We start from the raw sequence: 57671 nt of genomic DNA on the forward strand, positions 1-57671 counted from the left end.
TCAACCACCTGAGCCTGGACCGTATTGAAGCCGACTACGCGAACATTCTCTGACGCTTGCCGTCACCTCGCCTTCGGCCTCGGCTTGCTGCTGCTGGGGGGCTGCAGCAGCCTGCTGTTCTATCCCGAGCCGGGCCAGCCGTTCACCCCGGCACAGGCACATTTGCAGTATCAGGACGTGAGCCTCACCGCCGCCGACGGCACGCGCCTGCACGGCTGGTGGATCCCGGTGCCGCAGGGTGTCGAGGTCAAGGGCACCGTGCTGCACCTGCATGGCAACGGCGGCAACCTGGCCTGGCATCTGGGCGGCAGCTACTGGCTGCCGAAAGAGGGCTACCAGGTGCTGATGCTCGACTATCGCGGGTATGGGCTGTCCCAGGGCAAACCGACGCTGCCCGAGGTGTATGGCGACATCGGCGCGGCCCTGGACTGGCTGCGCGCCGCTCCCCAGGTGCAAGACAAGCCGCTGGTGCTGCTGGGCCAGAGCCTCGGCGGGGCGATGGCCATTCACTATCTGGCACAGCATCCCGAGCAGCGTCGGCGTTTCAGCGCCCTGGTATTCGACGGTGTGCCGGCCAGCTACCGGGCCGTGGGGCGTTATGCCCTGAGTACCTCGTGGATGACCTGGCCGCTGCAGGTGCCGCTGTCGTGGCTGGTGCCCGATGGCGACAGCGCGATCCACTCGATCGAGCGCCTGGACAGCCCGCCGAAGCTGTTCTTCCACAGCATCGACGACAACCTGGTGCCGCTGGACAACGGCCTGCGCCTGTACCGGCATGCACCGCCGCCGCGGGTGCTGCAACTGACCCGTGGCGATCATGTGCAGACCTTCGCCGACCCGACCTGGCGCCAGGTGATGCTGCGCTTCCTGGACGATCCCACGCACTTCAACGGCCTGCGCCGTCTGGCCGAAGTACCCAACTATCCTGACGAGAAGAACAAGCAATGAGTGAAGAACGCAACGCCATCCCGCTGATCCTGACCGGTGTCGGCAGCATCATCGTGACGGTGGGAGCCCTCTGGTACTACGGCTACCTGCATTTCGCCAAGCCTGAGGACGCCCTGTTGCTGCAGGACTTCACCATGCTCAAGACCATTCCCGGCGAGGACTACAAGCTCTCGCTGACCCCGGCGCCGCAGGTGGCGCAATGCATCGACGGCGTGCTGGTGCTGTTCGATACCCAGCAGAAAGGGCTGACCGGCGTGCTGGTGGACAACCGCAAGCGCGCGGTGCGTTGCGCCGGGCAGGAGACGCCGCAGCAGGAGCTGCAGTAACAGGCACCCCTGGCAACGGGCTCGCCCGCTGCCACAGGCCCAGCCGGCGTCATTCGTCGTCGGCGGTGCCGTCGGCCCGCCAGTAGGCGGCAGCCTTGAGGGCGTCTTCCTGCACGCCCTTTTCCAGCAGCAGCGCCTTGGCCTGCCGGGTCAGTGCCTTCTCCAGCGCCACCCAGCCATACAGCCGGCCCTGGGGCAGCGCCAGGTGCCTGACCCGCTCCAGCAGGTCTTCTGCATGCCGGCGCACCCAGATCACCTCCACTTGCGCCTTGCTGGCCAGTGCCTGGCGCTCCTGCTCGTCCTCGATCTGGATCACCGCCACTACCTGGCGCCCCGCTGGCAATTCTTCAAGGCGCCGGGCGATGGCCGGGATTGCGGTTTCGTCACCGATCAGCAGGTAGCTGTCGAAGATGTCCGGCACCACCATCGAGGCGCGTGGGCCGGCAATGTCCAGGGTCTGCCCTGGCGCTGCCTGCGCGGCCCAGGTGGAGGCGGGGCCGTCGCCATGCAGGACGAAGTCGATATCCAGTTCAAGGTTCGCCAGGTCGATACGCCGTGGCGTGTACTCGCGCATGGTCGGTCGGGCACCGCCGTCGCGGCCGAGGTTGTGGGCGTCGATGGCTTGCTGTTCTTCGGGCGTGCAGGCGAACAGCAGCTTGATGTGGTCGTCGCTGCCAACGCTGGCGAAGCCCGCCAGCTCCGCGCCACCCAGGGTGATGCGGCGCATGCGCGGGGTCAGGTCGGTGACCCGCAGCACGTCGAGGCGGCGTTGGCGGATCTCGTGGTTGACGCGGTGGATGGTGTCGCTCATGGGGTGTTCTCCGTAACAGGGATGGCCGGCCCGGAGGCGATGGCCTTGGCGGTGTCGTTGAGCAGGTTGCGCACCCGCTCGATCTCTTCGGCGCTCCAGCGGCCACTGTGCATGTGCAGGGCATGGCGCAGGTTGCCGACGGCTTCGTGGATTTCCGCGGGGCGGTCGTGGCCGCGCAAGGCACGCTTGCTCACCTCGATGCGCATGCGCACGCCGTCGAGGGCAACGGCCTGTTCTGCCAGGGCGCTGCGACCGGCATCGGTGATGGCGTAAAGGCGCTTGCTGCCCTGGATGGCGCCGGTGACCAGCTCGGCTTCCTCGAGGTAGCTGAGGGTCGGGTAGATCACCCCGGGGCTGGGGCTGTAGCTGCCGTCGAAGAGGCTCTCGATCTGGCGGATCAGGTCGTAGCCGTGGCCCGGTTGCTCAGCCAGCATCGACAGCATCAGCAGTTTCAGGTCGCCCGGGGCGAATACCCGTGGGCCACGTTCGCCGCGGCCGGGGCGGCGTTCGAAGGGATCATGGTCACGCATGGAGAGGGCTCCGTCTGTTTAGATATATCGCAAGATATTACTCAAGATATATCTAAAGACAAGCCTTCAAATGCAGATGATTATCATCTGGTTTTTTGATGATTCACGACTGGCCCGCCACCTGCGGCGCCTTGCAGGCGGTGGGGTTGCCCGGTTCCAGGTACGGCATGAGGATCGGCGCCATGCCCTTGAGCACCTGCACCGGCAGTGCCGAGGTGAAGGTGAACGCCTCGGCCGTGCGCCCCGGAACGAACGCGGTGAGGGTGCCGAAGTGGTTGTCGCCGAGGAAGAACACGAAGGTGGCGGTGCGGTTCAGCGAGCGCGAGCCGATCAGCCGGCCGCCGGCGCCGAAGCTTTCGATGCGGTTGTCGCCGGTACCGGTCTTGCCGCCCATCACCAGCGGCGTGCCGTCGTGCAGTTTGAAGCTGCCGGAGATGCGCCGCGCGGTACCGGCATCGACCACCTGCGACATGGCGCCCTTGAGCGCCCGGGCGACCTCGACGGGCAAGATCCGCTGACCGCGGTCCGGGTCGCTGATCAGTTGCGTCTCGTACGGGGTGTTCTGGGCGAAGTGCAAGGTGTCGATACGCAGGGTCGGCAGGCGCACGCCATCGTTCTGGATGATCCCGACCAGTTCGGAGAGGGCGGCCGGCCGGTCGCCGGAGCTGCCGATGGCGGTGGCCAGCGACGGTACCAGGTGGTCGAACGGATAACCCACGCGCTTCCAGCGCTGGTGAATGTCGGTGAACGCCTCGATCTCGACCATGGTGCGGATGCGGCTGTCGCGAGCGCCCTGGTGGCGGCTCTTGAACAGCCAGCTGTAGACCTCCTGGCGTTCGAAGCGGCTGGCGTTGAGGGCGTCCTTGAGTGAGGCGCCAGGGTTTTTCAGCAGGTAGCCGAGCAGCCACAGGTCCAAGGGGTGGACCTTGGCGATATAGCCCTGGTCGGGCAGGTCGTACTTGCCCGGACCATAGGCCTCGTACATCTCCACCAGGCGGCCATCGGTGAGCTTGGCCATGGCCTTCTTGTCGTCCTTGCTATGGGCGCGGACGAAGGCGTTGAAGGTTTCCTGGCCGGCCTCGGGGAACAGGTAGCGGTGCACCGCGGCCAGGCGCTGCGGGGTCACGCGCATGCTGTCGAGGAAGGTGTCCAGGCGCTGTTGCGAGGTCTTGCGCTGGTATTTCTTCCAGAAGCGCATGGTGTAGTTGGAGCCTTCGCGGTCGGCGAAACGCGCCAGGTATTCCTGGCGGCGCGGGTCGCTGTCGTCCCTGAGCAGCGGTTCGCGGTTGAACGGCTGCTGGTAGGTGACGTAGCGCACGATGTCGCGCATCAGGCGGATGAACGGCAGGTTGATCGACTCGCGCAGGGCATCCTTGAGGGTCGGGTTGCGGTTGTTGTCTTCCTTGCGGAAGTTGTTGAACACGTGCATGCCGCCACCGGTGAAAAAGGCCTCGCCGGTGTTGGCCGAGTACTTGCGCTCAAGGGCTGCGTCGAGCATGGCGTCCAGGCTCTGGTTCTTGCCGTTCAGCATCAGCCATTCCAGTGACCACTGGCTGATGCGGTCGAGTTCGGCCACCGAGACTTTCTTCAGTTCGGCGGCGGGTTTGCCGGCGTACTTGTCGTGCAGCTCGGCAACGATTTCCAGGTAGGTGGTAAGCACCCGCAGCTTGGCGGTGGAGCCCAGTTCGAGCTTGCTGCCTTCGTTGATGTCGAAGGGCTGGTTGGTGCTGTCGGTCTGCACCCGCACCCGCGAGCCGTCGGCGGTGCGTTCGAACAGGGTGAAGCTGTAGCTGACCTGGTCGGTCGTCTTGCTGGTAAGCAGGCGTTCGCCGATCAGGCCGAGCTGTGCGGCGAACGCCGGATCGGCGAGGTTCTTCAGGTACTGGCTGACCTGCACTTGCAGGTCGGCCTGCAGGGTGCTGGTGGCCGACAGGTCGAGGCGGTCGAGGTCGTACAGCGGCCGGTTGAGCATCGCCGCGAGGCGGTTGCGGGCCAGGCTGATGCCCTTGTTGGTGATGATCGGCACGATGGTCGGTTGGGCCACCCAGTCGCGGTACACCGCCTTGCTGGCCAGGGCGGCGTCGGCCAGTGGACGGTCGATGACAGCGTTGGCGGCGAGTACCCGGATGTGCGAATCGGTCAGTTCCGCCAGTTCGATGCGACCCTTGGACAGGTAATGCGAAGGCCGGCGTTGGGCAATCATCAGTGACAGCACCTGGCGCAGGGCCAGGCCGCGCTCGGCCATGCTCTTGTCGTCGGTGGCGGTGGAGGTGAGGGCCTGGTTGACCTGATCGAAGTCGGCGCCGTACCACACCCGCAAGCCTTCGGCCATGCCGTGCACCTCACCGTGGCCAGGGACCGCGGACAGCGGCACGCTGTTGAGGTAGTCGCGCACGATGCGTTCGCGGGCCTCGGTGGTGTCGGGGCCGCCCTGGTAGGCGCGCACGCTGGCGGAGATCATCTGGCGGATCTTCTCGGCGCCGGAGACGGTCAGCCCGTCCGGCGAGTGGCGATACTTCTCAAGTTGGGTGGCCAGGGTGCTGCCACCGGCCGACTGGCCGGGCAGGGCCAGGTACTTGGCAATCTGGCTGTAGGCCGCCTTGGCAAAGCGCGGCCAATCCACCGCCGGGTTGTTCTGCGGGTCCTTCGGGTCGAGCAGGTCGCGGTTTTCGATGAACAGCAGGCTGTTGACCATCACCGGCGGGATCGCGGCGAAATTCGGGTACAGGTGCTGCGGGTAGTTGTACTGGTAGAGCATGTCGCCGCGGCAGTCGGTGATCGACAGGCCGGCCTGGATCTTTTCCACGTAGGGCGCGAACAGGCCGTGATCGACGTAGTTCATCAGCGCCGGGGAGAAGCGCACCTGCTGGTTGATCAGGTAGTCGCGCTTGAGCAGCCGTGGCAGGAACTCGCCCAGGGCGCTGTAGCCCAGGCGTTTGTCGAACGGGCCGTCGCCCGGGTAGACGATGGCATCGCTCGGGCCGGGCTCCAGGGCATAGGTCAGGGTGCCGGCCAGGCGGCTGAATTCACGGGACTGCAGGCGCGAGGTCTGGAATTCGTCGTAGGCGGCCAGACCCACCGCCACCAGTGCCACCAGCAGGATAAGCAGGATCAGGCGCCACCACAGGCGGCGCTGACGTGGAGTCTTGGACAAGGGGGCTTCAGCCTGAGCTTCTTTGGGTGCTTCCGTTCTGGTTGGTTCCGATTGCCACAGTGCGCCCATAGTCTTGAGTCCGGCCAGGTGTTTTCGCGTTGCTTGTCTGAAGCTTAGACGGTGGCCGAGTTTGGTGAAAAATTTGTAAGAAGCTTCGGGGAATCACGTATGAACATGCGCCTTTGGTGCGACTTCCATTCTTCGGCAATGTTGCTAAGGTAGCTGCCCCATTCCTGTGCATGGGCGGAGCGAGGCCAGGATGCCCCTCCGGTGAAGGGGATTTGGCCGAGAATTCTCGCCAAATTTCCCACTGTATATAGTGAAAAGCCCTGCAAGTGGCTTCCTATACTGCTCGCCCCCTTCGAACCATCGGTGCTGTGTGCCCGGTGGACAGGCCCGCCCACAAGGCGGCCTGGCGAGCCGACGCCCCGCCTATCGGCGCGGCCGGTGCTGCACGAAGGTCAAATCCAATAACAAAATGAGGTTGTATTGCTATGCCAGTCGGCAACCACCCTGCCCAGGGCGAGTCCGCCCAGGGCGGCCCGCTCAAGCGCGAGCTGGGCGAACGGCACATCCGTCTGATGGCCCTCGGCGCCTGTATCGGCGTCGGCCTGTTCCTCGGTTCGGCCAAGGCCATCGAAATGGCCGGCCCCGCCATCATGCTCTCCTACATCATCGGTGGCCTGGCCATCCTGGTGATCATGCGCGCCCTTGGTGAAATGGCCGTGCACAACCCGGTCGCCGGGTCGTTCAGCCGCTACGCCCAAGACTACCTCGGCCCGCTGGCGGGCTTTCTGACCGGCTGGAACTACTGGTTCCTGTGGCTGGTAACCTGCGTCGCCGAGATCACCGCGGTGGCCATCTACATGGGCATCTGGTTCCCCGACGTGCCGCGCTGGATCTGGGCATTGATGGCCCTGGGCAGCATGGGCGCGATCAACCTGATCGCGGTCAAGGCATTCGGTGAGTTCGAGTTCTGGTTCGCCCTGATCAAGATCGTCACCATCATCGCCATGGTGCTCGGTGGCATCGGCATCATCGCCTTCGGCTTCGGCAATGACGGCGTGGCCATGGGCGTCTCCAACCTGTGGAGCAACGGCGGTTTCATGCCCAACGGCGTGACCGGCGTGCTGATGTCGCTGCAGATGGTGATGTTCGCCTACCTGGGCGTGGAGATGATCGGCCTGACCGCCGGCGAAGCGCGCAACCCGCAGAAAACCATCCCCCAGGCCATCGGCTCGGTGTTCTGGCGCATCCTGCTGTTCTACGTGGGCGCGCTGTTCGTGATCCTGTCGATCTACCCGTGGAACGAGATCGGCAGCCAGGGCAGCCCGTTCGTGATGACCTTCGAGCGCCTCGGCATCAAGACTGCCGCCGGCATCATCAACTTCGTGGTGATCACCGCCGCGCTGTCGTCGTGCAACGGCGGCATCTTCAGCACCGGGCGCATGCTCTACAGCCTGGCGCAGAACGGCCAGGCCCCGGCCACCTTCGCCCGCACCTCGAAGAGCGGCGTGCCGCGCAATGCCTTGCTGCTGTCGATCGGCGCGCTGCTGCTGGGTGTGCTGGCCAACTACCTGGTGCCGGAGAAAGTGTTCGTCTGGGTAACCTCGATCGCCACCTTCGGCGCGATCTGGACCTGGGTGATGATCCTGCTGGCGCAGCTGAAGTTCCGCGCCGGGCTCACCACTGCCGAGCGCAACGCGCTGAAATACCGCATGTGGCTGTGGCCGCTGAGCTCGTACCTGGCGCTGGCGTTCCTGGTGCTGGTGGTGGGCCTGATGGCGTACTTCCCGGACACCCGCGTGGCCCTGTATATCGGCCCGGCGTTCCTGGTGCTGTTGACGGCGCTGTACTACACCTTCCGCCTGGCGCCTAAAGAGGCCGAGGGTGCGGTGAGTACCGCCTCCTGATGAACGAAGCCCCGGCCAGTGCCGGGGCTTTGTTTTCATGTGGTGACCATCGTGGTCTGGCGTGGGAGCGGGCTTGACCTGCGATGAAGTCTGATCAGGCCGCTACCTCGCTGTGCGGCTCGAAGCTGTCCGCCCGGGCCAACTGCCACATCCGCGAATAGAACTGCCCGTTCACCTCGCCGGTGAGCAATTCACCCGGCTTGAGGAACACATGCATCTGCGAGAACAGCTTGATCTCGGTAGCCGAGATACGCCGCACCAGGTGCTTGGCCTCTAGTTGCGCTGGGTGCTCCAGCCCTGCGGCGGCGAGCATCTCGGCCAGGGCGCGCAGGGTGTTGTGATGGAAGTTGAACACCCGCTGGGCCTTGTCTGGCACCACCAGCGCGCGCTGGCGCAGGGCGTCCTGGGTGGCCACGCCGGTCGGGCACTTGTTGGTGTGGCAGCTCTGCGACTGGATGCAGCCGATGGCGAACATGAAGCCGCGTGCCGAGTTGGCCCAGTCGGCGCCGATGGCCAGCACGCTGGCGATGTCGAAGGCGCTGACGATCTTGCCGCTGGCGCCGAGCTTGATCTTGTCGCGCAGGTTCAGGCCCACCAGGGTGTTGTGTACGAACAGCAGGCCTTCGCGCAGCGGCACGCCGATATGGTCGGTGAACTCCACCGGAGCGGCGCCGGTGCCGCCTTCCTTGCCGTCGACGACGATGAAGTCGGGGAGGATGCCGGTTTCCAGCATGGCCTTGGCGATGCCCATGAACTCCCAGGGGTGGCCGAGGCAGAACTTGAAGCCCACCGGCTTGCCGCCGGACAGCTCACGCAACTGGGCGATGAACTGCATCATTTCGATCGGCGTGGAGAAGGCGCTGTGGCGTGACGGCGAGATGCAGTCCTCGCCCATCAGGATGCCGCGGGTCTCGGCGATCTCCTTGGTCACCTTGTGCTTGGGCAGGATGCCGCCGTGGCCGGGTTTGGCGCCCTGGCTCATCTTGATCTCGATCATCCGCACCTGCGGGCTCTGCGCCTGGGCGGCGAAGCGCTCGGGGTCGAAGCGGCCATCCGCAGTGCGGCAGCCGAAGTAGCCACTGCCCAGCTCCCACACCAGGTCGCCGCCGTGTTCGCGGTGGTAGGGGCTGATGCTGCCTTCGCCGGTGTCGTGGTGGAAGTTGCCCAGCTTGGCGCCCTGGTTGAGGGCGCGGATGGCGTTGGCGCTGAGCGAGCCGAAGCTCATGGCCGAGATGTTGAAGATCGACGCGGAGTACGGCTGCGTGCATTGCGGGCCGCCGACCACGACACGAAAGGCGGACGGGTCGGCCAGCGGCGCGGGGCGCATGGAATGGCCGATGAATTCGAAGCCCGACTCGTACACATCGATCAAGGTGCCAAAGGGTTTGTCCGAGGCTTCGTTCTTGGCCCGGGCATAGACCAGCGAGCGCTGGGCGCGGGAGAAGGGCAGCGCATCGCTGTCGGACTCCAGCAGGTACTGGCGGATCTCCGGGCGGATGCCCTCGACCAGGTAGCGGATATTGCCGAGGATCGGATAGTTGCGGCGTACCGCGTGGCGCTGCTGCAGCAGGTCGAACACGCCGATCAGGCTGAGAACGCCGGTGGTCAGGGCGAACGGCCACAGCCAGTCGTGGGCGAGGAATGGCAGGCTGGCGAGGGTGAACAGCACGCAGGCGGCGAAGAAGGCGTAACGGCTGAGAAGTGACAGGCTCATACGGGGTCCTTGCGGATGGCTCGGTCAGGCTCAGGGGCCTGGGCAAAGGCCGACCATAGCCCGGTTGGGCGGCGTTTTGCCAGCGTACCGGGCGGCAGAAAAATGAAAACTCGGGTATCGAAAATCATTCGCATTGTGATACGTTATAAAGTATCACTATTGCTTCCCAGGAGATTGCGTCATGAAAGCTGGCATTCACCCCGACTACCGCCCGGTGCTGTTCCACGATACCGCTGCCGATGTGTACTTCCTGATCGGTTCCACGGTGGATACCGACCGCACCCAGGTGCACAGCGATGGCCAGACCTACCCCTACGTCGCGCTGGATGTCTCCAGCGCCTCGCATCCGGTGTACACCGGGCAGCAGCGCAAGACCACGGTGGAAGGGCGGGTGGCCGGGTTCAACAAGCGCTTCGCCGGGTTCCAGGCCAAGGGTTGAGCCTGCGGGAGCGGCGGTACTCCCACGGTTCTCTAGGTTGCTGTATCGCGCAACAGAAGCTGGCGCCAGTGATCCTGTTCGCTGGCCGGTGCCTCGACCGCAAACAGGTACTTCCCTGCCACGCGACTGGCGACTGGCACCCCGTCGCGGTACAGCAGCCGATTGCCCGCCACCGCCGGCACTTTCGTCCCCGGCAGCAGTGTGCCGACCAGGTTCAGGGGGTCGCAGCCGCTGACTACCACCAGTTCCCCGCCTGGCGCTCGGTTGCGCACCTGGCGCAGCAACCCTACCGCTTCGGGCAGGGCGAACTGCTCGCCCGCCAGCCCGGCAATGAAGCGCCCCCCGCGGATCTCGCCTCGCGCCTCGAGACGCTGATAGCAGCGCAGCAGTGCGCGCCACGGGGGCAGCACATCGCTCTCGCGCTCCAGCAAGCGCCAGCACACCACGCCATAACGACGCAGCAGGCTGCGGGCCACATGTTCCAGGCGCTGGTCGCTGTCGACGGTGGTGGCCGAGCGGCGCAGCAAGGCCCAGCGCCCGGCGTGGACCATGCTGCTCGACAGTGCAGGGTGTCCGCGCCGGCTGGTGCGCGGCCTGCGCCTGGCCGCCGGGCTGATGAGGCTGCGCAGGCCGCTGAAACCGTCGGCGCTGGCCAGGCCCGAGCCCACCAGTTCCTGCAGCGCCGATTCCAGTTCGCTGGGCAGCAGGTGGGCTTCATGGGCCAGTTCGTCGAAGAACAGCGCCCCTTGCTCCTGCAAGGTCTGCAGGACCCGCTGCGCGCGGGCACCCAGCTGTTCGAGGTCGGGCGCGGGGGTGAGGCTGCGCCACAGCCCCAGGTGTTCGCGCGGCAGCAGCACCAGGGGCGTGCTGGCCAGGGTGCTGGCCGCCAGCGTCGCGGCCAGCCGACTCCAGGACCACTGGCCGCTGCGGCAGGCCTCATCGAGCCAGTGGGGGCTGTAGTCCTTGATTCGCGCTGGCAGCAGGTCGCCCTCCCAGGCCCCGGCGGCGACGGGAAAACCCTGCAACTGGGCGAGCACCTCGGGTACTGCCTGCGGCCCACGCAGGCGGGTTTCGCCGCTCACGTGCTGCCAGTCGAACAGGAAGCGCAGGTAGTCCTGCAGGCTGACCGGTTCGATCTCCTGGCGCAGGCGTTTGACCGTGTAGCGATGAATGCGCGCCAGCAGGTGCCGTTCGCACCATTGCAGGCGGGTCTGGCCGGGGCTGAAATGGCCACGCATCACGAGGCCCTGGCCCTCCAGGCGGGCCAGGGCCTGTTCGCAGTCGCCGGCCTTCAGCGCCAGAGGTGTCGCAATCTGCTCCAGCGTCATCGGGCCAAAGCCATCGAGGCGGCAGCGCAGCAGTTCGGTGAGGGCGGTATCGCTGTCGACGGGGGCGTCATAGCCTGGCAATAGCGGCATATCCGGTTCCAGGCGAGCATCCGGGTATAGCGTCAACAGCGCCTGCTGGCGCTCACGGGCCAGCCACAGACGGTGTTCGCCCGTATCCAGGCGACCGATCCGGCCCGCCTTGGCCAATTGCTGCAACAGGTCGCGCCAGGCGCCATTGGTATCTACTTCGTGCTCGGTCATGGCCCCCAGGCTCATCAGCGCCTCATGCATTTCGTCGGGGTTGCGAGCCTGGGGCCAGGCTTCGGCCTTCACTGCGGCAATGGCGTCGGCGTCCAGCGCGCCCAGGTCGTCGGCGCTGTGCACGTCGCTCCAACGTCGGTTGAGCACGGCCTGGGTGCGCCGCTCTTCCAGCGGCGCGTCATCGAGGAAGGTGTAGGGGCGGGCATTGAGAATCGCGGAGGCCAGCGGCGAGGGGGCCGGCAGATCGCGACTGAGCAAGCCTATTTCACCGTGCTCCATGCGCCGCAGCAGCGCCAGCCAGCCTTCGCTGTCCATGGCCTCGTGCAGGCAGTCGTCGAGGGTCTGCTCGACCAAGGGATGATCAGGGATCTGCCGCTCGCCGACGATGTTCTCCAGGCAGGCGAGCTGGTCGGGGAACACCGAGGCGACCAGGTCCTCGCTTTTCATGCGCTGGATCTGCGGCGCCACCTTGCGACCGCCCACGTAACGCGGCAGGGCCATGGCCACCGCGGCATTCCAGCGCCAGCGCACGCCGAACAGCGGGGCGTCGAGCAAAGCCTGGATCAGGATCGCTTCGGCACTGCGGCTGTTCAGGTAGCGCCACACCTCGTCCAGGTCGAAACTGTGGCTGGTGGACAGTGACAGCACGATGGCGTCCTCGCTGGCCGCCGCCTGCAGTTCGAAGTTGAAGGTGCGGCAGAAGCGCTTGCGCAGGGCCAGGCCCCAGGCGCGGTTGATACGGCTGCCAAAGGGCGAGTGGATGATCAGCTGGGTGCCGCCGGACTCGTCGAAAAAGCGCTCCATCACCAGCGTCTGCTGCGAGGGCAGGGCGCCGAGTACCTGCCAGGTACGGCCGAGATAGTCCAGCAGTTGGCTGGCGCAGGCTTCGTCCAGTTCATAAGTCGCCTGGAGCCAGGCCTGCACCTGTTGAGCGTCGCCGTCCTGCAATCGTTGGTCGAGACGCTGCTGCAGCCGGGCTACCGCAGCAGACAGCTCGTCACTGCGCCCAGGCGCCTCGCCGAGCCAGAACGGAATGGTCGGTGGCAAGCCGTGCGCGTCCTCGACCCTCACCCGCCCAGGCTCGACGCGCAGGATGCGGTACGACGCGTTGCCCAGCTGGAAGATATCGCCAGCAATGCTCTCGACGGCGAAATCCTCGTTGACACTGCCGATGTTCAACGCCTGGGGCTCGAGCAGCACCGCATAGTCGGCCGTCTCGGGAATGGTGCCGCCGCTGGTCAGCGCGGTCAGCTGGCTGCCGCGACGCCCACGCAGGATGCCGTTCACCGCATCGCGGTGCAGGTAGGCGCCACGCACCCCCTGGCGGCCGTTGTAGCCCTCGGCGAGCATGCGCAGCAAGGCCTGGTAATGGCCATCGTCCAGCTCGGCATAAGGCGTCGCCTGGCGCAGCAGGTCGAACAGCGCGCGCTCGGGCCACGGCTGGTTGCTGACCTCGGCGACGATCTGCTGGGCCAGCACGTCAAGCGGCGCGTGAGGGATGTGCAGGGCGTCCAGCTCGCCCTGGCGCACGCAGTCGAGCAACGCCACGCATTCGATCAGGTCATCCCGCGAGGTGGGGAACAGGCGGCCCTTGGGGATGCCCTCGACCTGGTGGCCGGAACGTCCGACCCGCTGCAGGAACGCGGCAATCGAGCCGGGCGAGGCGATCTGGCAGACCAGGTCGACATCGCCGATATCGATGCCCAGCTCCAGCGACGCGGTGGCCACCAGCACCTGCAGTTCGCCGGCCTTGAGCCGCTGCTCGGCGGCCAGGCGATGCTCCTTGGCCAGGCTGCCGTGATGGGCGGCGACCGCGTCGTTGCCCAGGCGCTCGCCCAGGTGACGCGTCAGGCGCTCGGCCAGACGTCGGGTGTTGACGAACACCAGCGTGGTGCGGTGCTCGCGGGCGAGGACAGCGAGGCGGTCGTAGACCAGGCTCCAGACATCGGTGGCCATGACCGCGCCCAGTGGCACAGGCGGTACTTCCAGAGCCAGGTCGCGTTGGCGGACATGGCCGATATCGACGATGGCGCAGGGCCGTCCTTCGCCAACCAGAAACTGCGCCACGCGTTCCACTGGCCTCTGGGTCGCGGACAGGCCGATACGCCTCAAAGGTCGGCCAGCGAGGGCCTGCAAGCGTTCCAGGGTCAGCGCCAGGTGGCAGCCACGCTTGTTGCCGGCCAGCGCGTGGATCTCGTCGACGATCACCGTGTGCACACTGGCCAGCCCCTGGCGACCGGAGGCCGAGCCCATCAGCACATACAGTGATTCCGGCGTGGTCACCAGGATGTGCGGGGCCAGCTTGCGCATGGCGGCGCGCTCCTTCTGGGGCGTGTCGCCGGTACGCACGGCAGTGGTGATGCGCGGCGCCTCGAGGCCGAGTTGTGCGAACTGCTGGCCAATACCCGCGAGCGGGGCGTCGAGGTTGAGGCGAATGTCATTGGACAGCGCCTTGAGCGGCGACACATAGACCACCTGGGTGTGCGCGGGTAGCTCGCCGCCCTGTTGCAACCCTTGGCGGAACAACTCGTCGAGCACCGCGAGGAAGGCGCTGAGGGTCTTACCCGAGCCGGTCGGCGCGGCCAGCAGCATCGACTGGCCAGCATGGATCAGCGGCCAGGCGCCGGCCTGGGCTTCGGTGACGGTGGCGAAGCGTTGGCGGAACCAGGTGGCGACGGCGGGGTGGAACAGGTCGAGCACCGGGTGCAGGGGGGCGGGCAGGTTCATGGGTTGGTTATGGCGGGTAAGCAGGGGAATGGCAAGGGGCCGTTCGTCTGCCTGTTCTGGCCCTGTCGAGTACTCGTGGGAGCGGCGGTTCGCCGCTGCGACTTGTCCCGCGACAGGGCCCTGTCAGGTATCCTGCGCAACCTCAGCAAACCGAGTGTCCAGCATGCCCAAGACCATCCGAATCGCCGCCGCCCTGCTCATTGACTCCCAGGGGCGGACCCTGCTGGTACGCAAGCGCGACACCCTGGCCTTCATGCAACCAGGTGGCAAGATCGACCCGGGCGAGTCGCCGGCTCAGGCGCTGGTGCGTGAGCTGCACGAGGAACTGGGACTGCGCGTCGATCCCGCCCAGGCCGTCCACCTGGGCCGCTTCAGTGCCCCGGCCGCCAACGAGCCGGGCTTCGAGGTCCAGGCCGAACTGTTCCGTGTCGAGTGCCACGAGGCTGTGGTCCCAGCGGCGGAAATCGAAGAGGTGACCTGGCTGGCCGTCGACCAGGCGAACACGCTGAACCTGGCGCCGCTGACCCGCGACCTGATCCTGCCGCTGTGGCGCGCAGGCCTCAACGCACCGCGCTGACCCCGTCGAGGGTGGCGAACGAGGTGTCCTTGGCGGTCAGCAGGAAGTCACGCATGTACGGCGCATCGAGCATGTCGGTGCGCACCGCCGCGTAAAGGGTGGCGAACAACCCTTTGTCGCCCAGTCGCTTGCCCTTCACATAACCCCGCGAGCTGTACTCGTGCAGCGCCCAGTGCGGCATGCCGCATACACCACGACCGCTGGCCACCAGTTGCATCATCATCACCGTCAGCTCCGAGGTGCGCACCGCGGCCGGCTCGATGTCGGCCGGCTCCAGGAAGCGGGTGAAGATGTCCAGGCGGTCGCGTTCCACCGGGTAGGTGATCAGGGTCTGGTCGAGCAGGTCCTCGGGCACGATGTAGGGCTTGGCGGCCAACGGGTGCTGGTTGGCCACGGCGAGCATGGCTTCGTAGGTGAACAACGGCACATAGGTGATGCCGGCCAGGTCCACCGGGTCGGAGGTCACCACCAGGTCGAGGTCGCCACGTGCCAGGGCTGGTAACGGGGCGAAAGCAAAGCCCGAGGCCAGGTCCAGCTCCACTTCCGGCCAGGCGTCGCGGAACTGGTCGATGGTCGGCATCAGCCACTGGAAGCAGCTGTGGCACTCGATGGCCATGTGCAGGCGCCCGGCGGTACCGCCGGCCAGGCGGGCGATATCGCGTTCGGCCCCCCGTAACAGCGGCAGGGTGGCGTCGGCCAGTTGCAGCAGGCGCAGGCCGGCGCTGGTGAAGCGGATTGGTTTGGTCTTGCGCGTGAACAGTGGCAGGCCCAGGCGCTCCTCCAGTTCCTTGAACTGGTGCGACAGCGCCGATTGCGTGAGGTGCAGCCGCTCAGCGGCCTCCACCAGGCTGTCGGCCTCGCGCAGGGCATGAAGGGTTTTCAAGTGGCGTATTTCCAGCACGGCGGGGCTCCAGCGAAAAGCAAGCTTGGTCTAAATCGAAGATTGAGTTTCTCTCATGTTGGTGGTGTATGTCGATGGGTGATGAAAGGGGGCGATCCTCGCCCCGGTGGAAGGTCAGAACAAGGCTGCAAAGTGCTGCCGGGCCATGGGCCGCGTGAGCTCGCCACGCCAGATCTGTTCGACATGGCTATCCTGCCATTCGCGTCCCAGCCGGCGCTGGGCGGATGTTTTCAGGTGGGCCTTGACGAACTCGTCAAAGGAGGGCGCCATCTTGTCGAAATGGAAATGGGCGTACCAGAGCGGTCGTGGCGCGGGGCGCCGTGTGTCGAGTACCACGAACTCTTGAAGGAAATCCCGGCGGCCATCGACGCTCCGCCTCAGCTCCACCAGCCCGCCTTCCTTGCCGATGCGCACCAGGCCTTCCTCGAGCAGGTACTCGAGCTGTGCGCCGTTAGGTTGGCGCGTGCCCATGATGTAGTCGACGCGTAGTGCTTTGCCTTGCCGGGCAATTTCTCGCGCCGTGTCGCGCAACCGGTGCACCAGACCGTCATCGCTTGCCTGCTCGGCAATTCGCGAGGCGAGTTTGTCCAGATCGTTTGCCTTGAAGAGCATAAGGTCTTCAAGGCTTGCGCCATCCAAGCCTTGATCAGCGTACTGCTGTACCTTGCGGCGATACGCCTGCAGTTCATCCTGTTGGCGTCGAGCCTCGCTTTGCAGCTCTGCGAGAGACACGGCGCGCCCTTCAGCAGGTGACGGGTCGGGGTTGGCCAGGGTGAATTTTCCCGAACGATCTTGATGGTAGATCTCGGTGCGCCCGTTTACCCCGGTTATACGGTAGATGTTAGTGGTGTGCAGGTCGGGCTCGCCGACCAGCAGACGGTTGTCGGTCGTTTCGAACACGCGTGGCTGGATAGCGCCTTTCTTGTGGGGGCGTGTCGATGGCTTGGCCTTGTTGAACTGCCGGCTTCTGACGTGCTCTTCGTATGCGCCCAGTGCAGACCCCAGGCGTTTCGCGTAAGCGCCGTCGACGAACGTTTCATAGCTGTTCTGCCAGTAGTTCAGGTTACGACGGAAGCGCTCGGATTGCTGCAATGAAGCCGTGACGATGCTGCTGCGTTGCGCGGCGGATGCCCTGGTTTCAGCCAACTGATGCAGGGCATAAAGGGCACGGTCGAGCTCCGTGCGAGGGTCCCTCATCAAGGATTGCAGGTGGATGCCGCCGCTGCTCAAGGCCTGGTCGGGTTTGAGCACGAGCGCGGACAGCTGGGCAATAGCCATGTAGTTCAGCACGGAGTCGCTAAAGGCGGTCAAGGTGTTATCAATGGTGTTGAACAGATCTCGATTAGCGCCAACCTGTTTCACCTGCTTGCGCCAGGCCTTCAAATGCCTCACCTGCTCACGGATGTCGTCGACAGCTGCAAGCGCCTCGGCTCGAGCTTGTGCCATCTCTCCTTTGTATTTGGATATCTGCCGAAGGATCACCTCGAACTGCTTGTCGTCGAGCTCGGGGACGAGTTCCAAGGCTTTTACATGGAGCAGGTGCTTGAGCCGGTCTACTTCGTCCAGCGCGATGGTGAACTTGCTAGTGGCGTCACTGGTCAGCCGTTGACGGCCGTTGCAGATGAGTATGGCCAGGTCGTTGGCCTGGTCCTGCGCTCGTTTACGGACACGCCCAGCAGCAACTAGCTGGAACGACTGGCAATCGGCATGAATGCGTTGCGCGCTGGCCAGTGTGTTCTCCAGCGAGGCGGTCAGCGCAGTGTCGAGCTTGCCATGTTGTTCGATGGCGCGCTGCATCTGTTGGTTGAGCAGGTCGGCGCGAGGCTGCAACTGCCGCATGTCCTGTGTGATGCTGTCGCGCAGGCGGTTGTGCTGCCGGTAGGCATGATCCCGCCACCAGCGTGGCAGGCGCTCGCGTATCGCGGCGGGCCAGAGGGGCTCGAGGGTGTCGGCGACATGCCCCAAGGCTTGCCCGCCACCGACGCCTGCCCCCTGGCGATGCACGCCATACAGGGCAAAATGCGTATCCCATTGGCCATGCTCGTCCTGTGCGATGGCGCGTTTCCAGGTGTTTCGGGTATTGCCTTCCAACTGCCAGGTGCGGGCGGATGCATCCCAACTCACTTTGTAGGGACGTCCGGCGACCAGGATAAAGTTACCCTGGGCGTGTCGATAGATGCCCCGATACTTGCCATGGGTAGCGGGGCACAGGCCCTCCAGTGACAGCGGTTGACCATGCTCCAAACCGGTGAAACGCATTGGGTTGCGATTAGTGGGTGGATTGTGGCCTGGTCCGATCGTGCCCTGGCGCAGGCCGGGGAGTCGAGGCGGTCTGATCGTTCGGCGTACGGCTGCGCCATTGATGGCCACGCCGCCACCTAGCGCGTCCATTGCGACATCGATCAGCGATACCAGCAGATTGTTGAAGGCTTCCAGGATATCTGCGGTCGTCCCGGTGGAAAGCGCCTGGACGACCTCTGTAGCGCTGGTGAATGTGTCGAAAACGCTGACAGGCAGGCCCAGGAACGGTATCGCTCCCAGGGCGATCCTGAGCCCTATCAGCACGCCCGCACTCTGCGCGGCGAGGTGCTCGAAGTACAGGTCCAGATAGGACCGTGACGTCGCTCGATGGCGCATCACCAGGCGCCCCCTGTGGGCGTCGAGCAAGTGGGTGGCCAGTGATGTGGTGGATGGCCAGGCCGTACCCACACCGATCATCCGATCAAAACGGCGCGTTCGCGCTTCGCGCAGGCGCGCTTGGTGGGCACGCGGGGCCCCCGTGAGCGCCCGGCTGACGAGGTAGTCGTCGCTGTCGTCGAACAGGGCCTGTCGAGCCCGTTCGAGGTCCTCGTACTGGCTCAGAACCTGGGTCGGATGGTCTGGACGATAGAGCACGGTACGCTTGCTGGTACGGTCCTCGATGAAGGTAACGCCCGACAGTGTCGTGGAGTGCTCATCGGTATCCGCGCCACCTGCGGTGAAGACAGCCGGCAACAGGCGAATATCATGACCGTCGACCTGGAACTTCGCACCGCTGTCGGCATCGATCGCCACGGATACGATCCTCTGGGCGGCGTTGTCCAGGCATCCCTTTTCATGAAGCAACAGGTTCTGGACCTCCAGCATCAGGCGATAAGGGGCGACCAGGCATTCCCGTCGATAGGCCTGGGCATGCTCGGATTCGGTGGGATTGTCGAACGCGGCATGGATGGCGGATTCGTAGCGCTCGGCGAGGTCCAGACGTCGTGCCAGGTCTTGCAGGTAATTGCGATTGATCCCCTCCCTGACTGGTGACGTCAGTGGCCGACCGTCTGCGCGCTTGGGCCGGACAAAGCTGAGGCGCTCCAGCAGTGGGTTGTCGATGTTTTGCAGCATGAGGTCTTCCAGGTCGATGTCTTCGGTCTCCCGGCTTGCCGTCAGTACCGGCCTGGTTGGTGTTCCCGCGGCGCCACTGCCCGCGATCGGATGATTGCGCCAATTGACCGTTACCGGCAGTTGCAGCTGGATTCGGCCACCATCGAAGTCGTCGAAGTCCCCCATCAGAGCCCGGGAAACCTGTTGCTGGCAGAACAGCGCGCGATCGGGCAGGTCGCGTTCGATCAGTGTCTGGCTGTCATGCAGGGCGTTCAGGTATTCGCTGGCCAGTGCGTTGAACGACAAACGCGTGTCTTCGCTCATGCGCGCAAAGGCGGTCGGCGAACCGCTCAGTGTACTGGCAAGCTGTTCCTGTCGGCGCACGTGGGCCAATGCCGCCTCTCGGGCTTGATGCCAGGGAACCTGCAGTTTTTGCCCCAGGCTCTGCCTTGCCTCTGGCAGGGTCTGTGCCAAAGCGTCGCTACCCTGTTCATTGCGCAGCGCCTGCCTGGCTTGGCGCATCTGCGCCAGCTGGGTGTCGAGCGCCTGGGCCAGGCCATCACCGGCGGCAGGTTCGAAGCGCAGCGACAAAGCGGGATCGTGCTGGCCAAGGTAGCCGGCGAGTGCTGCCTGGTCGTCGCACTGCAACAGTCCTCCCACCTCGCCGATCCAGTAGAAAACAAAGGGGCGTGTGGTGTCGGGCCCGCCAAGCGGTGTACGCCTGGCTATGACGATCGCTTCGTGCACTGCCTGCTCGCGTACGTTGTTGGCCGTGCCCGCGTCGCTTGATTGCAACACTGGCGACGCCGTCATCACGGTGCCGTCGTCAGGGTTGAACAGCGATTCGATCAGTGCAAGCGCCGCAGGCGACAATTCACCGAGCAAACGCTGGATCCGAGCATGGGCGAAAAGGGCCACGCGGTGAGCCGTCAGCAATGCGGGAGAGATGGTGACAGGAGAGTTGTCGGAGTGCTGTTTCGCCAACATCAGGATGGCTTCGATCTCTGCTTGGGCGGCATTGCGCGCTTCGAGCAGAATGCCTTGCTGTCGTCGGCATTCCTCCAGGTCCTGCTCGGAGAGTAGCGCAAGCCCATCCAGTTGCCGTTCGACAAGTTCGGCACGTGCCGACCAGGGAACCTCTCTACCTAGCCGACCCAGCTCGAACATGGAAGGCTGCTGCAATTCGTCACCTCGAACCGGCTCGAGTGCGAACGGCAAGGCGAAGACGTTCGGGTTTCGCCATTCGCCATGCAGCCGGTCGGCCGGCTCCAACGCCGTGGCCGCATCGATCAGGTCATCGCCAGGGTCATGGTCCAATGTCGCCAAGAGCCTGTTGCCCAGGTGTTCGAAGAGTGCGTCGAAACCCTGTTCGATCGATTCCAGGGCGATGTAGGCGGGTTGCCCAGTGACCGTTGCAAGTGTGGACTCGAGCGCCTGACGTGAAGGGTGATGGCTGAATGTTTCAGCCTTGTCGGGCAAATACAAGGTCAGCCCGGGCTCGTCTTCGATGCTGAAGATCAGCGCGCCTGGCGCGCAGGTGGTGGTTTCGATGAACAGTTGGCGGTCACCGATTCGCAGCCATTCGGGGTTGTCCATTACACCTAGCACGGGGCGTAAGGCAGCTGCCAGGTGATCGCAGCTGAACGCAATATCGACGGCGGCCTCGACATGTCGTCGGTACTGCGAGCGTGCAAGCTCCCTGCGACTCAGCGCGGTCCCGGCGGCGCGACTATCCCAGTAAAGGTTCCAGCTCTGGCGCACGAGGCTTGGCAGGTCAAGGGCAGCCATTCGCTTCAGCAACTGACTGGGACGCAGGCGCAGCGATGCTGGGTTTCCCGAGAGGCGCGCCGAGGCGTCGGTCAGCGAATTTGGGGCGTGGTGTCTGGTCCAGGCCGTCAAGCGAATCAGATCGATGTGTTGAGGCTGCCGAGCGGTTTCAATCAGCAAGCCTACCTGCTCGGGGTCGACTGTCAGCGCCTTCCTCAGCGAGGCGACGATCACCTCGCGAACGCTGGGGGCTTGACGCAGCAATGCGTCAAATGTGCGTTGCAGGTCCTCGCACGTTCGCAGTGCTTGGTGAACTTCCGGAGTGTCCGGCGGGACAGCTTGGAGCACTGCAGGGACTAGCGCAAAAGGGGGGAGGGTTGGTGTCTGCTCGTTCATCGATTGATCCTTCATCAGGGTTGCCTTGAGGGGCATCGCCATTGAAGGGGACGGTGAAGCCATGCAGGTCGTAGTTAATTAGCGCGTCGCTCTGCTCGGCGAAATTCATCAAATTGTCACGGTTTTGTGGCAGCGCGACGGCAAGGAATTCATCAGACTCGCGCTCTACTGGGGATCTGCATTCTGGTATTTTCTTTCATGCGTGTTTTTCTACTTTTCTTCCTGTTGCTGGCCAGTGTGCCGGTGAGCCTCGCCACAGGGCGCTGTGATGTCCATGTGCCGGTACAACGGGCCGAGCTGGGCGAGCTGAGCCTGGTCTACCAGAGTGTCGGCGCATCAACGGATCCGGCGTTGTTGCTGGTGATGGGCCTGGGTGGCCAACTGATCCACTGGCCTGACGATGTGGTCGAGGCGCTGTGTCGCCAAGGGTTCCGGGTGATCCGCTACGACAACCGCGATGTCGGCCTGTCGCGGTGGAACCAGCCGCCTGCTTCGGCGAGCCTGACCATCGAATTGCTGCGCTACAAGCTGGGGTTGCCGGTTGCGGCACCCTACAGCCTGACGGACATGGCCAATGACGGCGTGCGCCTCATGGATGCCCTCGAGATTCGTCAGTTTCACGTGCTGGGGGTAAGCATGGGCGGCATGATCGCCCAGCACATCGCCGCCATGGCGCCGCTGCGGGTGCGCAGCCTGACCCTGGTGATGTCCAGTTCAGGCGCCGTCGGCCTGCCGACGCCGGCCCCGGCGCTGGTACAACTGCTGGCACGGCGCAGCGCGCCGAGTCGGGCAGTGGCCATCGAGCAGCAGGCCGACTTGTTGGCGGCGCTGGGCAGCCCCGAGGTGCACGATGAGCGTGCCGTGCTGATCGAGCAGGCAACCGTGGCCTATGACCGGGCGTTCAACCCGGAGGGTGTCAAACGCCAGATCATGGCGATCCTCGCCGAGCCCAGCAGGGTCGCATTGCTCAACCAGCTGCGGGTGCCGACGCTGGTGGTGCACGGGACCGCCGATCCGTTGCTGCCGGTGATGCATGGGGTGCATCTGGCGGCGCATATCCAGGGTAGCCAGTTGCGCCTGATCCCGGGGTTGGCGCACCGGTTCCAGGAGCCGTTCAAGGCGCCGCTGCTGGGGGCGGTACTGCCTTACCTACAAGCGCACCGGCAGGATGTGACGCATATCGCCGGGCTCTAGGGTTTCAATGCATCCGCACCCACAGGGTCACCAGCACGGTCGCCGCCACCAGCCAGGCCACCGTGGCCAGGGCCAGCGAGGCCTCCAGGCGCATGCGCTCGACCAGAAGGTACAGCGTGGCCAGGTACACGAAGTAGGGAATGATCGACCACATCCCGAACAGGATGGTGGTCTTCAGATCTGCCAGTGAACGGCCCTTGCCGACGATGTAGTGGGCAATCAGGGCGAAGGTGGGGAACAGCGGTACCAGCCCGGCGATGTAGTAATTGCGGGTTTTCGATAGAACCGCCAGGAGCACCACCACGCCGGCTCCCAGGGCCGCTTTGAATACCAGGTCCACGTTGTCTTTCCAGGTTCGGGTTGCAGGTCAGCCGAGGCCGTATTTCTTCACTTTGTCGAACAGCGTGGTCTTGGCCATGCCCAGTTCCTGGCTGGCCTGGCTGAGGTTGCCGCCTGTACGTTGCAGCGCATCGCTGAGCAGGTTGCGCTCGAATGCCTCCACCGCTTCGGCGAAGCCAAGCCCCTGGCTGGCGCCGGAGCTGGTGCCCTTCTTGAACGCGGGCAGGCCCAGCGCATGGCGCTCGGCGACGTTGCGCAACTCGCGCACGTTGCCTGGCCAGTCATGGGCCATGAGCTGCGACAGGGTCTGGCTGTCGAGGGTCGGTGCTTCGCGGTCGAAGCGCAAGGCCGACTGCTGCAGGAAGTGTTCGAACAGCTGCAGGATGTCTTCGCGACGCTCGCGCAGCGGTGGCAGCTCGAGGGTGACCACGTTAAGGCGGTAGTACAGGTCGCTGCGGAACTGGCCGCTCTGGCCCAGGGTGGCGAGGTCGGCCTTGGTCGCGGCGATCACCCGGCAGTCCACCGGGATGCTCTGGTTCGAGCCCAGGCGCTCCAGGGTGCGCTCCTGCAGCACGCGCAGCAGCTTGATCTGCAGGTTGATCGGCATGCTCTCGACTTCGTCGAGGAACAGCGTGCCGCCGTTGGCGTGCTCGATCTTGCCGATGCGGCGCTTGCCCGCGCCGGTGAAGGCATTGGCCTCGTGGCCGAAGATCTCGCTTTCGAACAGGTTCTCCGGCAGGCCGCCGCAGTTCAACGCCACGAATGGTTGGCCCTGGCGCCGGCTGAAATCGTGCAGGCAGCGGGCGACCAGTTCCTTGCCGGTGCCGGTTTCACCTTCGATCAGCACATTGGCCGAGGTATCGCCGACGTTGGCGATCAGCTCGCGCAGATGTTCCATGGCCGGCGAGCGGCCGATGATGCGGCCCTCCAGGCTGCTCTGTTCGGCCAGCTGACGGCGCAGCGCGAGCACCTCGCGGGACAGCCCGCGTTGCTCCAGGGCGCGGCGCACGACATCGACCAGGCGCTCCGGCGAGAAGGGTTTTTCCATGAAATCGTAGGCGCCGTTGCGCATGGCGCCGACGGCCATGTCGATATCGCCGTGGCCTGTGATCAGCACCACCGGCAGGCTGCGGTCGCGGGCCTTGAGGCGGTTGAGCAGCTCCAGGCCGTCGATGCCCGGCAGGCGGATATCGCTGACAACGATGCCGGCGAAGTCGTCGCCGATGCGCTCGAGGGCCTGCTCGGCGCTGCCGACGCCTTCACAGGCGATATCTTCCAGAGCCAGCGCCTGCTGGCAGCCGAGCAGCACGTGCGGGTCGTCTTCGACGATCAGGACGGTGAGAGGTGCTTGATTCATAGAGGCTCAGCCAATTCGCTAGGGGGCGTGACCAGGGGCAGGGCAAGGACGAAAGCAGTGCCGCCACCGCTGGGGTGTTCGACGCTCAGTGTACCCTTGGCCGCGGTGGCGAGGCTTGCCGACAAGGTCAAGCCCAGGCCCAGGCCATGCTCGCCCGGTTTGGTGGTGAAGAAGGGTTCGAACAGGTGCTTGCGCGCCTCGGCGTCGATGCCGTGGCCATTGTCGAGCACCCGCAGGCGGTACTTGTCGCCCTGGACTTCGCCTTCCAGCCACAGTTGCGGCAAGGGCTGGGTGGCCATGGCGTCGAGGGCGTTGCCGATCAGGTTGACCAGGATCTGTTCCAGGCGGGTCTGGTCGATGGCCAGCAGCGGGTCGTCGAATTGCCGGTGCAGTTGCAGGTGGCAGGCACTGATGCGGTTGGCCAGCACCTGCAACGTGGCTTCCACGGCCTTTTCCAGCGAGGCCTGGCCGCTGTCGTCGCCGCGTCGGGCGAATGAGCGCAGGCTGGCGGTGATGCGGCCCATGCGATCGATCAGGTCGTTCATGGTGCGCAGGTTGGCGCTGGCGGTTTCCAGCGCGCCGCGTTCGAGGAAGCGTACCGTGTTGCCGGACAGGGTGCGCAACGCCGCCAGTGGCTGGTTGAGTTCATGGGCGATGCTGGTGGACATCTGGCCGATGGCCGCCAGCTTGCCGGCCTGGACCAGTTCGTCCTGGGCGTGGCGCAAGGTCTGTTCGGCATGGCGGCGTTCGCGGATCTGGCCCTTGAGGCGTTCGTTGCTGGCTCGAAGGTCGGCAGTGCGCTCGGTGATCTTGCGCTCCAGCTGGCTGTTGGCCTCTTCCAGTGCCTCGCGGGCCGCCAGGCGGGTGGCGATCACTTTGCGTCGCTCATTCCAGGCGATGGCCAGGATCGCCAGCAGGGCGAAGGCCACCCCGACCAGGATGCCCTGCACCATCGACTCGCGGCGCAGGTCCTGCAAAGGGGTAAGCAGGGTGAAGTGCCAGGGCGTGTCGGCCAGGCGCCGGGTCTGGGCCAGGTAGGAGACGTCGCGCTGCTTGCCGTGCTCGGTCTCGCTGTTGGCCGGGAAGGTCAGCTTCTCCACGCCATCGGCGAGGGTTTCCCGTGCCAGGGGTTGCAGCTCGTTGAGCGGCCACCAGTAGTACTGCAGGCTGCGCGCCAGGCGTTCCTTGATTTGCGGGTTAAGCGGGCGCACCGATTTCAGGCGCCGGGACGGGTCGCTGGAGAGGATGATGATGCCGTTCTCGTCGCTGACGAAGGCCTCCAGGCGCGCACGCTGCCAGCGCTCCTCGAGGGTGTCGAGGCGCACCTTGATCACGGCCACGCCGATGATCTTGCCGTGTTCCTCCAGGCCGTGGGCCAGGTAGTAGCCAGCCTCGCCGGTGGTGCTGCCGATACCGTAGAAACGCCCGGGTTCGCCGCGCACGGCGACCTGGAAGTAGGCGCGGAATGCCAGGTCCTCGCCGAGGAAAGAGTCGGCATCGCGCCAGTTGCTGGTGGCCTGGACCCGGCCATTGGTATCGAGGACGAAGATTGCCCGGCTGCGGCTGCGCCGGTTCAGGCCTTCGAGGTATTCATTGACGGCCTGGCGGTCGCCAGCGTCAGGGTCGGTGAGCAGGCGCGAGACGCTGTCTTCCAGCTCGAGCAGGCTGGGTAGGTAGGTGTACTTGCTGATTTCGCTTTCGACGGTGCGCGCATGCAGCTCCAGCTGGCGCTCGCCGTTTTCGCTGAGCGTGCGGATGCCGTTGCTTTCGCTGATCAGGAAGCCAGACATCCCTAGACCGACCATCAACAAGATGACCAGGGGCGGGACGAGCAATTGGCGAATCAGGCGGGTTTTCACGGTGGGCTGGGCGGGGCGAAGGAGCGAAGGGTCGCATTTCATCACAGTGGCCTTGTCACGACCAGCTTCCGCTGCCCGGCAAGTGGCCGGGCAGCGTCACTGTGGCCGACTTAGTGTTGCAGGATCTTGCTGAGGAAGTGCTGGGTACGCTCGTGGCGGCCTTCGGGGTTGCCGAAGAAGTCTTCCTTCTGGCAGTCCTCGATGATGTTGCCCTTGTCCATGAAGATCACCCTGTTGGCGACCTTGCGGGCGAAGCCCATCTCGTGGGTCACGCACATCATGGTCATGCCTTCGTGGGCCAGTTCGACCATCACGTCCAGTACTTCGTTGACCATCTCCGGGTCCAGCGCCGAGGTCGGTTCGTCGAACAGCATGACGATCGGGTCCATCGACAGGGCGCGGGCGATCGCCACGCGCTGCTGCTGGCCGCCCGACAGCTGGCCGGGATGCTTCTTGGCATGGGCGCCAAGGCCGACGCGGTCGAGCAGGGCCAGCCCCTTCTTGGTGGCTTCGGCCTCGCTACGGCCGAGCACCTTGCGCTGGGCGATGGTCAGGTTCTCGGTGATCGACAGGTGCGGGAACAGCTCGAAGTGCTGGAACACCATGCCCACCCGCGAGCGCAGCTTGGGCAGGTTGGTCTTCGGGTCGGCGATGGAGGTGCCATCGACCACGATGTCGCCTTTCTGGAACGGCTCCAGGGCGTTGACGCACTTGATCAGCGTCGACTTGCCCGAGCCGGACGGGCCGCAGACCACCACCACTTCACCTTTCTTGACCTCGGTGCTGCAGTCGGTCAGTACCTGGAAGTCCCCGTACCACTTGTTGACGTTCTTGATGGAAATCATACGGCGATCCTTTTTTGCAGGCGCTTGACCAGCCAGGAAGCGGAGAAGCTGATGAGGAAGTAGACGACACCGGCGAAGATCAGGAACTCGTGGGAGCGCCCGATGATGTCGCCGTTGGCGCGGGCCGAGTTGAGGAAGTCGATCAGGCCGACGGTATAGACCAGCGAGGTGTCCTGGAACAGGATGATGCTCTGTTGCAGCAGCAGCGGGGTCATCTTGCGAAACGCCTGGGGCAGGATGATCAGGCGCATGCACTGGCCGTAGCTCATGCCCAGCGCTTGCGCGGCGCCCATCTGGCCCTTGGAGATCGACTGCACGCCGGCACGCACGATTTCGCAGAAGTACGCCGCCTCGAACATCATGAACGCCACGACGCAGGAGGTGAACGCGCCCACCGGTGTGTCTTCGCCGGTGATCCAGCGCAGCACGAAAGGTACCGCCAGGTAGAACCAGGTGATCACCAGCAGCAGCGGGATGGAGCGGAAGTAGTTGACGTAGGCGCCGGCGACGTTGGCCAGCAGCTTGCTCGACGACAGCCGCATCAGGGCCAGGACGGTGCCCAGGGCGATACCGCCAACCACACCCATGACCATCAGTTGCAGGGTCAGCAGCATGCCGTCCCACAGGGCGGGCAGCGCGGGGATGATTTCGCTGAAATCCATTTCCATTTACTTGCCCCCCACGGAAATCAGGCCAGGCACGGCGACTTTCTTCTCGACCATGCGCATGAGCAGCATCAGGCCCATGTTCAGGGTGAAGTAGATCAGAGTGGCCAGGGTGAACGCCTCGAACAGGTTGGCGGAAAACTCGGCGGTCTGCTTGGTCTGCGCCAGCAGCTCCATCAGACCGATCAGCGAGGCCACCGAGGAGTTCTTGAACACGTTCAGGAATTCCGAAGTGAGCGGCGGAATGATGATCCGGTAGGCCTGGGGCAGCAGCACGTTCATGTAGATCTGCGGCAGGCTGAAGCCCATCGCGCGCCCGGCCGACTCCTGGCCGCGGGGCAGCGCCTGGATGCCGGTGCGCACCTGCTCGCAGACACGGGCGGCGGTGAACAGGCCCAGGCAGATGACCACGCTGATCAGCGCCGAGGTGGTCGGGTTGAGGTCCTGCTTGAACCACTCCTGCAGGCCTTCGGGCAGCAGGTCCGGCACCAGGAAGTACCAGATGAACAGCTGCACCAGCAGCGGCACGTTGCGGAACAGTTCGACGTAGGCGGTGGCGATCCCTGACACCAGACGATTGGGTACGGTACGCATCACGCCGAGCAGCGAGCCCAGCAGCAAGGCGATGATCCAGGCGGAGATGGCGATGGCGATGGTCCAGCCTAGGCCGGTGACGTACCAGTCCAGATAGGTTTCGCTGCCCACGCCGGTGGACTTGAAGAACACGCCCCAGTCCCAGTTGTAATTCATCGGGATTTCCCCTCAGACGGTTGTTTCACGGGCACCTCGATACATCCGGGGGCGTTCGACGCCCTCGGATGTAAAGGTTAGACACTAACTTGGTGGCCTGTTGGATGGATTCGCGCGGATGCGCTTCAGGCCACTATATTGCCGGAGGTCAGGACTTCTTCTCGTCCGCTGCCTTGTCGGTCGGCTCGGCGATCAGCTTCTTCAGTTCGTCGCTCATCGGGAACTGCAGGTTCAGGTCCTTTGGCGGAATTGGCTGCTGGAACCACTTGTCGTAGCTCTTGTTGATTTCACCCGACTTGAAGTAGGCGACGATGGCTTCGTCGACCGCTTTCTTGAACGCAGCATCCTCCTTGCGCACCATGCAGCCGTAGATTTCGTACGACTGTGGCGTGCCGGTGATGACCCAGTCGGCAGGCTTCTTGGCCTTGGCCATTTCACCGGCCAGCAGGGCGTCGTCCATCATGAAGGCCACGGCGCGGCCGCCTTCGAGCATGTTGAAGGCTTCGCCGTGGTCCTTGGCGGAGATCACGTTCATCTTCATCTGCTTGTCGGCGTTCATCGCCTTGAGGATGCGCTCGGAGGTGGTACCGGCGGTGGTCACCACGTTCTTGCCGGCCAGGTCCGGGAAGTCTTTATAGGACGGCTGGCCATCCTTGACCTTGGTCAGCAGGCGGGTACCGACTTCGAAGATGCCCACCGAGAAGCCGACCTGCTGCTGGCGCTCGACGTTGTTGGTGGTGGAGCCGCATTCAAGGTCCACGGTGCCGTTCTGCACCAGTGGGATGCGGGTTTGCGAGGTGACCAGGTTGTACTTGACCTTGATGTCGGTGCCCAGTTGCTTTTTCAGGGCCTCGACGACTGCCAGCTGGATGTCGTGGGAGTAGCCGACCGGTTTGCCCGAAGCATCGGCGAAGTAGGAGAACGGAATGGAAGAGTCGCGGTGGCCCAGGGTGATGGTGCCCGAGTCCTTGATCTTCTTCAGAGTACCGGTCAGCTCTTCAGCCATGACCGGCGATGCGATGACAGCGGCCGCGATGGCGGCGCCCAGCAATTGACGAACGATGCGCATCAAATTTTCCTCGACGTGTTTGTTTTTTTTATGGAGCCGTTGGCGGACTCTTTCGTTCAACGAATACAGCATGAAGCGGGTGCATTCGGCTACCAAGTGTAGAGCATGACTCGTGCCAAGCCTTCATGTCGACCTTGGCCACCTGTAAAAACGCGGTTTTGATAGTGTGGCGCGGCATGGGGTGCGTTCGTGTTTCCGAACGAGTTGCTGTTTTTTGATTCGGTAATCCGAATGGGTGTGACTGCGAGATGCTGGCGTGCGGCATCTATTCACCGCAAGGTCATGGGTGGGTGATGGTCTGCTGGCCGCTTTGAGCGGAGAAATTGTTCTGATGGCCATTACCTCACTTGCACCTGACTCGATCGACAGCCTCATCGCCGGGCGCCTGCCTCGCTGGCTGGTTGATCATGGCCAACCCGACAGGCTGGGGGCGCTGCGCCGTGCGCTGCTGCGTCAGCAACGGTGTACCGAGCAATTGAAGCAGAAGCTTGCGGGCATTCTCCCTTTGCATACTTTCGCGGAACAGTTGCTCAGCAAGGCAATGAGCGAGGCGGGCATACTCGAACCGGACGTGAATCGCGACAAAGTGCGTATTTCGCAGCAGGTGGCCTTTCCTACCGCGTCCCCGGCACTACCGATGCCGTTTTATGTTCGTCGCTCGAAGCACACGCTGCTGGTGGCGGCTCTGCATAACTACCACCGCAGTGAAACGCGTCCTGCAATCCATCGCAAAGGTAGCCTCATCGACCGATACGGTAATCGCCTGCACATGACTGTGGAGCGCTTCGCTTCGGTGTGCCGTGAAGTGGATGTGGGGCGCCGTTACCAAGAGTTGCTCAAGGAGAACCTGGAGCCGCCCGATCTGCCTGGCGGTGTGCAGGGACAAGCCGTGGCACAGCTGCACGAGGTATTGCGGGAGAATTTTCGCAGTCACTGCGAGGTTGATGTGCGTATCGCGCTATTGAAGGGGGAAATCGATGAGCAGACTTACCTTCTGATGTTGCCAGTAGTGGCGCAGACGCAGCTGGTACCGGCGCTCGAGGCTGTTGTCGCACCCCGTCAGCTCTACCTGCTGGGGCGGCAAGTCCACTGCGTGCTGGCCCTCGAAGTCCGATCGTCTGCTGATCAGGCGCTGCAGGGGGTGATCCTTTGGATACCCCATGATCCGAAAACTCCGTTGACCCGACATACCAGTTGGGAAGCACTCAGCCAGTACCTTGGCCTTCGCTTCCTCGAACCGTCCTATCGAAGGTTCTTCGCGCGTTTTATCGCCGAGCGTGATCGCAACAATTTCTATCGGGTGCTGGAGGAGCGGGTTGCCCAGGCGCCCGTCACGGGCGTGGAGCTCGATGCACGCGATCTGGCAATCAGCACGCCAGTGTTCGAATACCTGCGCAAGCAATACGTGGACAAGCTCAGCGACGATGCCAAGGTGCTTGCGGTACCTACAGGGGTGGAAGACGAAGAAGACCGTGCCGCGCGCCTGCAAGCATACGGCGAGCTGGGCCTGAACCTGCTCAACCTGGCCGGATTCTTCGTACCGTTGATTGGCCAGATGCTGATGGTGGCGACAGTGGTCCAGTTAGCCGGCGAAGTGTACGAGGGCTATCAGGACTGGCGAATCGGTGATCGCGAAGGTGCCATCAACCACTTGTTCAATGTCGCCGAAAACGTGGTGATTGGCGTCATGATCGCCAAGGGCAGCAAGCTTGCCATTGGTGGGCTCGAACGCGTCACCTTTGTCGATGATCTGGCACCGGTGCGGACCGCAGAGGGCGGCATCAGATTGATGAATTCGGACTTGCCTGGATACCAGGCCGAGCCAAGGGGAAGACTGGGTGCGAACGAGTGGCTGTGGCATCTGGACGATCAGCGCCTTCGGGTAGTGGATGATGTGGGTGACGGCGTTTCAAGGCTTCATCATCCTTCGCGCCTGGCGGCTTATCGACCCCGAGTTGAGGACAATGGCAGTGGCGGCTGGCGACATGAGCTGGAGAGCCCGCAGCGCTGGGCAGGACAAGGCAATCTGGTCCGTCGGTTGAGTGCGCGCCTGGCTGACCTGCCAGACCTTACCTGCGAACACCTGTTGCAGGTCACCGGGTTGGGCGAGGCGCAGGTGCGCCGCCTGCATGTGGAGCAATCAGCAGTGCCCGCGCGTCTGCTCGATGCACTGGATCTGCACCAGGCCCATGAGTTGCATCCAGACTTGCACGCACCCGCACTCGCCCAGCATGTTGCTGCGCTGCAAGCCCGGCCCAGTGGCCTCGAAAGCCTACTGCAGAACGCGTTTCCGGGGTTGTCGGCGCGCTGCAGGAATGAGGTGCTGCAACATTGCACGGGTGCCGAGCTCGATACCCTTGGCAATGAACGGCGTATTCCCTTGGCTGTTGCGCAGCGGGCCCGCTGGGCCCAGCGGGAGAGCCGTCTGGACCGTGCCTGCGCCGGGCTGCGATTACCACGTTGCGTCAATTCCGATTGCGAGCAGCTGGCATTGGGGCTGCTGGAGCGGCAGCTGGCCTGGCCCGACGGCAGGCGCCTCGAGTTGCGCGATGGCAATGCTAATGGACGTTTGCTGGGCAGCATTGGTGCCGAGCAGAGCGCAGTGGTCCAGTGCATCGTCAGGCACGGCAGTGGCTACCAATCCCCTGGTCAAGTAACGCCGGGCGGATACATGCGGGCGCTTCTGGCCGTATTGAGCGACGAGCAGAAGACTGAACTGGGTGATGCGGCGGTCAGCCCTTCAGCCTTGGGCATGCATCTGGCCAAGGCTGCCGCTGCAGACCGTGCGCTGGCAGCCGAGCTGTGCGCAATGGCCCGCCGCGATGGCATCCTGCGCCCGCCCCGCAGGTTTGGCGATGGCCGCCTGGGCTACCCGCTCAGTGGCCGCGGCGGTGGCAGCCGCCGGGCAATCACCCAGGGGATTCATCAGGTGTTCCCGACCTTGACTGACGATGAGCTGCAGGCCTATGTGCTGGACCTGATGAACAGAAGGGTGGGGCTATGGGAGCACTACGGGCAATTGCGCGACCAGCTTGCCCGCCTGCAGACCAGCTTGCGCGAATGGCGTCGTGACGCTGGCAACCCGCTGGATGCCATGCGTCGGCGAAGGGTGGCCACGGCGCTGCGCCGGAGCTGGCGGCGTAAAATTACTGACCTGGCAGGTGATCAAGTGCTGGTGATCGAAGGGGAGCGTATCGATAGCTTGCCCGATCTACCGGAGGGTGTGCGTTATGATCACATCCGACGTCTGGTGCTTCGTAATCTAGGGCTGACCGAAATAACTGCCGACTTCCTTCAGCGGTTTCCCAACCTGCTGGAACTCGATCTGTCCGGCAATCGCCTGACCGCCATCCCTCATGGCATTGGCGATATGTCACGCCTGCGGCATCTGGACCTGCAGAACAATCGCATTGTCATGGATGACGCGGGTGAACTGCGCCTTGCCGGGCTAAGTAGGCTCCAGCGTCTGGACCTGAGCCGGAACCCGCTCGGCAGGGCGCCGGTCTTGACCCGCCTCGTCGACCTGTACGCAGTGAACTTGCGCGGCGTTGGCCTGCAGGTCTTCCCGGAGCGGGTATCGTTCCGTGCGCATGTGGACCTGCGCGACAACAATATCCGCGAACTGCGCCTTCAGCTTGAGCAATTGCGTTTACGGGTGAATCGGCAATCGTTGCATGACAATCCATTGCGTGAAGACAGCGAAGCGCTGCTCGACGAAGCAAGGGGCTCCTCGCCTGGCCTGCGGGGGGCGGCCTCCGCGCGACATCATGCTGTTGGCGAGGAGGTCTTCAAGGTCTGGGCTGGCACCACAGTGGGTGCGGAACGCGAGCGTCAGCTGGCGACCTGGACAGCCCTGAGTGAAGAACCGCAATCGAACGGGCTGTTCCGATTTCTGGCCGACTTTGCCCACTCCGAGGACTTTGAGCAGCACCCCGGGCATTACCGCAGCCGCATCTGGCGAATCCTCGATGCCTGCGAACAGCATGAACAGTTACGCCATCGTTTGTTCCTTGAGGCCGACGGCCCGCGTACATGCGAAGACAGAATGCTTCTGGTTCTGGAGCAGCTGGAGCTGGGCATCAGGGTCGAGCGCGCCGTCGACGATGCCAGGGGGGTTAGGGTCGAGAGCCGACTCCTGGGCCTGGGGCGGGGGTTGTTTCGCCTGGATGAGGTTGACCGGGAAGCGTCCCTGCACCTGCAACGAATGCGTGCGGAACACGCTGCGCACGTCGATGACATCGAGGTGAGATTGTTCTACCGCCAACGGTTGGCGCGTGCACTGGGGTTACCTATCGAGATCGATGACATGCACTACCCCGGGTTCGCCAACATCACCACCAGCGACCTCTTGCGCGTGCAGGACCGCGTGCTGGAGCATGAGTCGTCCGAAGCACTGATCACTTCGCTGGCACAACGCCCATTCTGGGACCACTATGTGCGTGAATTCTACGCGCCGCGTTTTGAAGAGGTCCTGCAACCTTTACATCAACGCATGGAGGCGCTGCAGGCTCAGGTGGATGAAGCGATCATCGATGAAAATGAATTTCTCAAGCGCTGCGACGCATTGAAAAAAGATTTCGACAATACCGAGCGCGCGTTGATCGCGCGGTTGGCGCGCGAAGCTTATGAGCGATGGGGGGCACGCCCTCCTGAGCATTCAAGAGGGCATTGAAGGGTAGATCAGGCCGCACGGCTGCCGGTACGCCCTTTCTCGGACTGCTGCAGGTAGACCTGCAAGGCCTGCTGTTCCTGCACGGTCATCGACAGGCCAAGCTTGCCGCGACGCCACAGAATGTCGTCGGCATGCTCGGCCCATTCTTCTTGCAACAGGTAGTCCACTTCGCGGGTGAACAACCCGGCACCGATCGCCTGGCCCAGGTCCTCTGGACCCTGGACACCGTCGAGAAGTTGCCATATGCGGCTGCCATAGGCCAGCGCCCAGCGTCGTGCGATGTCGACTGGCAACCAGCCATGGCGTGCCAGCACGGCATCGACCAGAGCCTGTACTGTCGTCATGTTCTCGCCCCCTGGCAAGGGGGCCGTGGCGGTCCAGCTGCCGCGCATCTGGGGGAAGAACGGCTTGAGTTCGGCCATGGCTGATTCGGCCAGTTTGCGGTAGGTGGTCAGCTTGCCGCCGAACACCGAAAGTAGCGGTGCCTGCCCTTCACTTGCGGACAGCGCCAGCGTGTAGTCACGGGTTACCGCCGACGGGTTGTCCGACTCGTCGTTGCACAGCGGGCGTACGCCGGAGTAAGTGTGCAGGATGTCGGCACGGCTCAGTTGGTGGTTGAAGTGGGCGTTCACCACCGTCAGCAGGTAGTCGGTTTCCTGCTCGGTGATCGCCACCTTGGCCGGGTCGCCGTTGTATTCGCGGTCTGTGGTACCGATAAGTGTGAAACGGTCCAGATACGGGATGCAGAAGACGATGCGCTGGTCTTCGTTCTGCAGGATAAAGGCATGTTCGCCCTCGTACAGGCGAGGCACGATGAGGTGACTACCTTGGATCAGGCGGATGCCGTAAGGCGCGTCGAGTTTCAGGTCGTCCTTGATGAAGCTAGCCACCCAGGGACCGGCAGCATTGACCAACGCTCGGGCGTGGATGGTCTGCAGGTTGCCATCGGCGTGTTGCAGTTCCACCTGCCACAGGCCATCGACGCGTTCGGCACGCAGGCAGCGGGTACGGGTACGGATCTGCGCGCCCTGTTCACGAGCGGCCATGGCATTGAGTACCACCAGGCGGGCGTCATCCACCGCGCAGTCGGCATATTCGAAGCCACGGGTGATGGCGGGCTTGAGCGGGTAACCCGGGCCAAAGCGCAGGCTGCGCGAAGCACCCAGGCGCTTGCGCTTGCCGAGGTGATCGTAGAGGAACAAACCAGCGCGGATCATCCAGGCCGGACGCAGGTGCGGGCGGTGCGGCAGCACGAAACGCATGGGCTTGACGATGTGCGGCGCCTTGGCCAGCAGCACTTCGCGCTCGGCCAAGGCTTCGCGCACCAGGCGGAATTCGTAGTGCTCCAGGTAGCGCAGGCCACCATGGATCAGCTTGCTGCTGGCCGAGGAGGTGTGCTGAGCCAGGTCATCCTTTTCACAAAGGAACACCTTGAGGCCGCGCCCGGCGGCATCGGCAGCAATGCCCACGCCATTGATGCCACCGCCGATAACGGCGAGGTCGTAGCAGTCTTGGAGTGGTGGCTGGGACGAAACGGGCTGGGACACGGGCAAGGCCTCCTGGGGCTGTTCACATCGAAAGTGAACATCAATGTTCGTTTCCGAAAATATTAGCCTAATGAACAGGCGGCTGCCAGTCAGTCTTCATAGAAAAAACTGATCGGATGACAGGGAAATGAACATTTGCGAAAAGGCAGGGTGATCGATTTGCAAGGCAGGTAGATCAAGCGCCGCCAGGACGGTGCTCGACCCAACGGCTTGCAAGGGGCGAGGCGCGCAGCCTCAAACCACGTCGAGGCGAATCTTGTACTGGTTGAGCAGTTGGGTCAGGGCCGGGGAAGGTGCCTGGTCGGTCACCAGGCAGTCGACCAGGCTGATTGAGCCCAGGCGAACCATGGCATTGCGCCCGAACTTGCTTGAGTCCGCCGCCAGCAGAACCTGGCGGGCATTGGCGATGATGGCCTGGGATACCCGTACTTCCTGGTAGTCGAAGTCCAGCAGGCTGCCGTCCTCGTCAATGCCGCTGATGCCGACCACGGCGAAATCGACCTTGAACTGGTTGATGAAGTCGACGCTCGCCTGGCCCACCACGCCACCGTCGCGGCGGACCGTGCCGCCGGCCACCAGCACTTCGAAGTCGTCCTTGGCCGCCAGGATCGCCGCTACGTGCAGGTTGTTGGTGATGACTTTCAGGTGATTGTGGTTGAGCAAGGCACGGGCGATGGATTCGGTGGTGGTGCCGATGTTGATGAACAGCGAGGCATGGTCGGGAATCTGCCGGGCCACGGCGTCGGCGATGCGTTGCTTCTCGTCGCGCATCTGGTCGGCGCGCATGGCGTAGGCGGTGTTTTCGATGCTCGAATCGTAGGCGGCACCACCATGGTAGCGGCGCAACAGGTTGGCTTCGGCGAGCTGGTTGATATCGCGGCGGATGGTCTGCGGAGTGACGACGAACAGCTGCGCCATTTCCTCGATGCTGACATAGCCGCGTTCGCGGACGAGCTCGAGGATTTGTTGTTGGCGTGGAGGCAGATTCATGGGCGGTCCTTTGGGGCAGCCGGACAAATTCTGCAATGATGCCGTAGGTCGTGGTGTAGGACCAGTCTGGTTGATGTGTAAAGGATCATCGCGGGGCGTGGCAAGGGCCTCGCCCCGCGATGCTTTCGCTATCAGGCGTCGTGATCTTCCCAGTCGCGGGTGCGATCAACAGCCTTGCGCCAGCCCTTGTACAGCTTCTCCTTGGCCGCTTCATCCAGCTGCGGGCTGAACTCGCGCTCGATGATCGCCTTGTCGCGCAGCTCGTCCAGGCCACTCCAGAAGCCGCAGGCCAGGCCCGCCAGGTAGGCGGCGCCCAGCGCTGTGGTTTCGCGCATTTTCGGACGCTCGACGCAGGTACCGAGAATATCGGCCTGGAACTGCATGAGGAAGTTGTTGGCCACCGCGCCACCATCCACGCGCAGTTCGGACAGGCGCTGGCCGCAGTCCTGCTGCATGGCGTCGAGCACGTCGCGGGTCTGGTAGGCGATCGACTCGAGGGCGGCACGGATGATGTGATCGACCTTGACGCCACGGGTCAGGCCGAACAGCGCGCCGCGGGCGTACGGGTCCCAGTAGGGCGCACCCAGGCCGGTGAAGGCCGGCACCAGGTAGACGCCGTTGCTGTCCTTGACCTTGCTGGCGAAGTATTCGGTGTCGTAGGCGTCGTTGACGATCTTCAGTTCGTCGCGCAGCCACTGCACGGTGGAACCACCGTTGAAGACCGCGCCCTCAAGGGCGTAGGCCACTTCGCCACGCGGGCCGCAGGCGATGGTGGTGAGCAGGCCGTGGGACGATTGCACCGCCTTGTCGCCGGTGTTCATCAGCAGGAAACAGCCGGTGCCGTAGGTGTTCTTGGCCTGGCCGGGCTCCACGCACATCTGGCCGAACAGCGCCGATTGCTGGTCACCGGCGATACCGGCGATGGCAATGCCGCTCTTGGTATGGCCATAGACTTCGGACGACGGGCGAACCTCGGGCAGCATCTGGCTTGGGATGCCGAGGATATCGAGGAGCTTTTCGTCCCATTGCAGGCTGTGGATGTTGAACATCAGCGTGCGCGAGGCGTTGGTGTAGTCGGTGACATGCACCTTGCCACCGGAAAACTTCCAGATCAGCCAGGTATCGATGGTGCCGAACAGCAGCTCGCCACGCTCGGCGCGCTCGCGCACGCCCTCGACGTTATCGAGGATCCACTTGAGCTTGGTGCCGGAGAAGTACGGGTCGGTGACCAGGCCGGTTGCCTCGCGGATGTACTGCTCATGGCCGTCGCGCTTGAGCTGGGCGCAGATCTCGGTGCTGCGCCGGCATTGCCAGACGATGGCGTTGTACACCGGGCGCCCGGTTTCCTTGTCCCAGACGACGGTGGTCTCGCGCTGGTTGGTGATGCCGATGGCGGCGACCTGGGCGTGGCTGATGCCGGCCTGGGCCAGGGCCTCGACCATGGTCGCGCTCTGGGTGGCGAAGATTTCCATCGGGTCGTGCTCGACCCAGCCCGCCTGTGGGTAGTGCTGGGCGAATTCACGCTGCGAGGTGCCCACCACGTTGGCGTCGCGATCGAAGATGATGGCGCGCGAACTGGTGGTGCCCTGGTCCAGGGCGATGATGTAGTTCTTGTCCAGGGTATCGGTCATGTCGGTGGCCTTGCACGAATAGGGGGTAGTTCAGGGCGTGGCGGGCGCCGGGTGTCAGCCCGGGCTCGGCGTTGGCATCAGGAAACCTGGGTGTCGCCCTGAGGATTATCGTCTGTCTGTTGGGGCGCGGCTTGTGTCGTCGGCAAATTGCGGGCGATCAGCCCGCGGTACAGGGCCGCGCCCAGGCTGGCACCGAGGATCGGCGCGAACACCGGCACCAGGAAATACGGAATATCGCGCCCGCCGGTGAAGGCAATTTCGCCCCAGCCGGCCAGGAAGGTCATCAGTTTAGGCCCGAAATCGCGCGCCGGGTTCATCGCAAAGCCGGTCAGCGGGCCCATCGCGCTGCCGATCACGGCGATCAGCAGGCCGATCAGCAGGGGCGCGGTGGCGCCACGGGGCAGGCCGTTGTTGTCGTCGGTCAGGGCCATGATCACGGCCATCAGAATGGCGGTGATGATCACTTCGACCAGGAACGCCTGGCCGGTGGACAGCGCCGGGTGCGGATAGGTGGAGAACACCGAGGCCAGTTCGAGGCTGGCCTGGCTGCCGCGCAGCATGGCGTGGCTTTGTTCGAAATCGAAGAACAGGTTGCTGTACAGGAAGTACACCAACGCGGCGCCGCAGAATGCGCCGCACACCTGGGCGAGCATGTAGAACGGCAGCTTGCGCTTGTCGAAGCCGGCGAAAACGGCCAGCGCGATGCTGACCGCCGGGTTCAGGTGCGCGCCGGACACACCGGCGGTGAGGTAGATCGCCATGCTCACGCCGACACCCCAGATGATGCTTATTTCCCACAGGCCGAAGCTGGCACCGGCGACCTTGAGCGCGGCGACACAGCCGGTACCGAAGAATATGAGCAGGGCAGTGCCGAGAAATTCGGCCAGGCACTGGGCGGATAGCGTGGGTTGTCGTAGAGCAGTCGTCATGTATGACCTCGGTTCTTGTTGTTGTGAGGCGCTGGGCGCTCGACAGCAAAAAGCCCGGAGTCGATCCCCATTGACGCCGGGCGGGTACAGGAAGCGCACCTTATAGGTGCACCATTTATTCATAAACGAAAAAATATAGACAAGAAACGCTGATGTCAAAGGTCGAAAATGAACGCTCAGCCACATTCTGACTGCCGTGCCGCGTGGTGAATCCACGGCCGCTGCTCTAGCCTGGGTCCTGCGCTGGCTGCCCCGACGGATTTACCCTAAAGTACCGGGCGACTTGTGATCGCCTGGAGCCGTTGATGACCCCCGCCCTGGACCTGCTGAAAAAGGCGCGTGCCGAGCACCGCGTGCACAGCTACGAACATGATCCGAAATCCGCATCGTACGGTCTGGAGGCTGCGGAAAAGCTCGGCCTTGACCCATTGCGCGTGTTCAAGACGCTGCTCGCCAGCAGCGAAAAAGGTGAGCTGCTGGTGGCGGTGGTGCCGGTGGGCGGAACGCTCGATCTGAAGGCGTTGGCCCATGCGGCCGGCGTGAAGAAATGCGAAATGGCCGACCCGCAGGCTGCCCAGCGCGCCACGGGCTACCTGGTTGGCGGGATCAGCCCGCTGGGACAAAAGAAGCGCCTGCGCACTTTTATCGATCAATCCGCGCAACAACATGAAACGATTCATGTGAGCGCTGGCCGCCGCGGACTGGAAGTGGAACTCGCCGCAGTGGTGCTCGCTGCCCATACCCAGGCACAGTTCGCCGAGATCGGTCGCGGCTGATCATCTGTACTGAGTCAAATTCCACGACTCTGTCACTGTTCGGTCCAGGCGCCTTGCTCCATGCTCGAGGCCTTTTCCGCCCTACACAGGAGTCGTGGCATGCAGCTGCATTTTCACCAGGTCGATGCGTTCAGTGACCGGCCCTTCGCCGGCAATCCGGCCATGGTCTACCACCTGGAGCAGTGGCTCGACGATGCGCTGATGCAGCAGATCGCCGCCGAGCACAACCTCGCCGAAACTGCGTTCGTGGTCGCTGAAGGAGAGGGCTACCGGATTCGCTGGTTCACCCCCGCAACCGAAGTGCCGCTGTGCGGTCATGCCACCCTCGCCAGTGCCCATGTGCTGTTCGAGGTCTATGGCGAGCAGAAGCCTCGTCTGGACTTTCAAAGCCTGTCCGGGCCGTTGAGTGTGAACCGTGATGGGCGCCACCTGTGGCTCGATTTTCCGCGAATCGATGCGCAGCCCTTGACCGAGCCGGTGGCTGTGGCCGAGGCGTTGGGATGCGAGGTACAGGAAATTTACCAGGCCAAGGAGTTGCTGGTGGTGCTGGCTTCGGAGCAAGCCGTGCGGGCCTGCACGCCAGACATGGTGGCGCTGGCGAAACTGCCAGGTCTAGGCGTGATCGTGACGGCGCCGGGTGAAGAGCACGATTTCGTGTCGCGCTATTTCGCACCGAGTATCGGCATCCCCGAGGATCCGGTCACAGGTTCCGTTCACTGCTCGCTTATTCCTTACTGGGCGACACGCCTTGGCAAGTCGCAACTGCACGCGTTCCAGCGCTCTGCACGCGGTGGCGAGCTGTTCTGCCGATTGGAGGGGGAACGGGTGAAGATCGGTGGGCAGGCCCGCTTGGTGGCTTCTGGTACCTTGATGGTCTGATTCAAAGTGATCGGGCGAGCCCGCCCCACGCCTGTTTACAGGACGTGGAAGCGGGCTTGCCGAACCTCAGAGCGCCGAGCTGATGCGACGCACGCCGTTCTCCTGGCGCGGTAGCTGCGCGGCAACGCTACCGGGCACTGGGAACAGCACGAGATGATCGGCGGCGACGGCGATGCCGACGTCCTGGCCGAGCGAGTGGTCGTTGTGGCTGGGGAAGATCGCCTCGAGCTGGCTGCCGGTGGGAAGCTGCAGGCGATACAAGGTCGAAGCGCCGAGGAAGCTTTTGCCGATGACCTGTGCCCGCAGCGTGCTGTCGGGGGCATGGATGATGTCGTCGGGGCGCAACAGCACATCCACCGAGCTTCCGGGTGCCATGGTATAGGCCCGGTTGCCGCGCAGCTCGCCGAGTTCGGTGGTCACTGCTTCGTGGCTGCTCATCTGGCCACGAATGAAGTAACCCTGGCCGATGAAGCTGGCGACGAACGGGGTCTGCGGCTCGTGGTAGAGGTTGTAGGGCGTGTCCCACTGCTCCAGGCGGCCCTCCTTGAATACCCCCACGTGATCGCTGACGGCAAAGGCTTCTTCCTGGTCGTGGGTGACCAGGATGGCGCTGGTGCCGCGGCTCTTGAGGATGTCGCGGACCTCATGGCTCAAGCGTCGGCGCAGCTCCACGTCGAGGTTGGAGAACGGCTCGTCAAGCAACAGCAGCTGTGGCTCCGGTGCAAGCGCCCGGGCCAGGGCCACGCGTTGCTGCTGGCCGCCCGACAACTCGTGCGGGTAACGCCCGCCGAGGCCGGCCAGCTTGACCAGCTCGAGCATCTCCTCGACCACCGCCGCCTGGCGCGGGTGCTTGCCGATACCGAAGGCGATGTTCTGCGCGACGGTCAGGTGGGGGAACAGCGCGTAGTCCTGGAACACCATGCCGATCCGGCGTTTCTCCGGTGCCAGGGTGAACCCGGAGCGGGAGATGACCTCGCCGCCCAGCTGGATCTCGCCTTCGTGCACCGGCTCGAACCCGGCGATGGCGCGCAGCGTGGTGGTCTTGCCGCAACCCGAGGACCCCAGCAGGCAACCGATGTCGCCTGCGTTGAGGTGCAGGTTGAGGTTCTGGACGATGCGCTGGTCGCCATAGCCACAGGCCAGGTTGCGCAGGTTGAGCAGTAGCTGTTGACTCATGCGTGGTGGTAAGCCGGTTCTACAAGGAATTCCAGAAGTGCCTTCTGCGCATGCAGGCGGTTCTCAGCTTCGTCCCAGGCGACCGAACGGGGGTCGTCGAGCAGGTCCTGGCTGATTTCCTCGCCACGGTGGGCGGGCAGGCAATGCATGAACAGGGCGTCGGGTGCCGCCAGGTCGAGTAGTTCGCGGGTGACCTGGTAAGGCGCGAAATGCGCCAGGCGCCGTGCAGTTTCCTCTTCCTGGCCCATGGAAGTCCAGACATCCGTGGTTACCAGATGGGCGCCGCGCACGGCTTCCTTCGGATCACGGATGATCTGCACGCGGTCGCCACCCAGTTGCAGGAAACGCGGATCGGGCTCGTAGCCTTCAGGGCAAGTGATGCGCAATTGGAAATCGAACTGCACGGCAGCTTCGATATAAGAGTTGCACATGTTGAAGCCGTCGCCGACCCAGGCCACGGTCTTGCCCTGGATCGCGCCACGGTGCTCGAAGAAGGTCTGCATGTCTGCCAGCAGCTGGCAGGGGTGCGATTCGTCGGACAGGCCATTGATGACAGGCACCTTCGAATTGGCGGCGAATTCGGTGAGGGTGCTGTGGGCGTGGGTACGGATCATCACCGCGTCGACCATGCTCGACAGCACGATGGCGCTGTCGGCGATCGGCTCGCCGCGGCCTAGCTGGGTGTCGCGCGGCGACAGGAAGATTGCCTGGCCGCCAAGCTGGATCATGCCCGCTTCGAAGGACACTCGGGTACGGGTCGAGGATTTTTCGAAGATCATCCCCAGTACACGGTTCTTCAACGGCTCGAACAACACGCCTCGTTTACGCAGGTCCTTCAGCTCGATGCCGCGACGGATCACGCCGAGCAATTCGTCAGCGGTGAAATCCAGCAGGGAGAGAAAGTGCCTAGCGCTCATGATTGACTACCTTATCTGCAACGTTTTGCAGGTCGACCGTATGGGTTTTGTTGACAACGGGAGTGACCTGCGGCGTAAGCCGCACGGGGCGGACGGAATAGGGAAAGGCGCAATACTATAATTAAATGTCGCCTGAAACCAAGAGGGGAAACAGTGCCTCTGTGTCAAAGGGTGTCGTAAGCCTTTGGCGAGCAGCTGTTTTTTATTTACTACAGAGGTTGTACACGGCTTACCTCGATTTTGGCAAACCCGTCGTCGCGAATCGTCGGCCTGATGTCGCCCGATTCACGCCGCGAAGCGCGCTGGCATGCCCGGTGGGTGCGGCGCATAGTCGAACCTCCAGAACAACAAGGCAGAGGCGGCCATGACCAAGACCCTGCATCACCGAGCCTGTCACCTGTGCGAAGCCATTTGCGGCCTGAACATCGAAGTTACCCATGAGGCAGAGGGGCCGCTGCGGATCAGCTCGATCAAGGGCGATCCGCAGGATCCGTTCAGTCGCGGCCACATCTGCCCCAAGGCGGTCGCCCTGCAGGATATTCAGGAAGACCCTGACCGCCTGCGCCAGCCTCATCGGCGCATCGGTGACCAGTGGCAGGCGATTGGCTGGGATGAGGCCTTCGCCTTCGCCGCAGAGCGGCTGTGGGCGGTGCAGCAGGCCCATGGGCGCAATGCAGTGGCGGTCTACCAGGGCAACCCCAGCGTGCACAACTATGGCTTGATGACCCACAGCAACTACTTCCTCGGCCTGCTCAAGACCCGCAACCGCTTCTCGGCCACCTCGGTGGACCAGCTGCCGCAGCACCTGACCAGCCACCTGATGTACGGCCATGGCCTGTTGCTGCCCATCCCGGACATCGACCACACGCAGTTCATGCTGATTCTTGGCGGCAATCCCCTGGCGTCCAATGGCAGCATCATGACCGTCCCCGACGTGGAAAAACGCCTGAAGGCACTCAAGGCCAGGGGCGGGCAGCTGGTGGTGGTGGATCCGCGGCGCAGCGAGACGGCGTTACTGGCCGATCGGCACCTGTTCATCCGCCCCGGTGGCGACGCAGCGCTGCTGTGTGGCCTGTTGCATACCCTGTTCGCCGAGGGCCTGGCCCGTGGCTCGCACCTGCCGATCAATGGTCTGGAGCAGGTGCGCGAGGCGATCCTGCCGTTCGATGCCGTCAGCATGAGCGCGTTGTGCGGCATCCCGGCCGAGGACATCCGCCAATTGGCGCGGGACTTTGCCGCTGCCGACAAGGCAGTGTGCTATGGCCGGATGGGAGTATCGACCCAGGCCTTCGGCTCGTTGTGCCACTGGCTGGTGCAATTGATCAACCTGGTCACCGGCAACCTTGACCGAGTGGGCGGCGCGTTGTGCACCGAGCCGGCGGTCGATCTGGTCGCCAGCACCTCGGGTGGCCACTTCGACCAGTGGCGCAGTCGGGTATCGGGGTTGCCCGAATATGCTGGTGAGCTGCCGGTCTCGGCCTTGGCCGAGGAGATCCTCGAGCCCGGTGACGGGCAGGTACGGGCGTTGGTGACCGTGGCCGGCAACCCGGTGCTGTCCACGCCCAACGGGCGGCGCCTGGACGAGGCCTTGGCCGGCCTGGAGTTCATGCTCAGCATCGACCTCTACATCAACGAGACCACACGTCATGCCGACCTGATCCTGCCCTCCACCTCGGCGCTGGAGAATGACCACTACGATTCCACCTTCAACCTGCTGGCGGTGCGCAACGTCACCCGCTTCAACCGGGCGATCCTGCCCAAACCGGAGGGGGCGCTGCATGACTGGGAGATTTTCGTAGGCCTGGCCGAGGCCTTTGCCCAGCGTGCGCAGGTCGAGCTCAAGGCGACCCTGCCACCGGCACGGATGATCGACTTTGCCTTGCGCAAGGGCCCTTATGGTGACGACTCGTCCTGGAAGCTTTCCCTGCAGATGCTCGATGAATACCCCCACGGCCTGGATCTAGGGCCGCTGGGTGCCAACCTGGCGGTACGCTTGCGCACGGCTGGCGGCAAAGTCGAAGCCGCACCGGCGGTACTGCTCGGTGACCTGCAGCGCCTGGCCCGGCAGGCAGCGCCGACGGCAGGCCAGTTGTTGCTGATCGGCCGTCGCCATGTGCGCAGCAACAATTCGTGGATGCACAACTATCATCGGCTGGTCAAAGGCAAACCGCGGCATCATCTGCTGATGCATCCGGATGATCTGCTCCATCGCCAGTTGCAAGATGGGCAGATGGTGCGGATCCGCTCACGCACGGGCGTGATCGAAGTGCCTGTCCAAGCCAGCGAGGAGATGATGCCAGGGGTGGTCAGCCTGCCCCACGGCTACGGTCATGGGCGCCAGGGCGCACGCTTGCAGGTGGCCGGTGCACAGCCGGGAGTGAGTGCCAATGACCTGACCGACGAGCACTTGCGTGATGGCGTATCCGGCAACGCCGCCCTCAATGGCGTACCTGTGCAAGTGGAGGCCGCCTGAGCATCGGCAAGGCCGAGCACGCCGCTCGGCTTTCCGATACAATGCGTCACCGTGCCGACGACCCAGTCGGAAAGTTCAGCCGAGGTGCTTCATGGATATCATCGATACAATCAAAGAGCAGATCGCCAACAACACCATTCTGCTTTACATGAAAGGTTCGCCGAATGCCCCGCAGTGCGGTTTCTCGGCCAAGGCTTCGCAAGCCGTGATGGGGTGTGGCGAGAAGTTCGCTTATGTCGACATCCTGCAGAACCCGGAAATCCGTGCCAACCTGCCCAAGTACGCCAACTGGCCTACCTTCCCGCAACTGTGGGTGGCGGGTGAGCTGGTCGGCGGCAGCGACATCATGATCGAGATGTTCGAAAATGGTGAACTGCAGACCCTGATCAAGGATGCGGCCGCCAAGGCCAAGGCTTCCGAAGCCTGATTCCGGCGTTCCTCGCCAGGATGCAAAAGCCCCGCAATAGCGGGGCTTTTTGTTGCCGTCGATCGAGCAGTTACTCTTCGCCCATCTGCGACTGCAGGTAGTTCTCGATAGTGATCTTGTCGATCAGGCCCAGTTGAGTCTCCAGCCAGTCGATGTGCTCTTCCTGGTCCTCGAGGATGTCCTCGAGCACGTCGCGCGAACCGAAGTCGCCAGCGGTTTCACAATGGGCGATGGCGGCTTTCAGGTCGGCGTGGGCCTTTTTCTCGAGCTTCAGATCGCAGTCGAGCATCTCTTTGGTGTGCTCGCCAATCATGAGCTTGCCCAGGTCCTGGACGTTGGGGATGCCTTCGAGGAAGAGGATGCGCTTGATCAGCTTGTCAGCATCCTTCATCGCCTGGATGGACTCTTTGTACTCGAGTTTGCCGATTTTGTTCAGGCCCCAATCTTCGTACATGCGCGCATGCAGGAAGTACTGGTTGATTGCGACCAGCTCGTTTCCGAGGACCTTATTGAGATGCTGGATGACGCTTACGTCGCCTTTCATGATGGGGTCTGCCCTGTAGAAGTTGAGCCAATGCAAACAAGTTTGAGCCCCGCAACTATCTATGTCAAACCTAAGTTATTGAATAATAAGTGAAAATTAATCGGAATAAGAATGTTTGTGAACCGCGTTCGAGCGCTAACTTATTGAATTACGGGCATAAAAAAACCGGACACTGGGTCCGGTTCTTCGAATTTGGGGAAATTACGCCGCGTTGAATTCAACGGGGTAGGGCAGGACGGCCTGCTGGCTCAGTTGCAGCTCGGTGAGGGTTTCGCGTACCACCTGCTTGGCGAGGCAGGCGCACTTGCCGCACTGGCTGGCCACATTGGTGGCGGCTCGAACTTCCTTGTAGCTGCAGCATCCTTCGTAGATCGCGTCGCGGATCTGTCCGTCGGTGACACCGACACAAAGACACACATACATAAAGGCTGACCATCGCGGGTTGAGTCGATGCGTTGGAGAGTAATGGTAATGAGAATGCTTGTCAAAACACTTTGTGTAAGGTGCGTTCCAGAGCGACCGGCGGTTGAGATTCGGCCTGTCACGCAAAGCTGTGTATGATGGTCGGCCTTTGCTGGATCCGGGGGACGCGTTCCGCCCGGGCAAGGTTTTTCACCCCTCATCAGGAGAGATCGAATGAGCGTACTCGTTGGCAAACAAGCCCCGGACTTCACCGTTCCAGCCGTGCTGGGCAACGGCGAGATCGTTGACAGCTTCAACCTGGCCTCGGCCATCAAGGGCAAGTACGGCCTGGTGTTCTTCTACCCGCTGGACTTCACCTTCGTCTGCCCGTCCGAGCTGATCGCCCTGGACAACCGCATCCCTGACTTCCAGGCGCGCAACGTTGAAGTGATCGGCGTGTCGATCGACTCGCACTTCACCCACAACGCCTGGCGCAACACCCCGGTCAACAATGGCGGCATCGGCCAGGTCAAGTACACCCTGGCAGCCGACATGACCCACGAAATCTGCAAGGCCTACGACGTCGAGTCCGAAGGCGGCGTGGCCTTCCGTGGTGCCTTCCTGATCGACACCAACGGTGTTGTCCGCTCGCAGATCGTCAACGACCTGCCGCTGGGCCGCAACATGGACGAGCTGCTGCGTCTGGTCGACGCCCTGCAATTCCACGAAGAGCACGGCGAAGTCTGCCCGGCCAACTGGAAGAAAGGCGACAAGGGCATGAACGCTTCGCCGGAAGGCGTCGCGGCTTACCTGAGCGAGAACGCTGGCAAGCTGTAATTTGCCAAGCGCATAAAAAAACCGGCCCTGGTGGCCGGTTTTTTTATGCTTCAAGCTGCAAGCGTGCGATCAGTCGTTGAAATCGCGCCAGCCGCCCATCTCTTTCCAGCGATTGACGATGCCGCAGAACAGCTCGGCAGTTTTCTCGGTGTCGTAACGCGCCGAATGCGCCTCACGGCCGTCGAAGTCGATGTCCGCGCTCTGGCAGGCTCGGGCCAGCACGGTCTGGCCGTAGGCGAGGCCAGCGAGGGTGGCGGTGTCGAAGCTGGAGAACGGGTGGAACGGGTTGCGCTTGATATCGTTGCGCGCCACCGCAGCATTGAGGAAACCCAGGTCGAAGCTGCTGTTATGCCCCACCAGGATCGCCCGCTTGCAGCCATTGGCCTTCAGCGCCTTGCGCACGCCGCGGAAAATATCGGTCAGCGCACTTTCCTCGCTCACCGCCATGCGCAGCGGGTGATCGAGCTTGATGCCGGTGAACTCCAGCGCGGCGGCCTCGATATTGGCCCCCTCGAACGGTTCGACCCGATGGAAATAGGTGTGTTCGGGGAACAGGAAGCCCTTTTCATCCATGCCGATGGTGACGGCGGCAATCTCCAGCAGCGCGTCGGTGGCGCTGTTGAAACCACCGGTCTCGACATCCACCACCACAGGCAGGTAGCCGCGGAAACGCTCGGCCATCGGATGGCGCGAGCCGCTGCTGACCTGGCTGTCCTGGTCGTCTTCGTAAAGATCTTCGCTCACGCGTGGTCCTCCTGCAGGCGCCAGCGCAGTGTTTCACCAGCGCGCAGGGGAATGACGGTGGTGTCACCGAAGGGCAGGCTGTCCGGCGCTGTCCATTGCTCACGCACCAGGGTGATGGTGTCGGTATTGCGCGGCAGGCCGTAGAAGTCAGGGCCATGCTTGCTGGCGAAGCCTTCGAGCTTGTCCAGTGCGTTGCGCTGCTCGAACGCCTCGGCATACAACTCGATGGCGGCGTAGGCGGTATAGCAGCCGGCGCAGCCGCAGGCGGCTTCCTTGGCATGCTTGGCGTGAGGCGCCGAGTCGGTACCGAGGAAGAATTTCGGATTGCCGCTGGTCGCGGCATCCAGCAACGCAACCTGGTGGGTGTTGCGCTTGAGGATCGGCAGGCAATAGAAATGCGGGCGGATACCGCCAACCAGCATGTGGTTGCGGTTGTACAGCAGGTGCTGGGCGGTGATGGTGGCACCGACGTTGGCTGGCGCCTCGGTGACGAACTGTGCGGCGTCGCTGGTGGTGATGTGCTCGAACACCACTTTCAGGGTCGGGAAACGCTCGACCAGGCGGCGCATGTGCTCGTCGATGAAACGCTTCTCGCGGTCGAACACGTCGATCTCACTGCGCGTGACCTCGCCGTGCACCAGCAGGGGCATGCCGGTTTCGGCCAGTGCCTCGATTGCCGGGAAGATGTTGTCGATGCTGGTCACGCCCGAATCGGAGTTGGTGGTGGCGCCGGCCGGGTACAGCTTGGCGGCGTACACGATCCCGCTGGCCTTGGCGGCGCGGATGTCTTCCGGGCTGGTGCGGTCGGTAAGATACAGCACCATCAGTGGCTCGAAACGGCTGCCGGCGGGGCGTGCTGCAAGGATGCGGGCGCGGTAGGCATCGGCCTCGACGGCGTTGCGCACCGGCGGAACCAGGTTGGGCATAATGATGGCGCGGGCGAAGGTACGCGCCACGTCACCAACGGTGTGAGGCAGGACGGCACCATCGCGCAGATGGATGTGCCAGTCGTCGGGGCGCAGGAGGGTCAGGCGATCGGACATTGGAGATTCCAGGCGGGTCGAACTCAGAAGCCAATGCTACCGGAAAACCCCTGTTCGAGCACGGCTATCAAGTTTTCCGACAGGCGTCCGATAGCATTCAGGTAAGCCGTCAGAATCAGTGGAGCCGACCGTGCGCCAGCGTTACCTAGCCCTGTTCACCCTTGTCGCCAGCCTGCCGGCCGGGGCCATGACCTTCCAGACCCGCGTGGAGAACGTCGCCTGGAAAGTCGAGGGTGACCAGTTCGAATGTCGCCTGATCCAGCCGATCGACGGTTTCGGCAGCGGCGAGTTCGTGCGCCGTGCCGGCGAGCAACCGACGTTCCAGCTGCGTTCGGACAGCAATGTCCTCGGCGCAGGGTCAGCCACCTTGCTGGCCGCCGCAGCCCCCTGGCAGCCAGGGCGGGGCGATATCAACCTCGGTGCGGTGCACATGGCCCGCACTGGCGTGTTGTTCACCTCCAGCCAGGGGCAGGCCAGCCGCCTGATCAATGGCCTGCTCGATGGCCGCAGCACGGTGGTGCGCAACTACCGGGGCGAGGGTGGCCGGCCGATGCAAGTGCAGGTGATGCCCGTCAGCTTCGCCAAGGCCTACAGCGACTACCAACTGTGCGCCGCCAAGCTGCTGCCGATGAACTACGACCAGATCCGCCAGACCCAGGTCGGCTTCCCCGGTGGCGGGATCGAACTGGACAGCTCGGCGCGTGCGCGCCTGGATGTGCTGCTGGACTATTTGAAGGCCGATCCGACGGTCAATCACATCGAGCTCAACGGCCACTCCGACAACAGCGGCAACCGCCTGACCAACCGCGACACCTCGCGCCGACGGGCGTTGGCGGTGGCCGACTACCTCAAGGCGCATGGCGTGCCGGAAGAGCAGATCACCGTGCGCTTCCACGGCGAACGCTATCCGCTGGCCAAGAACAACTCTGCCGCCAACCGGGCGCGCAACCGCCGGGTGAACATCCAGCTCGAGCGCGTGACACCGGTCGAGAAACCGCTGGAGAAACCGGCGCCACCGGTTGCACCGGCGCCCGCGGCTACCGCACCTGCGCCCGCGACGCCTGCGCCCGCTTCCGCCCAGCCCACTCCAGCGAAATCCTGAGTGCGACAGCGGGTCGCGCTCTCGACAATTCCTGTCGCTTTGTCGTCACAAGCTGTCGCCCCATTGTAAATTTTTCGGCAAGGCCGGTAGAATCATCGGCTTTCCGTACAACCCCGTGGAGTGATGGCATGGCGGACGTAAAAAAGGTCGTATTGGCGTATTCCGGCGGCCTTGATACTTCGGTGATTCTCAAGTGGCTGCAGGACACCTACAACTGTGAAGTGGTGACCTTCACCGCTGACCTCGGCCAGGGCGAGGAGGTCGAGCCGGCCCGCGCCAAGGCCCAGGCGATGGGCGTGAAAGAAATCTACATCGACGACCTGCGCGAAGAGTTCGTGCGTGATTTCGTCTTCCCGATGTTCCGCGCCAACACCGTCTACGAAGGCGAGTACCTGCTGGGTACTTCCATCGCCCGTCCGCTGATCGCCAAGCGTTTGATCGAAATCGCCAACGAAACCGGCGCCGACGCCATTTCCCACGGTGCCACCGGCAAGGGCAACGACCAGGTGCGTTTCGAGCTGGGCGCCTATGCGCTCAAGCCTGGCGTCAAGGTCATCGCGCCATGGCGTGAGTGGGACCTGCTGTCCCGCGAGAAGCTGATGGACTACGCCGAGAAGCACGGCATCCCGATCGAGCGCCACGGCAAGAAGAAGTCGCCGTACTCGATGGACGCCAACCTGCTGCACATCTCCTACGAAGGCGGTGTCCTGGAAGATACCTGGACCGAGCACGAGGAAGACATGTGGAAATGGAGCGTCTCTCCGGAGAACGCCCCGGACCAGGCCACCTACATCGAGCTGACCTACCGCAACGGTGACATCGTCGCCATCGACGGCGTCGAGAAGACCCCGGCCACCGTGCTGGCCGATCTCAACCGCATTGGCGGCGCCAACGGCATCGGTCGCCTGGACATCGTCGAGAACCGCTATGTCGGCATGAAGTCGCGCGGTTGCTACGAGACCCCGGGCGGCACCATCATGCTCAAGGCTCACCGCGCCATCGAGTCGATCACCCTGGACCGCGAAGTCGCTCACCTGAAGGATGAGCTGATGCCCAAGTACGCCAGCCTGATCTACACCGGCTACTGGTGGAGCCCGGAGCGTCTGATGCTGCAGCAGATGATCGACGCCTCGCAGCTCAACGTGAATGGCGTTGTCCGCCTGAAGCTGTACAAGGGCAATGTCACCGTCGTAGGCCGCAAGTCGGACGATTCGCTGTTCGATGCCAACATCGCGACCTTCGAGGAAGACGGCGGGGCTTACAACCAGGCCGATGCCGCAGGCTTCATCAAGCTCAATGCATTGCGTATGCGTATCGCGGCCAACAAGGGCCGTTCGCTGCTGTAAGCTGCCTCGAGCGTAAGAAGAAACCCGGCCTAGGCCGGGTTTTTTCATGCCTGGGTTTCTGCCTGGGTGGCGGGCGGGCTCTCGTCTTCCTGCATGGGCGCGGCAGAGAGATGGATACAGGTGCGCGTATCCAGGTTGTACAGCACCCAGCGTCGTTGTCGCCCGTGGGGGCGGTCGATCATTCGCAGTACATGGTTTTCGATGATCTTCTGACTGTCGGCTCCGGAAATGGCGATGATCATCGCGCCTTTGCTCCCGGCGACAGATGTGTGTACAGGCTTGCTGGCGCTGTTGGCATCCCTGTCCGGTACAAACAGCGAGCGAGTGTTGAAGTTGAGGGTGAGAAAGAACAGTACGGTAAGGAAGAACGGGAAGCCCACGAGGAACCAGGTGTACAGGGTCTGGCTGTCTTCGCTGAGGAACGGGAGTGATGCCAGGGCAGACGCTTCGATCACGCCGGCAAAGACAGCGATAAGGGTCAACGGACTGATGGGGTCGCGGTTCATGATGAGTGCCTGGTGATGCTTTGCCCATCTGTAGCGTGTTTTCCCCAGCGTATTAAGCGTGCTTTGTTTCCCTCCCTGGCCAGGTCGCAGCCCTCAACGCCTACCTTTATCCAGTGTATACAGTCGAATTTTCCCGCGTGAAGTGTGACCCAATGACACTTGGATCCAATTATGGCGACTGTTACTTTCTGAATCGTTGCGACGAACCAATATCTATTACATTTTGTGAAAGGGGTAGTTTGTAGGAAGAGTCTCCATTAATTGTAGGCCGCTTCTTTCGGTGAATTTACCAGGGAAACCGCTGCATAAATAATCGTTATGCTCGGGTGTGGTGGTCTATCGAACTAAAAATAACGTATCAATGGGAATCGCATGAATAAAGTGCTGATCGTGGATGATCACCCGGTCATTCGCCTGGCCGTACGCATGCTGATGGAACGGCATGGCTACGAAGTGGTGGCGGAGAGTGACAATGGTGTGGATGCCCTGCAACTGACGCGGGAATATCTGCCGGATATTGTCATTCTGGATATCGGGATCCCCAAACTGGATGGGCTTGAAGTGATTGCGCGGATGACGCTGGCGAGCCCGGCGAGCAAGGTACTGGTGCTGACTTCCCAGGCCCCTGGGCACTTCTCGATGCGCTGCATGCAAGCGGGGGCGGCAGGTTATGTGTGCAAGCAACAGGAGTTGACCGAGCTGCTCAGTGCCATCAAGGCCGTGCTGTCCGGCTACAGCTATTTCCCCAATCAGGCATTGCACAAGGGGCGCTCGGGCACGGGAGGCGCCACGGAAATGGAGATGGTCGAGCGGCTTTCCGGCCGGGAGATGATGGTGCTGCAGCAACTGGCACGGGGCAAGAGTAACAAGGAGATCGCCGACAGCATGTTCCTCAGCAACAAGACGGTCAGTACCTACAAGACTCGCCTGCTCCTCAAGTTGAATGCCCGCTCGTTGGTGGACCTGATCGAACTCGCCCAGCGCCATGGGCTGGCCTGAACCCTATTGAAAAAGCCTCCGTTCAGGAGGCTTTTGCATGTCTGCGCTACAGATCGTAGTCGAAGTCGGCCAGTTGCTTCTGCAGGCGTCGCTCCTCGAGCATGTTGTCGATGGTGCGGCGCTTGCTCAGGTTGGTCTTGGCCGGTTCGGCCTGCGGCTCCACGTCGTCGTCCGTACTTTGGAAATCGTCGTCGTTCGCCAGGTCTTCTTTATCGGTGCTCATGCGTCACTCCAAGCCAAAGGGCCATTGGCCGTCCTTATAACGGGAATCGCAGAGCGGGTAAAAAAGATTTTTTCAATCGCCTTGTGCTGTTGTCAGCTATTGCTTCAATCGTCCGAGGTCTTGAGCTTGTATTCGCACAGATCCTCGATTCGGCAGCTGCCACAGCGGGGTTTTCGGGCCTGGCAGACATAGCGGCCATGCAGGATCAGCCAGTGGTGGGCATCGAGCAGATAGTCCTTTGGCACAAACTTGAGCAGTTTCTTTTCGACTTCCAGAACGGTCTTGCCCGGCGCTATACCCGTGCGGTTGCTGACCCGGAAGATATGCGTATCGACGGCCATGGCCAGTTGGCGAAAAGCGGTGTTGAGCACTACGTTGGCGGTCTTGCGGCCGACGCCGGGCAGGGCTTCCAGGGCTTCGCGGCTCTGCGGGACTTCACCACCGTGCAGTTCGACCAGCAGGCGACAGGTCTCGATGACATTCCTGGCCTTGCTGTTGTACAGCCCGATGGTCTTGATGTACTCGCTCAGGCCTTCGACACCCAGGGCGTGGATGGCCTGCGGCGTGTTGGCAACCGGGAACAGGCGCGCGGTGGCCTTGTTGACGCCGACGTCCGTCGCCTGGGCCGAGAGGATCACCGCGATCAACAGTTCGAAGGGGGTGGAGTAGGCCAGTTCGGTCTTGGGTTCGGGGTTGTCTTCATGCAGCCTGCGAAAGATCTCCAGGCGTTTGGCGGCATTCATGGGGTCAACGGCTTCCTTGACTGCGTGGTGAGGTGGTCGATGGGCGCAGGTGATTGTACAAGCCCAGCAGCAGGCCGAGCAGTATCAAGGCGCCGGGGGCGAGCGTGGCAATGTGCAGGCCGAGACCGTCGGCGAGCACTTGTCGACAGATACCCAGGGCAAGGCTGGCCACCAGGAGCCCACCCAGGCTGCGGCACAGTTGGCGGTAGCGGTGAGTCTGTGGCGGCAACTGTTCGCAGGCCAGGCAGGGCAGCGCCAGCAACAGGGGGTAGAGGGCAAGTTCCTCGGCCAGGGGCAGGGCCCACGCCCGCAGCCCCAGGTACAGGCAGGTTACCAAGGTGGCGGCCAGTAAAGCGCTCGCCCACGGGCTGGCGCCCTGGGCAAGGTGGCGACGCAGCGGTGCCATCAGCGCCTGATGCAGGCCTGTCAGCAGGCAAGCGCAAAGGCTGATGGCGATAGCCTGGACAATGGTCCGGGTCGCGCCGAGCAACGGTGCCAGGCTGATCATCACTAGCCAGAACCTGCTCATGGGCGCGCCTCGCCGAGCAGTGCCTGGCGGTGATCGTCGAAGTAGCGCAGCGCATCCTGGATCGCCTCAATGACTGCCCGAGAAGTTACCGTCGCCCCGGCGAGCTGATCGAACGCGCCCTGGTCACGCTTGATCGCCCAGGCCTGCTCGGGTGTACCTTGCTGTGCCCGGCCGATGAACTGGTCGAGCCAGTGACGCGCCGGGTCTGCCAGTTGGTCGCCCAGGCCTGGGCTTTCCTGTTGCTCGAGTACACGCATGCCTACCAGGCGGCCCCGGGTGTCGATGGCGATGACCATTTCGATGGCGCCGCCATAGCCCTGGAACCTGTTGTGCAGCAGGATGGCGGTGGGGCTGCCGGCCAGCGTGGCACGGTAACCGGCGAGCAGGCGGCTATGGCGCAGGCTGGTATCTGCCAGGGCCAAGGGTGTCTGCAAGGGCCGATTGTCGTAGCTGCCCGGCGGCAGCACCGCCAGCCACTGCCGTTCCTGCCACTGGCGCGAGGCCTGTGCAATCGGTTCGGCCGTGAAGCGTTGCCAGGCCAGTGTCGTGGCAACGGCCAACAATGCCAGCAGCAGAAGGCATGCGGCGCTGCGCCAGCGGGCATTCACGGGCAGGCCTGCTGGCGGCGTTCCGCCCAGCGATCCAGGGAGGGTGCGGCAAGGTTCATCAGCAGGATCGCGAATGCCGTGCCGTCGGCGAAGCTGCCCCATGTACGGATCAGGTAGATCAGCAGGCCGGCACCGGCACCGAACAGCAGGCGAGCCAATGGCTGCCTGCAACCTGATACCGGCTCGGTGGCGATGAAGAACGCGGCCAGCATGGTCGAGCCCGACAGCAGGTGCAGCAATGGTGAGCCATTGGAGTCGGAGCCGGAGCCATTCCAACCCAGCAGGCTGAACAGGAACAAGGCACCAAGCAGGCCGACGGGTGCATGCCAGCCGAAGACCTTGCGCTGCATCAGGAACAACCCTCCGAGCAGGAAGGCGAGGTTGACCCATTCGCTTGCCCGTCCACCGAAGTGGCCGAAGGCCGAATGGCTGGCAAACAGTTCGTCGATGGTCAGGCTGCGGTTGTGGCGCAGTACGTCGAGCACCGTGGGGCTGGCCCAGGCATCGATGCGATCGCCGGTACCCAGGCTCAGATTCAGGCTGTCCAGCAACCCGGGTGCTTGGCCGGGCCAGTGGTTCATCTGCAGGGGGAAGCTCAGCAGTACGAACACGTAGCCCACCATGGCTGGGTTGAACAGGTTGCGTCCCACTCCACCGAAGGCCTGTTTGCCCAGGCCAATGGCAACACAGGCTGCAATTACCGGCAACCACCAGGGTGCCTGGATGGGCAGGGCGGCAGCCAGCAGGACGGCGGTGACCAGCGCACTGCCATCGCCCACGGCCGAGGCCACCGGTAGCTTGCGCCACCTCAGCAGCAAGGCCTCGGTGGCCAGCGCCGCGCAACTGCTCAGCAGCAGGTTGATCAGCACGCCCCAGCCATGCAGCCAGAACAGTGCCAGCAGCCCTGGGGTGCAGGCCAGCAGCACCAGTTGCATGGCGCTGCGTAGGCGCGGATCAGGTAGCGGCATGGGCCTGCAGTTCCTCGAGGTAGTGCCGGGCGGCGTTTTGCAGGGCCGGCGGCAAGACGTCGGTATGTAGAGTGAGGTTCATTGGGTGAACAGTCCGTTGAGTCCCGAAAACGCCATGGCCATCACCCCGGCACCGATCAGTTGGATAGGCAGGCCGCGTAATGCCGTGGGTACCTCGGCTTGGCGGCTGCGCATGTCCAGGTCCGCATAAAGCATCAGCGCGAGCCAGAAGCCCAAAGCGGCGACGAGTGGCCACGCCAGCAGGCGCCAGCCGCGCATGTCGTCATGGGACAGTTGCACCAGCAAGCCTAGCACCACGGCATTTGCGCTCAGCAGACCCGGCAGGCCTTGTGTAGGCCAGTCTGGGCGCAGGCGCTGAAGCAGGTTCGGCAGCGCCCAGGCCAATGCCGTCAGCAACGGCAGGAAGATCCACAACTGCAGGTCCTGCAACTGCAGAGGCACGAGCAGTTGCTGGTACAGCCAGGCGCCGACTGGCAGTGCCACGAGTATCAGCAGTGCGCTGCACAGGCCCAGGACATGCAGGCGTGCACGCTCGACCGGCTCTGCCTGCAGGAGCAGGTGATTGACCAGCGCGGCGCTGACCAGGACCAGAACATAGTCACTCATGGAGATGCCGACGGCGGGAGGATGGCGCCATTATCCGGCAGCGGGCGGCAGATGCAAATGCCCCGGCCAGGTGACCGGGGCATGGTAGTTACTCGAGGTGGTTACTTGATGCGCTGGCCTGGCTTGGCACCGCTGTCAGGGCTGAGCAGGTAGATTTCCTCGCCGCCCGGGCCGGCTGCCATGACCATGCCCTCGGAAACGCCGAAGCGCATCTTCCGTGGCTTGAGGTTGGCCACCATCATGGTCAGGCGGCCTTCCAGCTGGGACGGATCCGGGTAGGCCGACTTGATACCCGAGAACACATTGCGACGCTCGTCACCGATGTCCAGGGTCAATTGCAGCAGCTTGTCGGCACCCGGCACGGCTTCGGCCTTGACGATCAGCGCCACGCGCAGGTCGACTGCGGCGAAGGTGTCGAACTCGATTTCAGCCGACAGCGGGTCCTTGGCCAGCTCGCCATTGCCCGCCGGGGCGGTCTTGGCCTCGGCGGCCAGCAGGTCTTCCTTGCTGGCGGCGATCATGGCTTCGACCTTGGCCGGTTCGATGCGGCTCATCAGCGCCTTGAACGGGTTGAGCTGGTGGTTTTCCAGGCGCGACTGGTGGTCGTTCCAGGTCAGCGGCGCGACATTGAGGAAGGCCTCGGCATCGGCGGCCAGCACTGGCAGGACCGGCTTGAGGTAGATCACCAACTGGCGGAACAGGTTGACGCCCTGGGCACAGATGGCCTGCACCTCCTCCTGCTTGCCTTCCTGCTTGGCCAGCGACCACGGGGCCTTGTCGGCGATCCAGGCGTTGGCACGGTCGGCCAG

At 63.4% G+C, this 57671-nt stretch carries 48 protein-coding genes (2 of these 48 cut by a window edge); 16 read left to right on the forward strand and 32 right to left on the reverse strand.

The annotated features are described in order from the left end of the window. The 3 genes in view from AAHK21_RS19635 to AAHK21_RS19645 are tightly spaced (each overlapping or abutting the next) and all read left to right on the forward strand, a layout consistent with a single transcriptional unit that may run on beyond the window. Positions 1-53: the 3' portion of a flavohemoglobin expression-modulating QEGLA motif protein gene (locus AAHK21_RS19635; RefSeq protein ID WP_046854425.1), read on the forward strand. Its footprint begins 1225 nt before the window's first position; 53 of the gene's 1278 nt are visible here — the last part of the coding sequence; its start codon lies beyond the left edge, outside the window; it ends in the stop codon at positions 51-53. After that, on the forward strand, positions 25-948 hold the full coding sequence (locus AAHK21_RS19640; RefSeq protein ID WP_367858097.1) for an alpha/beta hydrolase: 924 nt from the start codon (positions 25-27) through the stop codon (positions 946-948). Before AAHK21_RS19635 ends, AAHK21_RS19640 begins: the two co-directional genes overlap by 29 nt. After that, on the forward strand, positions 945-1274 hold the full coding sequence (locus tag AAHK21_RS19645) for a hypothetical protein (protein WP_023632434.1): 330 nt from the start codon (positions 945-947) through the stop codon (positions 1272-1274). The genes AAHK21_RS19640 and AAHK21_RS19645 overlap by 4 nt, the downstream gene beginning before the upstream one ends. Before the next feature lie 49 nt (positions 1275-1323). Here AAHK21_RS19645 and AAHK21_RS19650 read toward each other — a convergent pair whose 3' ends face one another. From AAHK21_RS19650 to AAHK21_RS19660, 3 genes are all read right to left on the reverse strand, one after another. After that, positions 1324-2085: a siderophore-interacting protein gene (locus AAHK21_RS19650; RefSeq protein ID WP_367858098.1), complete on the reverse strand. Its 762-nt coding sequence runs from the start codon at positions 2083-2085 to the stop codon at positions 1324-1326. Beyond that, the gene (locus AAHK21_RS19655; protein ID WP_046854428.1) at positions 2082-2615 is read right to left on the reverse strand and encodes a PadR family transcriptional regulator; all 534 of its coding nucleotides are present in this window, start codon (positions 2613-2615) and stop codon (positions 2082-2084) included. The genes AAHK21_RS19650 and AAHK21_RS19655 overlap by 4 nt, the downstream gene beginning before the upstream one ends. Before the next feature lie 103 nt (positions 2616-2718). After that, the gene (locus AAHK21_RS19660) at positions 2719-5838 is read right to left on the reverse strand and encodes a transglycosylase domain-containing protein (protein ID WP_367858099.1); all 3120 of its coding nucleotides are present in this window, start codon (positions 5836-5838) and stop codon (positions 2719-2721) included. A gap of 425 nt (positions 5839-6263) precedes the next feature. Between AAHK21_RS19660 and AAHK21_RS19665 the strand changes: the two genes are divergently transcribed. After that, positions 6264-7682 carry an amino acid permease gene (locus AAHK21_RS19665; RefSeq protein ID WP_367858100.1) on the forward strand — a complete coding sequence of 473 codons (1419 nt, stop codon included), beginning with the start codon at positions 6264-6266 and terminating at the stop codon, positions 7680-7682. Between the two features lie 94 nt (positions 7683-7776). On the opposite strand, the gene AAHK21_RS19670 is transcribed toward AAHK21_RS19665, so the two are convergent. After that, on the reverse strand, positions 7777-9396 hold the full coding sequence (locus tag AAHK21_RS19670; RefSeq protein ID WP_367858101.1) for an FMN-binding glutamate synthase family protein: 1620 nt from the start codon (positions 9394-9396) through the stop codon (positions 7777-7779). 181 nt (positions 9397-9577) lie between these two features. Between AAHK21_RS19670 and AAHK21_RS19675 the strand changes: the two genes are divergently transcribed. Continuing rightward, positions 9578-9835, forward strand: coding sequence for a type B 50S ribosomal protein L31 (locus AAHK21_RS19675; protein ID WP_046854432.1), 258 nt, complete (start codon positions 9578-9580; stop codon positions 9833-9835). A 32-nt stretch (positions 9836-9867) separates the two neighbouring features. Here the strand turns inward: AAHK21_RS19675 and AAHK21_RS19680 are convergent, their stop codons facing one another. Beyond that, the gene (locus tag AAHK21_RS19680; protein ID WP_367858102.1) at positions 9868-14151 is read right to left on the reverse strand and encodes a DEAD/DEAH box helicase; all 4284 of its coding nucleotides are present in this window, start codon (positions 14149-14151) and stop codon (positions 9868-9870) included. Between the two features lie 163 nt (positions 14152-14314). Here AAHK21_RS19680 and AAHK21_RS19685 point away from each other — a divergent pair, with 163 nt between their 5' ends. Next, positions 14315-14728 carry an NUDIX domain-containing protein gene (locus AAHK21_RS19685; protein ID WP_367858103.1) on the forward strand — a complete coding sequence of 138 codons (414 nt, stop codon included), beginning with the start codon at positions 14315-14317 and terminating at the stop codon, positions 14726-14728. Here the strand turns inward: AAHK21_RS19685 and metR are convergent. Both metR and AAHK21_RS19695 read right to left on the reverse strand, forming a co-directional pair. After that, on the reverse strand, positions 14712-15629 hold the full coding sequence (gene metR / locus AAHK21_RS19690; RefSeq protein WP_367858104.1) for a transcriptional regulator MetR: 918 nt from the start codon (positions 15627-15629) through the stop codon (positions 14712-14714). The genes AAHK21_RS19685 and metR overlap by 17 nt on opposite strands. Before the next feature lie 114 nt (positions 15630-15743). Beyond that, entirely contained in the window at positions 15744-21146 is a 5403-nt protein-coding gene (locus AAHK21_RS19695) for a DUF6543 domain-containing protein (RefSeq protein WP_367858105.1), read from the reverse strand. 198 nt (positions 21147-21344) lie between these two features. On the opposite strand from AAHK21_RS19695, the gene AAHK21_RS19700 reads away from it, so the two are divergent. Further along, positions 21345-22340 carry an alpha/beta fold hydrolase gene (locus AAHK21_RS19700; RefSeq protein ID WP_367858106.1) on the forward strand — a complete coding sequence of 332 codons (996 nt, stop codon included), beginning with the start codon at positions 21345-21347 and terminating at the stop codon, positions 22338-22340. Between the two features lie 4 nt (positions 22341-22344). On the opposite strand, the gene AAHK21_RS19705 is transcribed toward AAHK21_RS19700, so the two are convergent. The 7 genes from AAHK21_RS19705 to AAHK21_RS19735 form a co-directional block, all read right to left on the reverse strand. Further along, positions 22345-22680, reverse strand: coding sequence for a GlpM family protein (locus AAHK21_RS19705; RefSeq protein WP_277501761.1), 336 nt, complete (start codon positions 22678-22680; stop codon positions 22345-22347). Between the two features lie 27 nt (positions 22681-22707). Next, entirely contained in the window at positions 22708-24036 is a 1329-nt protein-coding gene (locus AAHK21_RS19710) for a sigma-54-dependent transcriptional regulator (protein ID WP_367858107.1), read from the reverse strand. Further along, a complete protein-coding gene (locus AAHK21_RS19715) occupies positions 24033-25937 on the reverse strand; it encodes an ATP-binding protein (RefSeq protein WP_367858108.1) in 1905 nt (634 codons plus the stop codon). Before AAHK21_RS19715 ends, AAHK21_RS19710 begins: the two co-directional genes overlap by 4 nt. A 68-nt stretch (positions 25938-26005) precedes the next feature. Beyond that, complete coding sequence (locus AAHK21_RS19720) at positions 26006-26740, reverse strand: amino acid ABC transporter ATP-binding protein (protein WP_038706667.1); 735 nt, start codon at positions 26738-26740, stop codon at positions 26006-26008. Beyond that, the gene (locus AAHK21_RS19725) at positions 26737-27408 is read right to left on the reverse strand and encodes an amino acid ABC transporter permease (protein ID WP_023629013.1); all 672 of its coding nucleotides are present in this window, start codon (positions 27406-27408) and stop codon (positions 26737-26739) included. The genes AAHK21_RS19720 and AAHK21_RS19725 overlap by 4 nt, the downstream gene beginning before the upstream one ends. After that, positions 27409-28155, reverse strand: coding sequence for an amino acid ABC transporter permease (locus tag AAHK21_RS19730; RefSeq protein ID WP_023629014.1), 747 nt, complete (start codon positions 28153-28155; stop codon positions 27409-27411). A 148-nt stretch (positions 28156-28303) separates the two neighbouring features. Beyond that, a complete protein-coding gene (locus AAHK21_RS19735; protein ID WP_367858109.1) occupies positions 28304-29224 on the reverse strand; it encodes a glutamate/aspartate ABC transporter substrate-binding protein in 921 nt (306 codons plus the stop codon). A 286-nt stretch (positions 29225-29510) separates the two neighbouring features. Between AAHK21_RS19735 and AAHK21_RS19740 the strand changes: the two genes are divergently transcribed. Next, positions 29511-33896, forward strand: a complete 4386-nt coding sequence (locus tag AAHK21_RS19740; RefSeq protein WP_367858110.1) for an NEL-type E3 ubiquitin ligase domain-containing protein — start codon at positions 29511-29513, stop codon at positions 33894-33896. Between the two features lie 8 nt (positions 33897-33904). On the opposite strand, the gene glpD is transcribed toward AAHK21_RS19740, so the two are convergent. The 4 genes from glpD to AAHK21_RS19760 form a co-directional block, all read right to left on the reverse strand. Then, on the reverse strand, positions 33905-35443 hold the full coding sequence (gene glpD, locus AAHK21_RS19745; RefSeq protein ID WP_367858111.1) for a glycerol-3-phosphate dehydrogenase: 1539 nt from the start codon (positions 35441-35443) through the stop codon (positions 33905-33907). 234 nt (positions 35444-35677) lie between these two features. Continuing rightward, positions 35678-36433, reverse strand: a complete 756-nt coding sequence (glpR, locus tag AAHK21_RS19750; protein WP_023629017.1) for a DNA-binding transcriptional repressor GlpR — start codon at positions 36431-36433, stop codon at positions 35678-35680. Between the two features lie 131 nt (positions 36434-36564). Next, positions 36565-38064, reverse strand: a complete 1500-nt coding sequence (gene glpK / locus AAHK21_RS19755) for a glycerol kinase GlpK (RefSeq protein WP_046854445.1) — start codon at positions 38062-38064, stop codon at positions 36565-36567. Positions 38065-38141: 77 nt separating this feature from the next. Next, a complete protein-coding gene (locus tag AAHK21_RS19760) occupies positions 38142-38993 on the reverse strand; it encodes an MIP/aquaporin family protein (RefSeq protein WP_046854446.1) in 852 nt (283 codons plus the stop codon). A 305-nt stretch (positions 38994-39298) separates the two neighbouring features. Here AAHK21_RS19760 and ybaK point away from each other — a divergent pair, with 305 nt between their 5' ends. Together ybaK and AAHK21_RS19770 are read left to right on the forward strand one after the other, a co-directional pair. After that, complete coding sequence (ybaK, locus tag AAHK21_RS19765; RefSeq protein ID WP_110701961.1) at positions 39299-39769, forward strand: Cys-tRNA(Pro) deacylase; 471 nt, start codon at positions 39299-39301, stop codon at positions 39767-39769. A 99-nt stretch (positions 39770-39868) separates the two neighbouring features. Continuing rightward, complete coding sequence (locus tag AAHK21_RS19770) at positions 39869-40648, forward strand: PhzF family phenazine biosynthesis protein (protein WP_367858112.1); 780 nt, start codon at positions 39869-39871, stop codon at positions 40646-40648. A gap of 66 nt (positions 40649-40714) precedes the next feature. On the opposite strand, the gene AAHK21_RS19775 is transcribed toward AAHK21_RS19770, so the two are convergent. Then, a complete protein-coding gene (locus AAHK21_RS19775) occupies positions 40715-41824 on the reverse strand; it encodes an ABC transporter ATP-binding protein (protein WP_367858113.1) in 1110 nt (369 codons plus the stop codon). Then, positions 41821-42741 (reverse strand): ornithine carbamoyltransferase, encoded by a 921-nt coding sequence (argF, locus tag AAHK21_RS19780; protein ID WP_046854449.1) that lies wholly within the window; start codon positions 42739-42741, stop codon positions 41821-41823. Before argF ends, AAHK21_RS19775 begins: the two co-directional genes overlap by 4 nt. Positions 42742-43105: 364 nt before the next feature. On the opposite strand from argF, the gene AAHK21_RS19785 reads away from it, so the two are divergent. Further along, positions 43106-45214 carry a molybdopterin oxidoreductase family protein gene (locus AAHK21_RS19785; protein ID WP_367858114.1) on the forward strand — a complete coding sequence of 703 codons (2109 nt, stop codon included), beginning with the start codon at positions 43106-43108 and terminating at the stop codon, positions 45212-45214. Positions 45215-45305: 91 nt separating this feature from the next. After that, positions 45306-45641 (forward strand): Grx4 family monothiol glutaredoxin, encoded by a 336-nt coding sequence (gene grxD, locus AAHK21_RS19790; protein WP_031314504.1) that lies wholly within the window; start codon positions 45306-45308, stop codon positions 45639-45641. Positions 45642-45711: 70 nt separating this feature from the next. On the opposite strand, the gene bfr is transcribed toward grxD, so the two are convergent. Both bfr and AAHK21_RS19800 read right to left on the reverse strand, forming a co-directional pair. After that, a complete protein-coding gene (bfr, locus tag AAHK21_RS19795; protein ID WP_046854451.1) occupies positions 45712-46185 on the reverse strand; it encodes a bacterioferritin in 474 nt (157 codons plus the stop codon). 201 nt (positions 46186-46386) lie between these two features. Further along, complete coding sequence (locus AAHK21_RS19800) at positions 46387-46608, reverse strand: bacterioferritin-associated ferredoxin (protein ID WP_011532520.1); 222 nt, start codon at positions 46606-46608, stop codon at positions 46387-46389. Between the two features lie 213 nt (positions 46609-46821). Between AAHK21_RS19800 and AAHK21_RS19805 the strand changes: the two genes are divergently transcribed. After that, positions 46822-47424 (forward strand): peroxiredoxin, encoded by a 603-nt coding sequence (locus AAHK21_RS19805; RefSeq protein WP_023629028.1) that lies wholly within the window; start codon positions 46822-46824, stop codon positions 47422-47424. A 69-nt stretch (positions 47425-47493) separates the two neighbouring features. Here the strand turns inward: AAHK21_RS19805 and rnt are convergent, their stop codons facing one another. Next, positions 47494-48168: a ribonuclease T gene (rnt, locus tag AAHK21_RS19810; protein WP_028690079.1), complete on the reverse strand. Its 675-nt coding sequence runs from the start codon at positions 48166-48168 to the stop codon at positions 47494-47496. Further along, on the reverse strand, positions 48165-49211 hold the full coding sequence (gene pyrC / locus AAHK21_RS19815; protein WP_367858115.1) for a dihydroorotase: 1047 nt from the start codon (positions 49209-49211) through the stop codon (positions 48165-48167). The genes rnt and pyrC overlap by 4 nt, the downstream gene beginning before the upstream one ends. Before the next feature lie 130 nt (positions 49212-49341). On the opposite strand from pyrC, the gene AAHK21_RS19820 reads away from it, so the two are divergent. Beyond that, complete coding sequence (locus AAHK21_RS19820; RefSeq protein WP_367858116.1) at positions 49342-50313, forward strand: OmpA family protein; 972 nt, start codon at positions 49342-49344, stop codon at positions 50311-50313. A gap of 128 nt (positions 50314-50441) precedes the next feature. Beyond that, the gene (locus tag AAHK21_RS19825; RefSeq protein WP_023630754.1) at positions 50442-51659 is read left to right on the forward strand and encodes an argininosuccinate synthase; all 1218 of its coding nucleotides are present in this window, start codon (positions 50442-50444) and stop codon (positions 51657-51659) included. Between the two features lie 44 nt (positions 51660-51703). On the opposite strand, the gene AAHK21_RS19830 is transcribed toward AAHK21_RS19825, so the two are convergent. Further along, the gene (locus AAHK21_RS19830) at positions 51704-52165 is read right to left on the reverse strand and encodes a hypothetical protein (RefSeq protein WP_367858117.1); all 462 of its coding nucleotides are present in this window, start codon (positions 52163-52165) and stop codon (positions 51704-51706) included. A 372-nt stretch (positions 52166-52537) separates the two neighbouring features. Between AAHK21_RS19830 and AAHK21_RS19835 the strand changes: the two genes are divergently transcribed. Further along, positions 52538-53164 carry a response regulator transcription factor gene (locus tag AAHK21_RS19835; protein ID WP_023630756.1) on the forward strand — a complete coding sequence of 209 codons (627 nt, stop codon included), beginning with the start codon at positions 52538-52540 and terminating at the stop codon, positions 53162-53164. 46 nt (positions 53165-53210) lie between these two features. Here AAHK21_RS19835 and AAHK21_RS19840 read toward each other — a convergent pair whose 3' ends face one another. The 7 genes from AAHK21_RS19840 to metG all read right to left on the reverse strand — a co-directional run. After that, a complete protein-coding gene (locus AAHK21_RS19840; RefSeq protein WP_023630757.1) occupies positions 53211-53387 on the reverse strand; it encodes a PA3496 family putative envelope integrity protein in 177 nt (58 codons plus the stop codon). 104 nt (positions 53388-53491) lie between these two features. Next, a complete protein-coding gene (gene nth / locus AAHK21_RS19845; protein ID WP_046854460.1) occupies positions 53492-54130 on the reverse strand; it encodes an endonuclease III in 639 nt (212 codons plus the stop codon). 4 nt (positions 54131-54134) lie between these two features. Beyond that, a complete protein-coding gene (locus tag AAHK21_RS19850; protein ID WP_367858118.1) occupies positions 54135-54659 on the reverse strand; it encodes an Rnf-Nqr domain containing protein in 525 nt (174 codons plus the stop codon). Beyond that, the gene (locus AAHK21_RS19855; RefSeq protein ID WP_367858119.1) at positions 54656-55267 is read right to left on the reverse strand and encodes an RnfABCDGE type electron transport complex subunit G; all 612 of its coding nucleotides are present in this window, start codon (positions 55265-55267) and stop codon (positions 54656-54658) included. Before AAHK21_RS19855 ends, AAHK21_RS19850 begins: the two co-directional genes overlap by 4 nt. Further along, positions 55264-56235 carry an RnfABCDGE type electron transport complex subunit D gene (locus AAHK21_RS19860; protein WP_367858120.1) on the reverse strand — a complete coding sequence of 324 codons (972 nt, stop codon included), beginning with the start codon at positions 56233-56235 and terminating at the stop codon, positions 55264-55266. Before AAHK21_RS19860 ends, AAHK21_RS19855 begins: the two co-directional genes overlap by 4 nt. Before the next feature lie 78 nt (positions 56236-56313). Then, positions 56314-56862, reverse strand: coding sequence for an Rnf-Nqr domain containing protein (locus tag AAHK21_RS19865; RefSeq protein WP_367858121.1), 549 nt, complete (start codon positions 56860-56862; stop codon positions 56314-56316). 101 nt (positions 56863-56963) lie between these two features. After that, positions 56964-57671, reverse strand: the 3' portion of a protein-coding gene (gene metG, locus AAHK21_RS19870) for a methionine--tRNA ligase (RefSeq protein ID WP_367858122.1). It continues 1335 nt past the right edge of the window; the window shows 708 of its 2043 coding nt (coding positions 1336-2043); its start codon lies off the right edge, out of view; its stop codon occupies positions 56964-56966.

It is taken from the genome of Pseudomonas sp. TE50-2 (genome assembly GCF_040813665.1).
Taxonomy (GTDB): Bacteria; Pseudomonadota; Gammaproteobacteria; order Pseudomonadales; family Pseudomonadaceae; genus Aquipseudomonas; species Aquipseudomonas soli.

Bases quoted from the DNA above. Each gene is read 5' to 3' on its own strand.
- AAHK21_RS19660 (WP_367858099.1), bottom strand. From the start codon at position 5,838: ATGGGCGCACTGTGGCAATCGGAACCAACCAGAACGGAAGCACCCAAA.
- AAHK21_RS19860 (WP_367858120.1), bottom strand. From the start codon at position 56,235: ATGCCGCTACCTGATCCGCGCCTACGCAGCGCCATGCAACTGGTGCTG.
- nth (WP_046854460.1), bottom strand. From the start codon at position 54,130: ATGAATGCCGCCAAACGCCTGGAGATCTTTCGCAGGCTGCATGAAGAC.
- AAHK21_RS19675 (WP_046854432.1), top strand. From the start codon at position 9,578: ATGAAAGCTGGCATTCACCCCGACTACCGCCCGGTGCTGTTCCACGAT.
- AAHK21_RS19665 (WP_367858100.1), top strand. From the start codon at position 6,264: ATGCCAGTCGGCAACCACCCTGCCCAGGGCGAGTCCGCCCAGGGCGGC.
- glpR (WP_023629017.1), bottom strand. From the start codon at position 36,433: ATGAATCTGCCTCCACGCCAACAACAAATCCTCGAGCTCGTCCGCGAA.
- ybaK (WP_110701961.1), top strand. From the start codon at position 39,299: ATGACCCCCGCCCTGGACCTGCTGAAAAAGGCGCGTGCCGAGCACCGC.
- AAHK21_RS19685 (WP_367858103.1), top strand. From the start codon at position 14,315: ATGCCCAAGACCATCCGAATCGCCGCCGCCCTGCTCATTGACTCCCAG.
- AAHK21_RS19840 (WP_023630757.1), bottom strand. From the start codon at position 53,387: ATGAGCACCGATAAAGAAGACCTGGCGAACGACGACGATTTCCAAAGT.
- AAHK21_RS19825 (WP_023630754.1), top strand. From the start codon at position 50,442: ATGGCGGACGTAAAAAAGGTCGTATTGGCGTATTCCGGCGGCCTTGAT.
- AAHK21_RS19830 (WP_367858117.1), bottom strand. From the start codon at position 52,165: ATGAACCGCGACCCCATCAGTCCGTTGACCCTTATCGCTGTCTTTGCC.
- AAHK21_RS19735 (WP_367858109.1), bottom strand. From the start codon at position 29,224: ATGCGCATCGTTCGTCAATTGCTGGGCGCCGCCATCGCGGCCGCTGTC.
- AAHK21_RS19760 (WP_046854446.1), bottom strand. From the start codon at position 38,993: ATGACGACTGCTCTACGACAACCCACGCTATCCGCCCAGTGCCTGGCC.
- pyrC (WP_367858115.1), bottom strand. From the start codon at position 49,211: ATGTCCGATCGCCTGACCCTCCTGCGCCCCGACGACTGGCACATCCAT.
- AAHK21_RS19775 (WP_367858113.1), bottom strand. From the start codon at position 41,824: ATGAGTCAACAGCTACTGCTCAACCTGCGCAACCTGGCCTGTGGCTAT.
- AAHK21_RS19645 (WP_023632434.1), top strand. From the start codon at position 945: ATGAGTGAAGAACGCAACGCCATCCCGCTGATCCTGACCGGTGTCGGC.
- AAHK21_RS19700 (WP_367858106.1), top strand. From the start codon at position 21,345: ATGCGTGTTTTTCTACTTTTCTTCCTGTTGCTGGCCAGTGTGCCGGTG.
- AAHK21_RS19650 (WP_367858098.1), bottom strand. From the start codon at position 2,085: ATGAGCGACACCATCCACCGCGTCAACCACGAGATCCGCCAACGCCGC.
- grxD (WP_031314504.1), top strand. From the start codon at position 45,306: ATGGATATCATCGATACAATCAAAGAGCAGATCGCCAACAACACCATT.
- AAHK21_RS19800 (WP_011532520.1), bottom strand. From the start codon at position 46,608: ATGTATGTGTGTCTTTGTGTCGGTGTCACCGACGGACAGATCCGCGAC.
- AAHK21_RS19680 (WP_367858102.1), bottom strand. From the start codon at position 14,151: ATGAACCTGCCCGCCCCCCTGCACCCGGTGCTCGACCTGTTCCACCCC.
- AAHK21_RS19805 (WP_023629028.1), top strand. From the start codon at position 46,822: ATGAGCGTACTCGTTGGCAAACAAGCCCCGGACTTCACCGTTCCAGCC.
- AAHK21_RS19715 (WP_367858108.1), bottom strand. From the start codon at position 25,937: ATGAAATGCGACCCTTCGCTCCTTCGCCCCGCCCAGCCCACCGTGAAA.
- AAHK21_RS19695 (WP_367858105.1), bottom strand. From the start codon at position 21,146: ATGAACGAGCAGACACCAACCCTCCCCCCTTTTGCGCTAGTCCCTGCA.
- AAHK21_RS19850 (WP_367858118.1), bottom strand. From the start codon at position 54,659: ATGAGCAGGTTCTGGCTAGTGATGATCAGCCTGGCACCGTTGCTCGGC.
- bfr (WP_046854451.1), bottom strand. From the start codon at position 46,185: ATGAAAGGCGACGTAAGCGTCATCCAGCATCTCAATAAGGTCCTCGGA.
- glpK (WP_046854445.1), bottom strand. From the start codon at position 38,064: ATGACCGATACCCTGGACAAGAACTACATCATCGCCCTGGACCAGGGC.
- AAHK21_RS19720 (WP_038706667.1), bottom strand. From the start codon at position 26,740: ATGATTTCCATCAAGAACGTCAACAAGTGGTACGGGGACTTCCAGGTA.
- AAHK21_RS19770 (WP_367858112.1), top strand. From the start codon at position 39,869: ATGCAGCTGCATTTTCACCAGGTCGATGCGTTCAGTGACCGGCCCTTC.
- AAHK21_RS19710 (WP_367858107.1), bottom strand. From the start codon at position 24,036: ATGAATCAAGCACCTCTCACCGTCCTGATCGTCGAAGACGACCCGCAC.
- AAHK21_RS19655 (WP_046854428.1), bottom strand. From the start codon at position 2,615: ATGCGTGACCATGATCCCTTCGAACGCCGCCCCGGCCGCGGCGAACGT.
- AAHK21_RS19835 (WP_023630756.1), top strand. From the start codon at position 52,538: ATGAATAAAGTGCTGATCGTGGATGATCACCCGGTCATTCGCCTGGCC.
- AAHK21_RS19785 (WP_367858114.1), top strand. From the start codon at position 43,106: ATGACCAAGACCCTGCATCACCGAGCCTGTCACCTGTGCGAAGCCATT.
- argF (WP_046854449.1), bottom strand. From the start codon at position 42,741: ATGAGCGCTAGGCACTTTCTCTCCCTGCTGGATTTCACCGCTGACGAA.
- AAHK21_RS19670 (WP_367858101.1), bottom strand. From the start codon at position 9,396: ATGAGCCTGTCACTTCTCAGCCGTTACGCCTTCTTCGCCGCCTGCGTG.
- AAHK21_RS19730 (WP_023629014.1), bottom strand. From the start codon at position 28,155: ATGAATTACAACTGGGACTGGGGCGTGTTCTTCAAGTCCACCGGCGTG.
- AAHK21_RS19725 (WP_023629013.1), bottom strand. From the start codon at position 27,408: ATGGAAATGGATTTCAGCGAAATCATCCCCGCGCTGCCCGCCCTGTGG.
- AAHK21_RS19865 (WP_367858121.1), bottom strand. From the start codon at position 56,862: ATGAGTGACTATGTTCTGGTCCTGGTCAGCGCCGCGCTGGTCAATCAC.